Source organism: Streptomyces sp. ME02-8801-2C, from assembly GCF_033793965.1.
Lineage (GTDB): Bacteria > Actinomycetota > Actinomycetes > Streptomycetales > Streptomycetaceae > Streptomyces.
On the sequence record NZ_JARAXP010000001.1, the window covers coordinates 402,217 to 442,753 of the forward strand.

The 40,537-nt window shown below is 68.8% G+C and carries 36 protein-coding genes, 2 rRNA genes and 1 pseudogene (2 of these 39 running past the window's edge); 21 read left to right on the forward strand and 18 right to left on the reverse strand.

Annotated elements, in window-relative coordinates:
* From PV396_RS01835 to PV396_RS01845, 3 genes are all read right to left on the reverse strand, one after another.
* On the reverse strand, positions 1–120 hold the 5' end (the start) of the coding sequence (locus tag PV396_RS01835; protein ID WP_319199787.1) for a CopD family protein. The gene continues 909 nt to the left of window position 1, outside the view; 120 of the gene's 1,029 nt are visible here — the first part of the coding sequence; its start codon is at positions 118–120; its stop codon lies beyond the left edge, outside the window.
* 98 nt (positions 121–218) lie between these two features.
* A complete protein-coding gene (locus tag PV396_RS01840; protein WP_319199788.1) occupies positions 219–1,760 on the reverse strand; it encodes a S8 family peptidase in 1,542 nt (513 codons plus the stop codon).
* A gap of 67 nt (positions 1,761–1,827) precedes the next feature.
* Positions 1,828–3,363: a S8 family peptidase gene (locus PV396_RS01845; protein WP_319199789.1), complete on the reverse strand. Its 1,536-nt coding sequence runs from the start codon at positions 3,361–3,363 to the stop codon at positions 1,828–1,830.
* Positions 3,364–3,816: 453 nt separating this feature from the next.
* Here PV396_RS01845 and PV396_RS01850 point away from each other — a divergent pair, with 453 nt between their 5' ends.
* The 3 genes from PV396_RS01850 to moaA all read left to right on the forward strand — a co-directional run bounded on the left by PV396_RS01850 (position 3,817) and on the right by moaA (position 6,965).
* Positions 3,817–4,173, forward strand: coding sequence for a DUF485 domain-containing protein (locus tag PV396_RS01850; protein ID WP_319199790.1), 357 nt, complete (start codon positions 3,817–3,819; stop codon positions 4,171–4,173).
* Positions 4,170–5,795: a cation acetate symporter gene (locus tag PV396_RS01855; RefSeq protein ID WP_319199791.1), complete on the forward strand. Its 1,626-nt coding sequence runs from the start codon at positions 4,170–4,172 to the stop codon at positions 5,793–5,795. The genes PV396_RS01850 and PV396_RS01855 overlap by 4 nt, the downstream gene beginning before the upstream one ends.
* Positions 5,796–5,975: 180 nt before the next feature.
* On the forward strand, positions 5,976–6,965 hold the full coding sequence (gene moaA / locus PV396_RS01860) for a GTP 3',8-cyclase MoaA (RefSeq protein WP_319199792.1): 990 nt from the start codon (positions 5,976–5,978) through the stop codon (positions 6,963–6,965).
* A gap of 85 nt (positions 6,966–7,050) precedes the next feature.
* Here moaA and PV396_RS01865 read toward each other — a convergent pair whose 3' ends face one another.
* The gene (locus PV396_RS01865) at positions 7,051–7,278 is read right to left on the reverse strand and encodes a hypothetical protein (RefSeq protein ID WP_319199793.1); all 228 of its coding nucleotides are present in this window, start codon (positions 7,276–7,278) and stop codon (positions 7,051–7,053) included.
* Between the two features lie 209 nt (positions 7,279–7,487).
* A complete protein-coding gene (locus tag PV396_RS01870) occupies positions 7,488–7,886 on the reverse strand; it encodes a DUF3099 domain-containing protein (RefSeq protein ID WP_319199794.1) in 399 nt (132 codons plus the stop codon).
* A gap of 246 nt (positions 7,887–8,132) precedes the next feature.
* On the opposite strand from PV396_RS01870, the gene PV396_RS01875 reads away from it, so the two are divergent.
* Positions 8,133–8,408, forward strand: coding sequence for a GlsB/YeaQ/YmgE family stress response membrane protein (locus tag PV396_RS01875; protein WP_319199795.1), 276 nt, complete (start codon positions 8,133–8,135; stop codon positions 8,406–8,408).
* Positions 8,409–8,475: 67 nt separating this feature from the next.
* On the opposite strand, the gene tyrS is transcribed toward PV396_RS01875, so the two are convergent.
* The 3 genes from tyrS to PV396_RS01890 all read right to left on the reverse strand — a co-directional run bounded on the left by tyrS (position 8,476) and on the right by PV396_RS01890 (position 12,733).
* On the reverse strand, positions 8,476–9,741 hold the full coding sequence (tyrS, locus tag PV396_RS01880; protein WP_319199796.1) for a tyrosine--tRNA ligase: 1,266 nt from the start codon (positions 9,739–9,741) through the stop codon (positions 8,476–8,478).
* A 68-nt stretch (positions 9,742–9,809) separates the two neighbouring features.
* Positions 9,810–11,213: a metallopeptidase TldD-related protein gene (locus PV396_RS01885; RefSeq protein WP_319199797.1), complete on the reverse strand. Its 1,404-nt coding sequence runs from the start codon at positions 11,211–11,213 to the stop codon at positions 9,810–9,812.
* Complete coding sequence (locus PV396_RS01890) at positions 11,210–12,733, reverse strand: TldD/PmbA family protein (protein WP_319199798.1); 1,524 nt, start codon at positions 12,731–12,733, stop codon at positions 11,210–11,212. Before PV396_RS01890 ends, PV396_RS01885 begins: the two co-directional genes overlap by 4 nt.
* Before the next feature lie 291 nt (positions 12,734–13,024).
* On the opposite strand from PV396_RS01890, the gene fabG reads away from it, so the two are divergent.
* From fabG to PV396_RS01905, 3 genes are all read left to right on the forward strand, one after another.
* Positions 13,025–13,744, forward strand: a complete 720-nt coding sequence (gene fabG, locus PV396_RS01895; RefSeq protein WP_319199799.1) for a 3-oxoacyl-[acyl-carrier-protein] reductase — start codon at positions 13,025–13,027, stop codon at positions 13,742–13,744.
* Positions 13,745–13,749: 5 nt separating this feature from the next.
* A complete protein-coding gene (gene fabI, locus PV396_RS01900) occupies positions 13,750–14,517 on the forward strand; it encodes an enoyl-ACP reductase FabI (RefSeq protein WP_319199800.1) in 768 nt (255 codons plus the stop codon).
* A 194-nt stretch (positions 14,518–14,711) separates the two neighbouring features.
* Positions 14,712–15,065 (forward strand): hypothetical protein, encoded by a 354-nt coding sequence (locus PV396_RS01905; protein WP_319200618.1) that lies wholly within the window; start codon positions 14,712–14,714, stop codon positions 15,063–15,065.
* On the opposite strand, the gene PV396_RS01910 is transcribed toward PV396_RS01905, so the two are convergent.
* Positions 15,040–15,729, reverse strand: a complete 690-nt coding sequence (locus tag PV396_RS01910) for a FadR/GntR family transcriptional regulator (protein WP_319199801.1) — start codon at positions 15,727–15,729, stop codon at positions 15,040–15,042. The genes PV396_RS01905 and PV396_RS01910 overlap by 26 nt on opposite strands.
* A gap of 46 nt (positions 15,730–15,775) precedes the next feature.
* Here PV396_RS01910 and PV396_RS01915 point away from each other — a divergent pair, with 46 nt between their 5' ends.
* The 4 genes from PV396_RS01915 to PV396_RS01930 all read left to right on the forward strand — a co-directional run bounded on the left by PV396_RS01915 (position 15,776) and on the right by PV396_RS01930 (position 18,225).
* The gene (locus tag PV396_RS01915) at positions 15,776–17,074 is read left to right on the forward strand and encodes an MFS transporter (protein ID WP_319199802.1); all 1,299 of its coding nucleotides are present in this window, start codon (positions 15,776–15,778) and stop codon (positions 17,072–17,074) included.
* A gap of 66 nt (positions 17,075–17,140) precedes the next feature.
* Complete coding sequence (locus tag PV396_RS01920; protein WP_105974872.1) at positions 17,141–17,257, forward strand: SGM_5486 family transporter-associated protein; 117 nt, start codon at positions 17,141–17,143, stop codon at positions 17,255–17,257.
* 157 nt (positions 17,258–17,414) lie between these two features.
* Positions 17,415–17,621 carry a hypothetical protein gene (locus PV396_RS01925; RefSeq protein WP_319199803.1) on the forward strand — a complete coding sequence of 69 codons (207 nt, stop codon included), beginning with the start codon at positions 17,415–17,417 and terminating at the stop codon, positions 17,619–17,621.
* Between the two features lie 85 nt (positions 17,622–17,706).
* On the forward strand, positions 17,707–18,225 hold the full coding sequence (locus PV396_RS01930) for a histidine phosphatase family protein (RefSeq protein WP_319199804.1): 519 nt from the start codon (positions 17,707–17,709) through the stop codon (positions 18,223–18,225).
* 56 nt (positions 18,226–18,281) lie between these two features.
* On the opposite strand, the gene serB is transcribed toward PV396_RS01930, so the two are convergent.
* Both serB and PV396_RS01940 read right to left on the reverse strand, forming a co-directional pair.
* Positions 18,282–19,484 carry a phosphoserine phosphatase SerB gene (gene serB, locus PV396_RS01935; protein WP_319199805.1) on the reverse strand — a complete coding sequence of 401 codons (1,203 nt, stop codon included), beginning with the start codon at positions 19,482–19,484 and terminating at the stop codon, positions 18,282–18,284.
* 942 nt (positions 19,485–20,426) lie between these two features.
* Positions 20,427–22,319 (reverse strand): annotated as a pseudogene (locus PV396_RS01940) (streptophobe family protein); the annotation flags it as partial.
* Positions 22,320–22,560: 241 nt separating this feature from the next.
* Between PV396_RS01940 and PV396_RS01945 the strand changes: the two are divergent.
* Positions 22,561–25,092, forward strand: coding sequence for an FHA domain-containing protein (locus PV396_RS01945; protein WP_319199806.1), 2,532 nt, complete (start codon positions 22,561–22,563; stop codon positions 25,090–25,092).
* An 84-nt stretch (positions 25,093–25,176) separates the two neighbouring features.
* Here PV396_RS01945 and PV396_RS01950 read toward each other — a convergent pair whose 3' ends face one another.
* The 3 genes from PV396_RS01950 to PV396_RS01960 form a co-directional block, all read right to left on the reverse strand.
* Positions 25,177–25,959, reverse strand: a complete 783-nt coding sequence (locus PV396_RS01950) for a transglycosylase SLT domain-containing protein (RefSeq protein ID WP_319199807.1) — start codon at positions 25,957–25,959, stop codon at positions 25,177–25,179.
* A 320-nt stretch (positions 25,960–26,279) separates the two neighbouring features.
* Complete coding sequence (locus PV396_RS01955) at positions 26,280–27,347, reverse strand: S-adenosylmethionine:tRNA ribosyltransferase-isomerase (RefSeq protein WP_319199808.1); 1,068 nt, start codon at positions 27,345–27,347, stop codon at positions 26,280–26,282.
* Complete coding sequence (locus PV396_RS01960; protein ID WP_319199809.1) at positions 27,344–28,039, reverse strand: SDR family NAD(P)-dependent oxidoreductase; 696 nt, start codon at positions 28,037–28,039, stop codon at positions 27,344–27,346. Before PV396_RS01960 ends, PV396_RS01955 begins: the two co-directional genes overlap by 4 nt.
* 185 nt (positions 28,040–28,224) lie before the next feature.
* On the opposite strand from PV396_RS01960, the gene PV396_RS01965 reads away from it, so the two are divergent.
* The 3 genes from PV396_RS01965 (at position 28,225) to chpE (ending at position 30,397) form a co-directional block, all read left to right on the forward strand.
* Positions 28,225–29,370 (forward strand): GAF domain-containing sensor histidine kinase, encoded by a 1,146-nt coding sequence (locus PV396_RS01965; protein WP_319199810.1) that lies wholly within the window; start codon positions 28,225–28,227, stop codon positions 29,368–29,370.
* Positions 29,363–30,004 (forward strand): response regulator transcription factor, encoded by a 642-nt coding sequence (locus PV396_RS01970; protein WP_319199811.1) that lies wholly within the window; start codon positions 29,363–29,365, stop codon positions 30,002–30,004. Before PV396_RS01965 ends, PV396_RS01970 begins: the two co-directional genes overlap by 8 nt.
* A 147-nt stretch (positions 30,005–30,151) precedes the next feature.
* The gene (gene chpE, locus PV396_RS01975; protein ID WP_319199812.1) at positions 30,152–30,397 is read left to right on the forward strand and encodes a chaplin ChpE; all 246 of its coding nucleotides are present in this window, start codon (positions 30,152–30,154) and stop codon (positions 30,395–30,397) included.
* A gap of 209 nt (positions 30,398–30,606) precedes the next feature.
* Here the strand turns inward: chpE and PV396_RS01980 are convergent, their stop codons facing one another.
* Positions 30,607–31,389 (reverse strand): hypothetical protein, encoded by a 783-nt coding sequence (locus tag PV396_RS01980; RefSeq protein ID WP_319199813.1) that lies wholly within the window; start codon positions 31,387–31,389, stop codon positions 30,607–30,609.
* A 130-nt stretch (positions 31,390–31,519) separates the two neighbouring features.
* On the opposite strand from PV396_RS01980, the gene PV396_RS01985 reads away from it, so the two are divergent.
* From PV396_RS01985 to PV396_RS01995, 3 genes are all read left to right on the forward strand, one after another.
* Positions 31,520–32,311: an ABC transporter ATP-binding protein gene (locus PV396_RS01985; protein WP_319199814.1), complete on the forward strand. Its 792-nt coding sequence runs from the start codon at positions 31,520–31,522 to the stop codon at positions 32,309–32,311.
* Positions 32,312–32,417: 106 nt separating this feature from the next.
* The gene (locus tag PV396_RS01990) at positions 32,418–32,849 is read left to right on the forward strand and encodes an NfeD family protein (protein ID WP_319199815.1); all 432 of its coding nucleotides are present in this window, start codon (positions 32,418–32,420) and stop codon (positions 32,847–32,849) included.
* Positions 32,850–32,995: 146 nt separating this feature from the next.
* Complete coding sequence (locus tag PV396_RS01995) at positions 32,996–33,946, forward strand: SPFH domain-containing protein (RefSeq protein WP_319199816.1); 951 nt, start codon at positions 32,996–32,998, stop codon at positions 33,944–33,946.
* Positions 33,947–34,062: 116 nt separating this feature from the next.
* Here PV396_RS01995 and PV396_RS02000 read toward each other — a convergent pair whose 3' ends face one another.
* From PV396_RS02000 to PV396_RS02010, 3 genes are all read right to left on the reverse strand, one after another.
* Positions 34,063–34,569, reverse strand: a complete 507-nt coding sequence (locus tag PV396_RS02000) for an HNH endonuclease (RefSeq protein WP_319199817.1) — start codon at positions 34,567–34,569, stop codon at positions 34,063–34,065.
* Between the two features lie 144 nt (positions 34,570–34,713).
* Complete coding sequence (locus PV396_RS02005; protein WP_319199818.1) at positions 34,714–35,253, reverse strand: YbhB/YbcL family Raf kinase inhibitor-like protein; 540 nt, start codon at positions 35,251–35,253, stop codon at positions 34,714–34,716.
* 49 nt (positions 35,254–35,302) lie between these two features.
* On the reverse strand, positions 35,303–36,085 hold the full coding sequence (locus PV396_RS02010) for a sporulation protein (protein ID WP_319199819.1): 783 nt from the start codon (positions 36,083–36,085) through the stop codon (positions 35,303–35,305).
* 146 nt (positions 36,086–36,231) lie between these two features.
* On the opposite strand from PV396_RS02010, the gene PV396_RS02015 reads away from it, so the two are divergent.
* From PV396_RS02015 to PV396_RS02025, 3 genes are all read left to right on the forward strand, one after another.
* Positions 36,232–36,873, forward strand: coding sequence for a DNA-3-methyladenine glycosylase (locus PV396_RS02015; RefSeq protein WP_319199820.1), 642 nt, complete (start codon positions 36,232–36,234; stop codon positions 36,871–36,873).
* Positions 36,874–37,420: 547 nt separating this feature from the next.
* Positions 37,421–38,946: ribosomal RNA gene (locus PV396_RS02020) — 16S ribosomal RNA — on the forward strand.
* 313 nt (positions 38,947–39,259) lie between these two features.
* A 23S ribosomal RNA gene (locus PV396_RS02025) occupies positions 39,260–40,537 on the forward strand; it runs 1,597 nt beyond the window's last position.
* The 16S and 23S rRNA genes sit together here, the layout of an rRNA operon.

The window sequence follows — 40,537 nt, forward strand, 5'->3', positions numbered from 1 at the left end:
GGCCAGGGCCACCAGCACGAGCACGGCGACCGCCCGTGCGATGGCGGGGCGTTCGCCGTCGGGCGTACGCGCGGGCCCGTCCTCGTCGGACGCCGCGTCGGTCGGTCCTATCAAGCCCACCCCAATGCCACGTTTCCTGCACCGGGTATCAACATATGCACTGAATCAACACGATGGGCCGGACAGTGCGACACTGCCCGGCCCATCGAAGAGGTGTGTTACTTCGTCACCGCGTCCAACGCGTCCGCGATGCCGTGGCCGTAGAAGCCGTTGTAGTTCTTCGGGCCCTCGCACACCGCGTCGACCTTGCCGTCACCGTCGAGGTCGTACGGGTCCGTGCACGGTGTGGCGTCCGCCTCGGCGTACAGGAGCGCCTTCACCAGGGCTGCCGACGCGTGCGGGTGCGTCGACTTGATCAGGGCGGCCACGCCCGCGACATGCGGGGACGCCATCGACGTACCGGCCATGTAGCCCCAGGTGCCGCCGGGCAGCGGGCCGAGGATCAGACCGCTGGTGGCCGGCGGGGCCGGGGTCTGCAGACGGGTCGAGTCGCCGCCGGGGGCGGCGATGTCGATGACGCCCCGGCCGTGGTTGGAGAAGGACGACTTGACGCCCTTGGCGCCGGTCGAGGCGACCGTCACCACGCCCGGGAGCTGGGTCGGGATGTCGTAGCACTTGGACGGGTCGATGACCCGGTCCGAGGGCGTCGCGTCGTTGGGGGAGACCGGGTCGGTGATCTCGTCGGCCGCGAGGTCGTAGTTCTCGTTGCCGGCCGCCGCGACGTTGACGACACCCCTGTGCTCGGCGTACTGCGAGGCCCGCGTGATGGCGTCGACCAGGGCCTTCTGGTCCGGGTCGTTCTTGCAGTTGAAGTACCACGGGTCGGTGTAATAGCTGTTGTTCGTGACGTCGACGCCGTGCTCGGCCGCCCACACGAAGCCGCAGACGACGGCCTCGGTGTAGAAGTAGCCGGCCGTGGTCGACACCTTGATGCCGGACACCTTCACGCCCGGCGCGACGCCCGTGACGCCGACGCCGTTCTTGGCGGCGGCGATCTCACCGGCCACGTGCGTGCCGTGCGGGCTCTCGCCCGTGGTCGGCCGCCAGGCTCCGTCGGTGGTGTCGGGCTTGCCCGTCACGCAGTTGACGGAGGCGCCGCGGTCGAAGTTCGGCGCGATGTCGGGGTGGGTGTCGTCGACGCCGGTGTCGATCACGGCGACGGTGACCTTGCGGCTGCCGAGCGTCTTCTCGTGCGCCTTGTCCGCCTTGATGGCGGGCAGGTCCCACTGCAACGGCTCCAGCGGGTCCTGGGCCGCGGTGGCACTGGCGGTGGCGCTCGCCATCTCCGCCGCGGAGAGCACCTTCGGGGCGCCCTCGTCGGTGGTCGACTGCGCGGGCAGCGGCGCGTTGCGCGTGTTGCCCGCCGACTGCACGCCGTGCACCTTGCGGATGATCTTCGCGAAGTCGGGGTTCGCCGAGTGGACGACGATCACGCCGATCCGGTCGTACGACGTCACGATCGTGCCGCCGGCCTTGGCGATGGCCTTCTTCACGTGCGGGGAAGGGCCGAACCCGGGGAACACGTTGACGACATAGCTCAGCGAGGTGGCGTCGGCCGTGACAGCGGCGGTACCGGTGGCACCGGCGGTGGCGTCGGCCGCGGCAGCCTGGATGTTCGGCAGGAAGGCGAACGCCGACGCCATGACCATGCCGACCGGTATCGCCACGGCGCGACGGGAGCGTGAGTGAGGCGCTGTCATAGAGAGTCTCCAGTTCCTTCGTTCGTGGTACGTGCGGACCGTGCGGGAAGCTCGGAAACAGTGCCGGTCACTTGACCGCGCGCAGCGCGTTGACGATCCCGAACCCGAAGAATCCGTTGACCCGTTTGCCGCCCTCGCACACCGCGTCCTGCGTGCCGTCACCGTCCTGGTCGTACGACGCGGGGCAGCCCGGGTTGTCCGCCTGGACCTTGAGCAGTGTCTGCAACTGGGCCGGGGTGGCCCACGGGTGCTTCGACTTCAGCAGCGCGGCGACGCCCGCGGCGTGCGGCGAGGCCATCGAGGTGCCCTGGAGGAAGCCGTACTCACCGTTCGGCATGGTCGACAGGATGCGGCCGTTCTTCGACGGCGTGTCGGGTATCTGGTATTTGCGGTCGCCGCCGGGAGCCGCGATGTCGATGACGCCGTTGCCGTACGTGGAGTAGTACGACTTGACGTTGTCGACACCCGTGGCGCTCACCGTGACGACACCCGGGAGCTGGGTGGGCACGTCGAAGCACTCGTGCGGGTCGATCGTACGGGTGACCGTCGTCGAGTCGTCGGGGCTGGTGTCGTCGACGATCGCGTCGGAGTCCAGGTCGTGGCTGGAGTTGCCCGCCGACGCCAGGTTGAGGGTGCCCTTGTTCTGCGCGTACAGCTGTGCCCTGTTGACCGCGTCGACAATGGCCCGCTGATCGGGGTCGTCCATGCAGTTGTACAGCCATGGATCAACGTAGTAGCTGTTGTTCGTGATCTCGACGCCGTGGTCGGCGGCGAACACGAAGGCGCAGACGACGCTCTCCGGGTAGAAGAGCCCGTTGTTCGGGTCGCTCACCTTGATGCCGGAGACCTTTACACCGGGCGCGACCCCGGCCACCCCGATGCCGTTGCGGGCGGCGGCGATCTCACCGGCCACATGCGTGCCGTGGTAGTCCTCGGCGGTGTACGGGCGCCACGCCCCCGCGCTGGTGTCCGCGACGCCGCCGACGCAGTTCGCCGACTGGGCGGCGGAGAAGTTGGGGGCGAGGTCCGGGTGGGTGTCGTCCACGCCGGTGTCGATCACGGCGACGGTCACCCTGCGGCTGCCCGGGTTGATCTTCGCGGCCTTGTCGGCGCCGATCGACCGCAGGTCCCACTGGTCGGCTTCGAGGGGCTCGCTCTCGGGGGTCTTCGCCGACACGGCCTCGACCTTGGCTGCCTCCGCGGCCGTCAGATAGTCCGCCGCGCCCTCGTCGGTCGTCCCGGCCGCGACCAGCGGTGTGGTCCGGGTGGCACCCGCGGACCTCACCCCGCGCACCGCGCGGATCTGCGCCCCGAATGAGGGGTTCGCGGAGTGGACGACGATCACACCGATCCTGCGGTACGTGATCACGACGGTGCCGCCGGCCTTGGAGATCGCCTTGGTCACCGCCCCGATCGTGTGACGGTCGGTGCTCTTGGTGTTGACGACATACGCGAGGTTCGGACCTTCCGCGGCCGGAGCGGCGACGGGGGCGGCCGGCTCGGCGGCCGACGCGGCCACGGGCAGGAAGCCGAGGGAGGCGGTCAGGGACAGCACGACCGGCACCGCGAGAGCGAGCCGACGTCTGGAGCGCAGATGAGCCATGGGTTCTCCACATCATCCGGAGGCGAGGCTCACCCGGGCAAGGATGGTTGCCGGGCAAGCGCGTAGCAGGAACGGACAACAAGCGGGTACACGCGAAAAAGCGGGCACGGACGCGTGGCCCGCACCTTCGATTTTGCAGGTACATGACGGGTGGTACAGGGCGAAGCTATCCCGCATCGCCGCTGGCCAGCAATGACTTCCGGAGACCAGTTCGGAAAGAAGCGCGGCGAGTTGAACCGCTCCTCGCGTGGCGCCGTGACCTTGGGCAGAGGGCGCGAGGACCATCGAGCCCGCTGTCGGATCACGCGTGGGGGCCCTACCATCGCGAGCCGACCACCGTGATCCAGATCACCGCGAGGTCAGAGAAGAGCCATGTCCGAACCGAGCCCGACGCCGTCCGAGAACGACCACCCACCGCCGTCCACCGCCGCACCCGCAACGCGAGGAGACTCCGTGGCCACCGACGCACCGCCCCCCTCGAAGACAGAGCGCCACTTCCCCTCCACGGAGGAGTTCGTCGAGGTGCAGCAGAGCGCCGAGTTCGGCGAACTGCGCCGCGCCCACCGCTCCTTCGCCTTCCCGCTGACCATCGGCTTCATCGCCTGGTACCTGCTGTACGTCCTGCTGTCGAACTACGCGGGCGGCTTCATGGGCACCAAGCTCGTCGGCCACATCAACGTCGCCTTCGTCCTCGGTATCGCCCAGTTCGTCACCACGTTCCTCATCGCCTGGTGGTACGCGCGGTACTCCTCCGCGAACCTCGACCCGAAGGGTGAGGCGATCAAGTCCCGGATGGAGGGCGGCGCATGAGCCCCGTACAGCAGAGTGTTCTCGCCGCGGGCGAGGCCAGCGAGCATCGGCCACTGATCATCTCCCTGTTCGCGGTGTTCGTCGTCGCGACCCTCGTCATCACCGTCTGGGCGGGCCGTCAGACCAAGAGCGCCGCCGACTTCTACGCCGGCGGGCGCCAGTTCAGCGCCTTCCAGAACGGCCTCGCGGTCTCCGGCGACTACATGTCCGCCGCGTCCTTCCTCGGCATCGCGGGCGCGATCGCCCTCTTCGGGTACGACGGCTTCCTGTACTCCATCGGCTTCCTCGTCGCCTGGCTGGTCGCCCTGCTCCTGGTGGCCGAGCCGCTGCGCAACTCCGGCCGCTACACCATGGGTGACGTCCTCGCGTACCGCATGCGCCAGCGCCCGGTCCGCACGGCCGCCGGCACGTCGACGATCGTTGTCTCGATCTTCTACCTGCTGGCCCAGATGGCGGGCGCGGGCGTCCTCGTCTCGCTCCTCCTCGGCATCACCTCCGACGCGGGCAAGGTCGCCATCGTCGCCCTCGTCGGGGTCCTGATGATCGTGTACGTCTCCATCGGCGGCATGAAGGGCACCACCTGGGTCCAGATGGTCAAGGCCGTGCTGCTCATCAGCGGCACGATCCTCATTACGTTCCTGGTGCTGCTGAAGTTCAACTTCAACATCTCCGATCTGCTCGGCACCGCCGCCGAACGCAGCGGCAAGGGCGACGCCTTCCTGGAGCCCGGCCTCCAGTACGGCGCCTCCGGCACCACCAAGCTGGACTTCATCTCCCTGGGCATCGCCCTGGTCCTCGGCACCGCCGGTCTGCCGCACATCCTGATCCGCTTCTACACGGTCCCCACGGCCAAGGCCGCCCGGAAGTCCGTGAACTGGGCGATCGGCATCATCGGCGGCTTCTACCTGATGACGATCGCGCTCGGCTTCGGCGCCGCCGCACTGATCGACCAGAAAGAGATCACCGACTCCAACCCCTCGGGCAACACGGCGGCGCCGCTGCTCGCCCTGCACATCGGCGGCGTCGACTCCGCCTGGGGCGCGGTGCTGCTCGCGACGATCTCGGCGGTCGCCTTCGCGACGATCCTCGCCGTGGTCGCCGGCCTGACGCTGGCCTCGTCGTCGTCGTTCGCGCACGACATCTACGCCAACGTCATCCGCAAGGGGAAGGCCACCGAGAAGGAGGAGATGAAGGCGGCCCGCTGGTCCACCGTCTTCATCGGCATCGTCTCCATCGCCCTGGGCGCCCTCGCCCGCGACCTCAACGTGGCCGGCCTGGTCGCACTGGCGTTCGCGGTGGCCGCGTCCGCCAACCTGCCCACGATCCTCTACAGCCTGTTCTGGAAGCGGTTCACCACCCAGGGCGCCCTGTGGTCGATCTACGGCGGCCTGATCGTGGCGGTCGGCCTGGTGCTGTTCTCGCCGGTCGTCTCCGGCGACCCGAAGGCGATGTTCCCGGGCGTCGACTTCCACTGGTTCCCGCTGAAGAACCCCGGCATCATCTCCATCCCGTTCGGCTTCTTCATGGGCTGGCTCGGCACCATCCTTTCCAAGGAGGAGCCGGACGCCGGCAAGTACGCGGAGCTGGAGGTGCGATCCCTCACGGGAACCGGCGCGCACTAGAAGCCGTTTCCGCGGTGAAGGCGTCACGCGGGGCCGCCGTAGGATCCACGAGATCCACGGCGGCCCCGCGCCGCATCCTGTGGCCCATGGCATGCCGTGTTGTCAGCGGTGTCACGTAGGCTCGCAGGTGTACGAGAAACTCCGATCCGCACAAGATCCGCTACGAGGGAGGGGGCCCACGTGCTCATCGACACCTTCGGCCGGGTGGCCACCGACCTGCGCGTCTCCTTGACCGACCGCTGCAACCTGCGGTGCACGTACTGCATGCCCGAGGAGGGCCTGCAGTGGCTGGCCAAGCCCGACCTGCTCACCGATGACGAGATCGTCCGCCTGATCGACATCGCCGTCACCTCACTCGGTATCGAGGAGGTCCGCTTCACGGGCGGCGAGCCGCTGCTGCGCCCGGGCCTGGTGGGCATAGTGGAGCGGGTCGCGGCCCTGGCCCCCCGCCCCCAGATGTCCCTGACGACCAACGGCATCGGCCTGGTCCGTACGGCGACCGCGCTGAAGGCGGCAGGCCTGGACCGGGTCAACGTCTCCCTGGACACCCTGCGCCCGGACGTCTTCAAGACGCTCACCCGCCGCGACCGCCACCATGACGTCATCGCGGGCCTGGAAGCGGCCCGGGACGCCGGCCTGACCCCGGTGAAGGTCAACGCGGTCCTGATGCCGGGGCTCAACGCGGACGAGGCCCCTGACCTGCTGGCCTGGGCGGTCGAGCACGAATACGAGCTGCGCTTCATCGAGCAGATGCCCCTGGACGCCCAGCACGGCTGGAAGCGCGACGGCATGGTCACGGCAGGGGACATCCTCGCCTCCCTCCGCACCCGCTTCGACCTCACCCCCGAGGGCACCGACGAACGAGGCTCGGCCCCCGCCGAGCGCTGGCTGGTGGACGGCGGCCCGTATCGCGTGGGCGTCATAGCCTCCGTCACCCGCCCGTTCTGCGCGGCCTGCGACCGCACCCGGCTGACGGCCGACGGCCAGATCCGCACCTGCCTCTTCGCCCGCGAGGAGACCGACCTCCGCGCGGCCCTCCGCTCCGACGCTCCGGACGAGGAGATAGCCCGCCTCTGGCGCGAGGCGATGTGGGGCAAGAAGGCAGGCGCGGGCCTGGACGACCCGTCGTTCGTCCAGCCGGACAGACCGATGTCAGCGATCGGCGGCTAGTTGATATCGGGGGCTGGCTGTAAGGGGCGCGGGGAACTGCGCGACAAGCCACACACGACCCGCAGACGACGAAAAGACGCTCCCCTCACCCCTCCGGAGGAGTCCCCCACGACTCAAGCCTCACCACGTCCTTGAGAAACCCCCGCACCCCCAGAAACTGGGACAGGTGCTCGCGATGCTCCTCGCACGCCAGCCATGTCTTGCGCCGCTCGGGAGTGTGCAGCTTCGGGTTGTTCCAGGCGAGCACCCACACGGCGTCCGCCCGGCATGCCTTGGCGGAACAGATGGGGGAGTCAGGGTCAGGGCCGATCATTTTCCGACCTTAACCCGGCGGAAACCACGCTCAAAAAGGCGACGCCGAGCAGCCACGGGGGGAGCTGCCCGGCGTCGGTCTGTCGCTCCGACGGGGGATGCGGAGCGCGTACGAAGTATGTCACGGGTACCCGTCCGCCCGGCACCGGAACTCCATGATTGATCTGAGCTTTTCTTGAGCTTGGCGAAGCCACGCGCACTGACTTCCGGTCAGGCCCGCTCGCGCGGATTGGCCCGCGCACCGGCTCCCTGATCGCCCTCGACGTCTTCCGCTGCGGGTTCCGCGTGGTCCTCTTCCGGTCGCGTCGGCGCGATCATCGGTCGTACCGGAACCGTCACGAAGGTCGACGGAAGCCCCGGCGCGTTCTCACGGCCCGCGTTGGCGATCACCACGGCGATGTAGGGGAGGACCATGCCGAGTACAAGTGCCACGAACGCGACGTGCCGTTCGACGTTCCAGAGCACCGCCGCGAGGACCACCGCCACCGTGCGCACGGACATGGAAATGACGTACCGGCGCTGTCTGGCGCGCACATCGTCCGCAAGCCCCTGCCGGGCCCCGGTGATCCGGAAAACCTGGGCGCCGCCACCGTTGCTCTGCTTCCGCATCACGTTCCACCATCCACCCGAATCGGACACGCCCCGGCCCGTACCCCGCGCCGAACCCGGTCGGGGAACCAGGCCCGGACGTCTTCCACGTTACGCCGCGTCTGCGCCGCCTACGAGACCGGGGCACCTTCCCCCGGGGTGAGCGCTCTGCGCCGTACCGCGTACCGAGGCCCCCGACATGCGCCGTAGCGCGAACGGACCGACACTGGGCGTAATGCTCACCGGAGCCGTACGAGGAGGCACCAAATGGGCTGGTTTTGGGCGATCATCGTGGGACTCGTGCTGGGTGTGCTGGCCAAGTTGATCATTCCTGGCAAGCAGCACAGCCCGCTCTGGCTGACGACCATCTTCGGCATCCTCGGCGCCATCGCCGGCAACGCGATGGCGCGAGGGTTCGGCATCGACGAGACGAGCGGCATCGACTGGGGCCGCCACGCGCTCCAGCTCGCCGCGGCCGTCGTGATCGTGATGCTGGGCGACATGGCGTACTCGTCGATGCGAGGCAAGAGACACCGCGCTTAAGCGACAGATGTACGTGCGTGAGAGGGCGGCCCTGTCGATCGGGCCGCCCCCCTCACACACGTACTGATCAGCCGGTGACCTCGACCGCCGCCAGGTTCTTCTTGCCCCGGCGCAGGACCAGCCACTTCCCGTGCAGCAGGTCCTCCTTCGCGGGAACCGCGTCCTCGGCGGTGACCTTCGCGTTGTTCACGTAGGCGCCGCCCTCCTTCACCGTGCGCCGCGCGGCCGACTTGCTGGCCACCAGCCCGACCTCGGCAAACAGGTCGACGACCAGCCCCGCCTCGGCGACCTGGATGTGCGGTACCTCGGAGAGGGCCGCGCTCAGCGTCCGCTCGTCCAGCTCACCCAGCTCGCCCTGGCCGAAGAGGGCCTTGGACGCGGCGATCACGGCGGCCGTCTGCTCGGCGCCGTGCACCAGCGTCGTCAGCTCCTCCGCGAGCGCCCGCTGCGCGGCCCGCGCCTGCGGACGCTCAGCGGTCTGCGCCTCCAGCGCCTCCAACTGCTCCGGGGACTGGAAGGACAGGATGCGCATGTACGTCGAGATGTCCCGGTCGTCCACGTTCAGCCAGAACTGGTAGAACGCGTACGGCGTCGTCATCTCCGGGTCGAGCCAGATGGCGCCACCCTCGGTCTTGCCGAACTTGGTGCCGTCCGCCTTGACCATCAGCGGCGTCGCCAGACAGTGCGCCTCGGCCTCGGGCTCCAGCCGGTGGATCAGGTCCAGGCCAGCCGTGAGGTTGCCCCACTGGTCGCTGCCGCCCTGCTGGAGCGTGCAGCCGTAGCGTCGGTACAGCTCCAGGAAGTCCATGCCCTGGAGCAGCTGGTAGCTGAACTCCGTGTAGCTGATGCCTTCCTGGGACTCGAGCCGCCGGGCGACCGAGTCCTTGGTCAGCATCTTGTTGACGCGGAAGTGCTTGCCGATGTCCCGGAGGAACTCGATCGCCGACAGGCCGGCCGTCCAGTCCAGGTTGTTCACCATCACGGCGGCGTTCTCGCCCTCGAAGGACAGGAACGGTTCGATCTGCGCGCGGAGCCGGGTCACCCAGTTCGCGACCGTCTGCGGGTCGTTCAGCGTGCGCTCCGCGGTCGGACGCGGGTCGCCGATCTGACCGGTCGCCCCGCCGACCAGGGCCAGCGGACGCAGGCCGGCCTGCTGGAGACGGCGCATGGTGAGCACCTGCACCAGGTGGCCGACGTGCAGACTGGCCGCCGTCGGGTCGAAACCGCAATAGAACGTGACGGGACCGTCCGCGAGCGCCTTGCGCAAAGCGTCCTCGTCAGTGGACAGGGCGAAAAGCCCCCGCCACTTCAGCTCGTCGACGATGTCCGTCACGGTTCTCGTATCTCCTTGAGTGGTCTTCTTGCAGTTCTACGGCAGCCGAGGGACTACCGGCAACGAGGTTATACGCCCTGACTGACAGAGCTCATATTGAAGTCCGGCACCCGCAGCGCCGGCATCGCGGCCCTGGTGAACCAGTCGCTCCACTCCCGGGGCAGCGTCTTCTCCGTACGCCCCGCCTCAACGGCCCGCCCGAGCAGGTCCACCGGTGACTCGTTGAAGCGGAAGTTGTTGACCTCTCCGCTGACCTCGCCGTTCTCCACGAGGTACACCCCGTCGCGGGTCAGGCCGGTCAGCAGCAGGGTGGCCGGGTCGACCTCGCGGATGTACCAGAGGCAGGTCAGCAGCAGCCCGCGCTCCGTGTTCGCGACCATCTCCTCCAGAGACCTGTCCTCGCCCCCGTCCAGGACGATGTTCCCGATCGCCGGGGACACCGGCAGGCTGGTCAGTCCGGCAGTGTGCCGGGAGGTGATCAGCCGGTTCAGCTCGCCCTCGCGGATCCACTCCGTGGCGCTGAGCGGCAGCCCGTTGTCGAACACCGACTGGTCGTCGCCGGAGGAGTGGGCGAGCAGGAAGGGGGAGGTCTCCAGGCCCGGCTCGTTCGGGTCGCTGCGCAGGGTCAGCGGCAGCTCGGTGAGCTTCTCGCCGAGACGTGTCCCACCGCCCGGCTTGGAGAACACCGTGCGCCCCTCGGCGGCGTCCCGCGCCGACGCCGACCACATCTGGTAGATCAGCAGGTCGGCGACCGCGGTCGGCGGCAGCAGCGTCTCGTACCGTCCGGCCGGCAGCTCGATGCGCCGCTCCGCCCAGCCGAGTCGTACGGCCAGTTCGGCGTCGAGGGCGGCCGGGTCGACGTCCTTGAAGTCCCGCGTCGACCGCCCGGCCCACGCCGACCGCGTACGGTCCGGGGACTTGGCGTTCAGCTCCAGCGTCCCGTTGGGCTGGTCATGGCGCAGGCGCAGCCCCGTCGACGTACCCATGTAGCTCGACACCAGCTCGTGGTTGGCGAAGCCGTACAGCTCCCGGCCGCCCGCCCGCGCGCGTGCGAAGGCCTCGCCGAGCGTCGGCGCGAAGTCGGTGAACACCGCGGAGGAGGTCTCGGCGGGCGCGTCCGTGAAGTCCGGGGACTCCGGCACGCCCCCGACCAGTGGCTGGGCGTCCTCCGCCGGCCCGGCGCCGCGCGCGGCGGCCTCCGCGGCCCGTACGAGCGGTTCCAGCTCGTCGGCGGTGACGGCCGCGCGGGAGACGACCCCCGAGGCCGTGCCCTGCTTGCCGCCGACGGTCGCGACGACGGTGAGCGTGCGCCCGCGCGTGACCCCGTTGGTGGTGAGGGCGTTGCCGGCCCAGCGCAGGTTGGCGGTCGACTGCTCGTCGGCGATGACGACGCACCCGTCCGCCCGGGACAGCTCGAGGGCCCGCTCGACGATCTCGTGCGGCTTGTTCGCCTTGTTGGGGTGAGCGCTCATCGACCGGCCTCCTGCGTGGTGTTCAGAATGTTGACGCCCCTGAAGAGGGCCGACGGGCACCCGTGGGACACGGCCGCGACCTGCCCCGGCTGGGCCTTGCCACAGTTGAAGGCACCGCCGAGGACGTACGTCTGCGGACCGCCGACGGCCGCCATGGAGCCCCAGAAGTCGGTGGTCGTCGCCTGGTAGGCCACGTCCCGCAGCTGCCCGGTGATCCGGCCGTTCTCGATCCTGAAGAACCGCTGACCGGTGAACTGGAAGTTGTAGCGCTGCATGTCGATGGACCAGGACCGGTCCCCGACGACATAGATCCCGCGGTCGACCCCGCCGATGAGATCCTCGGTCGCCAGCCCGCCCGGATCGGGCTGCAACGACACATTGGCCATGCGCTGCACGGGCACATGCCCGGGCGAGTCGGCGTACGCGCACCCGTTGGACCGCTCGAACCCGGTGAGCTCCGCGATCCGCCGGTCCAGCTGGTAGCCCACCAGCGTCCCGTCCTTGACCAGGTCCCACGACTGACCGGCGACGCCCTCGTCGTCGTAGCCGATGGTCGCCAGACCGTGTTCGGCGGTACGGTCGCCGGTGACGTTCATCAGCTCGGAACCGTACCGGAGCTTGCCGAGCTGGTCGAAGGTCGCGAAGGACGTACCGGCGTACGCGGCCTCGTAACCCAGCGCCCGGTCCAGTTCGGTGGCGTGGCCGATGGACTCGTGGATGGTCAGCCACAGGTTGGACGGGTCGACGACCAGGTCGTAGAGCCCCGCCTCGACGCTCGGCGCCCGCATCTTCTCGGCGAGCAGCTCAGGGATCTGTTCGAGCTCGGAATCCCAGTCCCATCCCGTGCCCGTGAGGTACTCCCAGCCGCGCCCGACGGGCGGCGCGATGGTCCGCATCGAGTCGAACTCGCCGCTCGACTCGTCGACGGAGACGGCCGTGAACTGCGGGTGCAGCCGCACCCGCTGCTGGGTGGTGACGGTCCCCGCGGTGTCGGCGTAGAACTTGTTCTCGTGCACCGTGAGCAGCGAGGCGTCGACATGGTTGACCCCGTTCGCCGCGAGCAGCCGGGCGCTCCACTCGGCCAGCAGCCCGGCCTTCTCCTCATCCGGCACGGAGAACGGATCGATCTCGTACGACGAGATCCACGTCTTGTCGGCGTGCACCGGCTCCCCGGCCAGCTGCACCCGCTCGTCGGACCCAGCCGCCTTGATCACCTGGGCGGAGAGCTTCGCCATGGCCACGGCCTGCGAGGCGACCTTCGCGGCGGCGTCCATGCTCAGGTCCACACCCGACGCGAACCCCCAGGTACCGCCGTGCACCACCCGCACCGCGTACCCCAGGTCCGTGGTGTCCGACGATCCGGACGGCTTGGCGTCCCGCAGCCGCCAGGACGCGCTGCGCACCCGCTCGAACCGGAAGTCCGCGTGCTCGGCACCGAGCGCACGCGCGCGTGCGAGGGCGGCGTCGGCCAGGGCACGGAGGGGCAGTGCCAGGAATGACTGATCGACCTCATGGGCCATGAGCGGCCTCTCCTTGTCACGGTGAGTGTGATGCGCAGTGTGATGCGTCTGTCTCGCAGTGAATCATGCAGGTCCGACAGCACGGCTTCCAACGGATTGGCCTCGATCAGGACAGTGCGGGAGACGGGAGCCGAAAGGGCGTCGACTGTAGGGACCCGACAGGACCAGGGGTGAGCCACTGTCGGTGCCCGAATGTCCGCCGGTGTGGACGGGCCGATAGATTTTCGCAGAAGCAGCCTGTCAACCCTGCTGTTCGGACAGGTGTTGAACCGCTAACGAAAGGGTGATCCGTTGAGCCGCTCGGTTCTCGTCACCGGAGGCAATCGGGGCATCGGCCTCGCCATCGCCCGCGCGTTCGCCGAGGCCGGCGACAAGGTCGCCATCACATACCGTTCCGGTGAGCCGCCGGCCGCCCTGACAGAGCTGGGCTGCCTGGCCGTCAAGTGCGACATCACCGACACCGAGCAGGTGGAGCAGGCCTACAAGGAGATCGAGGCCGAGCACGGTCCGGTCGAGGTCCTCGTCGCCAACGCCGGCGTCACCAAGGACCAGCTCCTGATGCGTATGTCCGAGGAGGATTTCACCTCCGTCCTCGACACCAACCTCACCGGCACCTTCCGCGTCGTCAAGCGTGCCAACCGCGGCATGCTGCGCGCCAGGAAAGGCCGCGTCGTCCTCATCTCGTCGGTTGTCGGTCTGTTCGGCGGTCCCGGTCAGGCCAACTACGCCGCCTCCAAGGCCGGTCTGGTCGGCTTCGCGCGGTCCCTCGCCCGTGAGCTGGGCTCGCGCAACATCACCTTCAACGTGGTCGCGCCCGGCTTCGTCGACACCGACATGACCAAGGTCCTCACCGACGAGCAGCGCGAGAGCATCGTGAAGCAGGTGCCGCTCGGCCGGTACGCGCAGCCGGAGGAGATCGCCGCAACGGTGCGGTTCCTCGCCTCGGACGACGCCTCGTACATCACTGGAGCCGTCATCCCCGTTGACGGCGGACTGGGAATGGGTCACTGATCACCATGAGCGGAATTCTCGAGGGCAAGCGCGTCCTCATCTCCGGTGTACTGATGGAGTCCTCCATCGCCTTCCACGCCGCCAAGCTGGCTCAGGAAGAGGGCGCCGAGATCATTCTGACCGCGTTCCCGCGGCCCACGCTGACCGAGCGCATCGCCAAGAAGCTGCCCAAGCCCACCAAGGTCATCGAGCTCGACGTCACCAACGACGAGCACCTCGGACGGCTGGCCGACCTCGTCGGCGAGGAGCTCGGCGGCCTCGACGGCGTCGTCCACTCCATCGGCTTCGCCCCGCAGGACGCCCTCGGCGGCAACTTCCTGAACACGCCGTTCGAGTCGGTCGCCACGGCCATGCATGTCTCGGCGTACTCCCTGAAGTCGCTCACCATGGCCTGCCTTCCGCTGATGCAGAACGGCGGCTCGGTCGTCGGCCTCACCTTCGACGCGAAGTTCGCCTGGCCGCAGTACGACTGGATGGGCCCGGCCAAGGCCGCCCTGGAGGCCACCAGCCGTTACGTCGCCCGTGACCTGGGCAAGCAGAACATCCGCTGCAACCTCGTCTCCGCCGGCCCCCTCGCCTCCATGGCCGCCAAGTCCATCCCGGGCTTCGGCGAGCTGGCCTCCGTGTGGGACGCCCGGTCGCCCCTGGAGTGGGACCTCAAGGACCCCGAGCCGGCCGGCCGTGCCATCGTCGCCCTGCTCAGCGACTGGTTCCCGAAGACCACCGGCGAGATCATCCACGTCGACGGCGGGTTGCACGCGATCGGCGCGTGACACCGCTGCCGCTGCCTCGGGGCACGGCCGACATCCCGAGGGCCCGCGCCGCTTCCGGCGCGGGCCCTCGGCACGTCGGTACGCCTTCACCCGTTCGGCGCATCCGGCCGGGCGCGGGGGAGGGGTGACCGGGCACGCTGGAGTACGCGTTGACCTCGCGTTTCCTCCCCAGCACGGCCGAGGAGGTCCCCCTTGTGCGCCTGTCCCGCAGCTTCGCCCCGCTGCTCACCGCCGCCGCGCTCATAACGGCTGTTCCGTACGAGGCCGCGCCCCACGCGCGCGTGGCGGCCCGGCAGCCGGAACGGCCCGAGCCCTTCGGTGCCACCTGCTACACCCGGGTCACCGGCTCCGAGGTGACCGCGTACTGCCACAACCCCTATGTGCCCGCCGACCGCGTGCGTCTGCACATCGAGTGCGCCCGCTGGTGGGACCTGGACAGTGACGGCGCCCTTGTGGAGGCCGGCCCGGCACAGACCGTACGGCTCACCGGCCGCTGCTGGAAGGAGGTCCGCTCGGTGTGGGTCAGCCACCAGCGGCGGACGCCCTGAACCGGCACACGAACGGATAACCCGCGGCCTCCCTGGCGGCGGCCGCCGCGTCGCCCGCGCGGATCGCGTCGACGAGCGGTGCGTGGTCCACGTACGACCGGGGAGTCAGCTCCTCACCCACGTCGTCGCGCAGCCAGTCCCGCAGGACCTCGCCCAGGTCCGCGTACATCGCCGTCATCACGTCGTTGTGGGAAGCGGCCACCACGGCCATGTGCAGGCTCGCGTCGGCCGTCACGAACGCCTCCGCGTCGCCGGACGCCCAGGCCTCCTCCCGGCGCTCCAGAAGCGCGTCCAGCTGCTTCAGGTCGCGTTCGGTGCGCCGCAGGGCCGCCAGTTCGGCCGCGCCCGACTCCAGCGTGGAACGCAGCTCGGCGATGTGCCGGGGGTCCGCGTCGGCGAACCGGCGGTGCATGACACCGGCCAGCTCGCTGGTAGCCACGACGTACGTGCCCGAGCCCTGGCGGATGGCCAGGAGCCCGTTGTGCGCGAGGGCCCGGACCGCCTCCCGGACCGTGTTCCGCGCCACCCCGAGCTGCTCGACCAGCTCCGGCTCCGTCGGAATGCGCGAGCCGACGGGCCACTCGCCCGAGGTGATCTGGTTGCGCAGGGCCGCGATGACCTGCTCGGAGAGGACCGATCGACGGGGATGGCTCAGCGGCGGCATGGCGCACCTTCGGTCGGAGGACTACAACCAATCATCCTATGATCCTATGCTGGATGTCATGGTGAGCGAGGAAACCCGGACGACGGAGTCCACATCCACGTCGACAGCGACTGTGAGACCACGCGCGCGCGTGTGGCTCACGCGGCTGGTCGTCGTCGGCATCGTGCTGTCCGCCCTCAACCTCCGCCCGGCCGTCACCAGCCTCGGCGCCCTCCTCGAAGAGGTGCGCGACGCACTCGGCATGAGCGGTACCGCCGCCGGAGTGCTCACCTCCGTACCACCGCTCTGTTTCGCCCTCTTCGGCGGCCTGGCACCCCGCCTGGCCCGCCGCTTCGGCGTCGGGGCGGTGGTCTGCGCGGGCATGGTCGCCATCGCCGCCGGCCTGGCGATCCGCCCCTGGACGGGCACCGCCGTAGGCTTCCTGGCCGCCACCGCGCTCGCCCTCATGGGGATCGCGGTCAGCAACGTCCTGATGCCGGTCGTCGTCAAGCACTGGTTCCCGGACCGGGTCGGTTCCATGACGGGCGTGTACTCGATGGCCATCGCCCTCGGCACCGCCGCCGCGGCGGCGATCACCGTGCCCATGACCGAGGCGCTGGGCGGCGGCTGGCAGACGGGACTGACCCTCTGGGCGGTCCTCGCGGCGGCCGCGGTGGTGCCCTGGATCCCGTTGGTACGGGATCGGGGCGCGGGCGGACCGAGGCGGGCGGCGCCTCCCGCGCGCGGGACGTCCGCCAGGAGTCGGGAGGCCGGCGCCCTGCGCATCACCCGGAGCCGTACCGCCTGGGCGCTCGCGGTGTTCTTCGGGCTGCAGGCGACCGCCGCCTACATCACCATGGGCTGGATGGCCCAGATCTTCCGGGACGCCGGCGTCCCGGCCGGCACCGCGGGACTGCTGCTCGCCGTGACCATGGCGATGGGCGTGCCCCTCGCCTTCGTCATCCCGCGCGTGGCCACGCGCCTGCCCCACCAGGGGCCCATCGTGATCGCACTCGGCGGCTGCGGACTCCTCGGGTACGCGGGCCTGTACCTCGCGCCAGCCGACGGAGCCTGGATCTGGGCCGTACTGCTCGGCATCGCCAACTGCGCCTTCCCGCTGGCCCTCACGATGGTCGGGATGCGGGCCAGGACGGGCGCGGGCGTCGCCCAGCTGTCGGCCTTCGCCCAGAGCACCGGCTATCTCATCTCCATCCCCGGGCCGCTCCTCGTAGGTGTCCTCTACCAGCACAGCGGCGGCTGGGGACTGCCGCTGGCGCTGATGGCCGGCCTGATGCTGCCGCAGATGGTCGTCGGCGTACTCGCGGGACGTGACCGCACGGTGGAGGACGAGGCCGCGGCCCGCTGACCCCGCCCCACCGGGTGCGCGCACCCCGCAGGAAGGAGTCGGGGGGACAGGTGCGAGACTGGCCGTATGCCAGTGCTCGATCCGAATCCCCAGAACGGCCAGAAGAAGATGCTGCTCGTCTTCGGCTCGTTCTTCGCCATCTTCGTGATCATCGCCGTCATCGCGACGATCGCCTCACCGTGACGGCGCTGGGTGGGGGTAGCCCCACCATCCCCTAGGGGGTGAGTCTCAGGGTCAAGTGGGTGGATCACCGGATGGGTTGAGGGCCGCGGGTTCCGTAACTTCGTGGTGTGGCCGCGAGACGCGGGCCACAGACGGCTCGAAGACCCACGGAGGCATCATGTCGGCCCGCACGCACTCCCGGCCCCTTTCGCCGACCAGGCGTGACGTCGACATACGGCTGCCCTGGTGGGCCCTGGCCCTGCCGACGCTCGCGTTCGTCGCGCTGCTCGTCCTGATGCTGAACCCGACCGGCGCGCAGGCCGCGAGCGGCGACCCGATGATCGCCCACCTCCTTGAGCGAGCCCGGGAGCTGGTGACGCGCTGAGCACTGTGGACGCCCCATTCCCACCTGCGGAGCCGCCCGTCAACTCCCTGCGCCTGATGGCGTGTTTCATGCGAAGCTGGATGCCATGAGCGTCGCAGAACCCCGCAGGATCGTCCTCTTCCGGCATGCGAAGGCCGACTGGCCCCAGGTGACCGATCACGAGCGGCCGCTCGCTGATCGGGGCCGCAAGGACGCCGCTGTCGCCGGGCGCAAGCTGGCCGACACCGGCATCCCCTTCGGCCTGGCCCTCTGCTCCACCGCCACCCGGACCCGCGAGACCTGGAAACTGGCGGTCCAGGAACTCCCGCAACGGCCGAAGACCGTCTATGAGGAGCGGATCTACGAAGCCTCACCGGGCGAACTCATCGCCCTGCTCAACGAAACCCCGGACGACACCCAGAACGTGGTCCTGATCGGCCACAACCCAGGAGTGCAGGCACTCACCGACATCCTGGCCGAAGAGTCCGAGAGCGACTCCCGCACCAGGCTCACCCGACGAGGCTTCCCCGCGGCGGCCTTCGCGACCCTGTCCTTCACAGGCTCCTGGAAGGGCCTGGAGCCGAAGACGGCGACACTGCTCGACTTCTGGGCACCGACGGAGTAGCACCGGGGCCTGGTGCCGACCGGCGGCACCAGGCCTGCCACCCGCAACCCAGAAAACTACTCCTGGGTGTCCGCCGCCTCGACCTCTTCGCGGGTGACCCCCAGCAGATACAGCACGGTGTCCAGGAAGGGGAAGTTCACCGCGGTGTGCGCGGCCTCCCGCACGACCGGCTTGGCGTTGAAGGCGACACCGAGCCCCGCCGCGTTCAGCATGTCCAGGTCGTTCGCCCCGTCGCCGATCGCCACGGTCTGATCCAGCGGCACCCCCGCCTCCGCCGCGAACCGCCGCAGTAGCCGAGCCTTGCCTGCCCGGTCCACGATCTCGCCGACGACCTTGCCCGTCAGCTTCCCGTCGACGATCTCCAATGTGTTGGCCTGGGCGAAGTCCAGCCCGAGCCGCTCCTTCAGATCGTCGGTGACCTGGGTGAACCCACCCGAGACGACACCCACTTCGAAGCCGAGCCGCTTCAGCGTACGGATCAGCGTGCGCGCACCCGGAGTGAGCCGGACCTCGCTGCGCACCTTGTCCACCACCGACGCGTCGAGCCCCTTGAGCAGCGCCACCCGCGCGTGCAGCGACTGCTCGAAGTCCAGCTCCCCGCGCATCGCGGCGGCGGTCACCTGGGCGACCTCGTCCTCACAGCCCGCGTGCGCGGCGAAGAGCTCGATCACCTCGTCCTGGATGAGCGTGGAGTCCACATCCATGACGACCAGCCGCTGTGCCCGCCGGTGCAGCCCCGCCGCGACGACCGCGACATCGACACCGAGTGCCGCCGCGTCGGTGACCAGGGCGGTGCGCAACTGCTCGGTCGCGACACCGGAGACGGCGAACTCGACCGCCGTCACGGGGTACTTGGCGAGCCGGAAGATACGGTCGATGTTGCCGCCGGTCCTGGTGATCCGCGCGGCGATCGCGGCAGTCGACGCGGCGGTCAGCGGATGCCCGAGCACAGTGACGAGCGAACGTCCGAGCCCACGCGGCCGGTTGTCACCGAGCCCGGAGATGATCTCCGCCTGCATCTTCATGGACTCCGCCCAGCTGTGGACGGTGGCCCGCAGATCGCCTTCGAGCCCGGCAGGCGGCTGCGTCACGAGCGCGCACAGCACCATGCGGCCACGCGTGACGACCTGCTCGATGTCGACCACGTCAACGGAGTAGGCGGCAAGTGTGTCGAACAGACCGGCGGTGATGCCCGGCCTGTCCTTGCCGAAGATTTTGACGAGAAGGGTGGGTACGTCAGCGGTCTGCGTAGCGTTCATGGTGTTTCCACCGTATCCGGCACCCAGTGCCTTCCGCGCACGCGGTCCGACTGACGGACAGGGAACAGTACGTTTCGCCCGGGTGGCGAGCAGCTTACGCGCAGGTCAGCGCCGCCCCTTGGGCGTGCCGGGCGGCGGGGGCGGAGGCGGCGGCGGGGGAGGAGTCCGCTTCTGGGGCTCGGATCCCGATGACCCGCCCCTGCGCCATCCGGGCCGCCGCGGCGGCGGGGAGAGGGGCCTGGCCATGGTCGGCAGCCCGTACAGGTTCTCGGGCGGCGACTCCTCGTCCCCCGAACCACGCCCGTCACCCGACCCGCCACCTTCCCCCGAACCACGCCCGTCAGCCGGGCCACCGCCTTTGCCCGAGCCCTGCTGCCCGCCCGACCCACCGTCGGCGGCCGGCCCACGCCGCCCGCCGGAGCCACCCGGCTCGCCGGGGTCGGTGCTCCGCCCGGAGCTGCCGTCTGTGCCTGGCGCGCGTCGTCGGTCGGGGCCGCTGGGCTCGCCGGGGTCGGTGCTCCGCCCGGAGCTGCCGTCTGTGCCTGGCGCGCGTCGTCGGTCGGGGCCGCTGGGCTCGCCGGGGCCGGAGCTCCATCCCGAGCTGCTACCTGTGCCTGGCCCGCCTCGTCCGTCGGCGCCGCCCGGCTCACCCGGGCCGCCGCCCCATCCACGAGAACGGTCACCCGGCCCCGGCCCACTAGCCCCGCCGGAACCGGCCCACTCGGGCGCGCTGCTCCCATCGGGCGACCGCGCCCCCGTACGCGGGGGATCGGGCGCCCACCCACCCTCGTACGGCTGTCGCCCCTCAGGACTCCAACCGCTCTCCCGCGACTGCTCGGCTCCGGACCCCGCGCCGGCACCCGGCCCGCCCCCATACGGCTGCCCCCACCCGGCCGGTCGCGCGTCCTCGGGTTCCGAGAGGCCCTCGGGCAGCCGTAGGTACGGATTGGTCTCGCGGTTGGGCGGCCGGTAGGGCGAGCTGGGAACGTACGGGCCGGGGTGCGGCCCGCCGCCACCGACCTGCTCCGGACGAACGCCGTACCTCCCTTCCTCGTCCGCCACGCCTGGCACCCCGCCGCTTCCCGCCGTCCCCCGCGCACCGGCCCCCGAACTCGGCACTCCACCCGCTCCCGCTGGTCCAGGCGTTCCGCCCGCCGAGCCTGGTCCCCAGCCTGTTCCCACCGCACCAGGCGCTCCGCCCGCAGAACTCGGCCCCCAGCCTGTTTCCACTGGTCCAGGCGTCCCACCCTCGGAACCGGGCCCCCAGTCCGCCCTCACCGGCCCAGGCGCCCCACCCGCAGATCCCGGCCCCCAGCCTGCCCCCACCAGCGCAGGCGCTCCGCCCGCCACCCCGCCCGCCATACCCCCCTCTGCCCCACCCGGCCCCGCCGGCCCGGCCCACGCGTCACCCAGTGCCAACGGGACCGCCCGCCACCCCGCCGCCCCGCTCGCGTACGCCAGTAGGGCGCCCAACGCTCCCGTGCCCGCGCCCCACAGGGCACCCAGCAGCAGGGCCGCGATCAGTTGCCCGTGCAGTTCGATTCCGGCGCCGAACGCGTCGAAGCCCAGTACCGAGATCGAGGCGTCCACGGACACCTCCGCCAGCCAGGCGAGCAGCGGCAACGCCACCGCGGTCACCGCCCCCAGCCGTAGCGCGCAGCGGCCGGCGAAACGCAGGGCACCCGGGTCCCGTACGGCGAGAGGCACCCACCCCTTGACGTCGGCGGAGCCGACCCCGCGTGCCAGTGGTGTCCGTGCCGCCGTCAGGATGCCCGCGAGCAGCATCATCAAGGCCGCCGCGACCCCCAGCAGCCATACCCGGCTGTCCAGTTCGGCCAGCCGGCCGAGGCTCACCGACTGGTCGTCCGGCGAGCTGAGCAGCCGGTCAAGGGGATCCGGCAGGAAGTTCACCAGCACCCCGGACGCGCTGCCGTCGTACGGGACGAACAGACCGATCGGGATGCCGAGCCAGACGCCGTTGGGCGCGCCGAGCAGGGCCGCGCCCGCGATGCGTTTGGGGTGGGCGTCGTCGATCGCCGCGTACGCGGCCGCCGCGAGTCCCGCGGCCACCGCCACCAGAGCGACGGTGACGAATGCGGACACCGCCGGACGGACGACGCGATGGACGGCCTCCCAACCGCGCGGCAGGGGAGTACGGCGGGACGCCAGAAGCGCGATCGTCAGGACCGCGGCCGCCCACACCAGGCCGCCGAGCAGAGTGGGGACGGTGTCGACGGTGAAGCCGACCGCTGCCTTCGCGCCGATCAGGTCGCCGACCCGGTCGGGCAGCAGCCCCCCGATGTCACCGACCCCGGGGATCTCGATGCCCCCGCCGCCGCCTCCGCCCGTACCCGGCAGATCGTCGAGGCCCAGGCTGCCGCCGTCGATCGTGATGACGTCGTGTCCGGCCCACGCCAGCCCGCCCAGGGTCGCCACGAAGAAGGCGACCATCGTGCCCGCGCGCGCGAGGAGTTCGGACGGGGAGATCACAACTCCCGCCCCGCGCAGGGACCGTAGGAAGAACCACGACAGAAGCAGCGCACCCACCAGGCCGACGCCCAGTGGCGCGATCTCGATGGCGGTGGCCGCCTCCGCCCCTTGCAGGCCGAAGGCCGACACATCACCGGACGGTGTGACCGAACCACCAGCCCCAAGCGCCACGACCGCCGCGGTCATCGGCCCCAGCGAGGCCGTGGAGTCCGCCTCCAGCAGATGCAGTCCGAGCGCCGCCGTTCCCGCCATTCCGATCAACGCCCAGCTCACGGCGACGATCGCGGAGAGCGCCACGTCCCCCCGCGGCGGCCTACGGTCCCGCTCGGATGTCCCGATGTTCATCGTCGGCCCCCCGATCCGCGCGGCGGCGTCCACCGCGCGTGTCCCCCTCGCGTGGGATTACCACTCTCCGGGCCTGTCTCCACCCCGTCAACGGCGCGTCGCTGTCCGCTTTTACGCCCCGCGCGCAAGGCCCGACTTTCGGTCAGGGGACTGAGCCTGAAATAGTTCCCCACGATGTTCGACATCCCTAGACTCCCCGTGTTGGGGCAGATATTCGGGGGACAACACAGTGGGGCATGGAGTGCCGGAACTCGTACTGGAATTGAACGGACGGACCTGGACGCTCGATTCGTCCAGGCCCTACACCCTCGGACGCGATCCGCAGGGTGACATCGTGCTCGATGACGCCAGGGTCTCCTGGCGGCACGCCACGATCAGCTGGGGCGGCCGGAGCTGGGCCATCGAGGACCACGGCAGCACCAACGGCACCTTCGTGCAGGGGCAGCGCGTCCACCAGATGGAGGTCGGGCCGGGCTCGGCCGTCCATCTCGGCAACGCGACCGACGGCCCGCGGCTGAATCTCTCCAGCGGCGCCGCCTCGGTCGCGACACCGCAGGTGGCACAGGTTCAGCAACAGCCGTTCGCGGCCCAGGGCGCGAGCCCCGGCTGGGCACAGCAGCCCCAGCAGCAGGCGCCGGAACAGGGCTGGCCGCGGCCCGAGCCGCAGCAGCACGCCGCCGCGATCCCGCAGCAGCAGAGCCCCGGACCGGGCGCGGCAGGCCCGGGCGCGGGCGCGCCGCCGGTGTACGGCGACCGCAGCCCGACCACCTTCCACCAGCTGCTCCTCGGCCGCGTGATGCGCATCGGCCGCGCGCTGGAGAACGACCTGGTCGTCTCCGACCTCCAGGTCTCGCGCCACCACGCCGAGTTCCACGCGACCCCCGACAGCCGCTTCGAGATCCGCGACCTGGGCTCGCACAACGGCACGTACGTCAACGGCATGCCGATCGCCAAGGGCGGCACCGCCCTGCTCGGCCCGAACGACATCGTCGGCGTCGGCCACTCCACGTTCCGGCTGGTCGGCGACCATCTCGAGGAGTTCGTCGACACCGGTGAGATCTCCTTCTCGGCCCGCCATCTGACGGTCACCGTGGACGGCGGCAAGCAGATCCTCAAGGACGTCTCCTTCGGCGTCCCGGAGAAGTCGCTGATCGCGGTCATCGGCCCGTCCGGCTCCGGCAAGTCGACGCTCCTGAAGGCGCTCACCGGCTACCGGCCCGCCAACCAGGGCGACGTCCTCTACGACAACCGCAACCTGTACAAGCAGTTCGCCGAGCTGCGCCAGCGCATCGGTCTGGTCCCGCAGGACGACATCCTGCACAAGGAACTGACCGTCAAGAAGGCCCTCAAGTACGCGGCCAAACTGCGCTTCCCCGCCGACACCACGACGCAGGAGCGCGAGCACCGTATCGACGAGGTGCTGCGCGAGCTGAAGCTCGACATCCACAAGGAGAAGAAGGTCACCTCCCTCTCCGGCGGCCAGCGCAAGCGCGTCTCGGTGGCCCTGGAGCTCCTCACCAAGCCGTCGCTGATCTTCCTGGACGAGCCGACCTCCGGCCTCGACCCGGGCATGGACAGAGATGTCATGCAGTTGCTGCGCGGCCTCGCCGACGACGGCCGTACGGTCCTGGTCGTCACCCACTCCGTGGCCGAACTGGCCCTGTGTGACAAGCTCCTGGTGATGGCGCCGGGCGGCGCGGTGGCGTACTTCGGCCCGCCCGAGGAGGCCCTGAACTTCTTCGGCTACGACTCCTGGGCCGATGTCTTCTCCGCCTTCGAGAACTACCGCGACTACGACTGGGCCGGACGCTGGAAGGGCTCGCAGCACTACCAGATGTACGCCGCGGACATCGACGCCGTAGCCCCGCAGTCCGTAGACATGCCCAGCGCGCAGGCCATGCGCCCGCCCAAGCCGCAGGGCTGGGGCTCCCAGCTGATGACCCTGATCCGGCGCTACGCGGCGGTCATCGTCTCCGACAAGGGCTTCCTGGCGCTGACGGTGATCCTGCCGGCCGTCCTCGGCGCGGTCAGCCTGCTCATCGACCCGGACAACAGCCTCCTGCCCAACCCCCCGCGCAAGAACGGCACCATCGTGCCCAACGGCACCGCCACCACGGTGCTCCTGATCCTCGCGGTCGGTGCCTGCTTCGCCGGCGCCGCGAACTCGGTCCGCGAACTGATCAAGGAACGGGTCATCTACGAACGGGAGCGCGCGACCGGCCTGTCACGCTCGGCGTATCTGATGTCCAAGGTGATCGTCCTCGGCCTCATCACGGTCCTGCAGGGCCTCATGGTCGGCGCGATCGGCTTCTCCAGCCGGACGATCCCGGACGAGGGCGTGATCTTCGGCAAGCTCGTGCTGCTCGAGCTCTCCATCCCGATCATGGCGCTCGGCTTCTCCTCGATGATGTTCGGCCTGGTCATCTCGTCGCTGGTGAAGACGTCCGAGAAGACCATGCCGCTGCTCGTCATGTTCGCGATCATCCAGGTCGTGTTCACCGGCTGCCTGTTCATCCTGCACGGCAGCATGGGCGTCAACGAGTTCTCGTATCTGATGCCGTCCCGCTGGGCGGTCGCCGCCGCCGGCGCCACGCTGGACTTCAACAAGATCAGCCCGAACGTCGACGACCCTTCCAACACGGACCCCCTCTGGGACCACACGGCCGCTGCCTGGGGCATGGACATGGTCGCCCTGATCGCCCTCGGCGTGATCTGCGGCTTCTTCGTGGCCCGCTTCCTGCGCCGCCACGAGCCCGAGGTCATGCGCAAGTGACCACGGCCGTACGACGGTGAAGGGCGGCACCCCGGTGGGGGTGCCGCCCTTTCGCCCTGTACGAGTCAGAGGTCCGCGCAAGCCTCAGTACGCGCCGTTGACGTTGTCGATCGAGCCGTACCTGTCGGCCGCGTAGTTGGCGGCGGCCGTGATGTTGGCGACCGGGTCGTAGATGCTCGTCGAGGTACCGGAGACGTGGTACGCGTTGAAGGTCGGCTGGATGACCTGGAGCAGACCGATCGACGGGGTGCCGTTCTGGGCGTTGATGTCCCAGCCGTTCACGGCGTTCGGGTTGCCCGTGGACTCCCGCATGATGTTGCGGTACAGGCCGTTGTAGGAACCCGGGATGCCCTTGCGGCCCATGATGTCGAGGGCCTCGCGGATCCAGCCGTCGAGGTTGTTCGCGTACGACTTCTTGGCGGCCTTCCTGAGCGCGGCACGCTTGGCGGACCGGCTCGCGGCCTCCCTCGCCTTGCGCTCCTTGGCCGCCTTCGCCGCGGCCTTCTTCTTTGCGGCCTTCTTCTTCGCGGCCTTCTTGGCGGCAGCCTTCTTCGCCGCGGCCTTCTTCGCTGCGGCCTTCTTGGCGGCAGCGGCGTCGGCCGCCTTCTTCTTCGCGGCGGCGGCCTCGGCCTTGACGGTCGCGCCGGCCAGCTGGTCGGTGATGCTCGCCTTCACGTCCCTGACCTGCTCCTGGCTGAACACCACGGGAGCGGTGGTGACGGCCTCGGAGGCGGGCCGGGTGTCGCCGCTCGGTACGAGGGTGAACGCGAGGGCGGCGGCGCTGAGCGTGGCGGCACCGGCGATCGCGAGCTTGCGGGTCCTGGCCGACGTACGACTACGACCAGAAGTGGCGGTGTTCTCGGGCATGGCGGATGGACCTCTTCGAATAGCGCGGAGGTCGCTCGATGTCCGGGGACAGGGGTGCTTCCGGCACAAACGCCGCGGGCGGAACCCGCGGCGCTGAGCGACGGCTGCCATTCTTAGCGGCCGCAAAATAATGTGGCAAAGGTGTGACGTACTACGAGGGGTAGTGGATCCAGGAAGGGCAAAATAGGACAGATCGGAGCGTCTTTCCCGCTCACCCAGTGGACGTTTGTCTCCTATGGCCCCTAGTAAGTGATGTGCGCCCTATGTTCGGGGTCACATGCGTCGACCGTTCGCCTCACTGCTGGTTGCGAGAGCAATGCTCAGTGTGAGGCGCTGCTGCGCGCCTCCCCCGGAAGAAGGAGGTGTACGTCCCCGAACTCGTGCCACAGATACCGCTCACGCAACGCCTCCTCGTACCCCCGGTCGATCGCCGCCCGTCCCGCGACCGCCTCCAGCATCAGAAGATGCGAGGCCTCCGGCTCGTGCAGCCCCGTCAGCAGTCCGTCGACCACCTGTACCCCGCGCTCGGGCGTCACCACCAGGTCCGTCCAGCCGCCGGCCGCCCGGACCACACCCGCCGGCCCGGCCGCGGACTCCACGGCCCGCACCGCCGTCGTACCGACCGCCACGACCCGCCCACCCCCGGCCCGCACGGCGTTGATCAGCCGCGCCGAGGACTCAGGCACCGCGAATCGCTCCGGATACGGCGGCTCGTGCGCCTCCGCGGACGCGACCCCGGTGTGCAGCCTGACAGGCGCGAACTGCACACCCCGGCTCACCAGCTGCGCCACCAGCCGCGCGGTGAAGGGCCGCGCGGCACTCGGCATCTCCGCGCTGCCCGCCCCGTCGCGGGACGGCAGCGCGAACACCGTCTGATATACGGACAACGGCTGATCGCGTTCCGTGTAGGAGTACCGGATGGGCCGCCCGTGCTCCCGCAGAAGAGACAGCACCTGCCCGTCCACCCGCGCCCACCACAGTCGGGGGCCGCGCACGCTCAGCGGCTCCTCCATGACCAGCTCCGAGCCGCCGGGCAACCGCACCACCGTCCCCGCGGCCCCGCCCGCACGCGCGCGCGTGGAGCCCGTCCCGTCGGGATCCCGCAGCTCGACGGCCCATCGCCCGTCGTCCCCGAGCGTCGAGAAATGCACCACCACGCGCGCGTACCCGACCCACCCGTCCACAGCGGCGGCCAACGTCGACGACGTGTTGACGACCAGCAGATCCCCCGCCCGCAACTGCCGGGGCAACTCCGAGAACGCGTGATGTGTCACCGCCGTCCCCCGCGACACCAGCAGCCTCACGGCGTCCCGGTCCAGCCCCGGCCCCCGCTGCTCGGCGGGCACCCGCGCCGACAGCTCCTCCGGCACCCGCACGGCCAGCGTCATCGCCCCTCCACCAGGGACGGCGCCGAGTACCGCCCGCTCGCCGGCCGCTCGTCCAGCAGCCGCAGAAACGCGGGTACGACACTGCCGGGCGCCGGCCGCGGCTCAGCGTCTCCAGGCACGGCCGCCGCGTACAGATCCGTCCCCATGTCACCGGGATCGACCGCCCAGACCCGCAAGCCCGGCTCCTCCTCCCCGAGCACCGCCGCCAGCTGGTCGAGCGCCGCCTTGGACGCCCCGTAGCCGCCCCACGTCTCGTACGCCTCGGCCGCCGCATCCGAACTCACGGCGATCACCGCCCCGGCCGCAGCCCCCCTGAGCAGCGGCAACGCCTCCTGAACCAGCCCCAGCGCGGCCACCACGTTCACCTCGAGAGCCCGCCGCAGCCCCTCCAGGGGCAGCTCCTCCAGCCGTACGAGCGGTTCGGCGCCCAACGCGCTCGCGTTGCTCACCAGGAGATCGAGGCCACCCAGCTTCTGCGCGGCCGACGCCAGCCCGGCGCGGTGACCGGCGTCCGTGACATCGCCGGCAAGGGCCTCCACCCGCCCTCCGTACGCACCGAGCGCCTCCGCGGTGGCGTGCAGCACCTCCGGGGTCCTGGCATCCAGGACGAGATCCCAGCCCCGTTGCGCCAGCGCCGAGGCGAGCGCCCGCCCCAGCCCCTTGGAAGCCCCCGTGATGATCGCTACCGGCATGACAACCTGTCCCCTCGTCCCCGGCTGCCGAAGTGGCAGCACACCCAACGTAGGAACGGGACCCTCCCGGCCGCCTCGTCCAAGGGCCGCAATACGGCGGGGCCCTTCGCCCTAGGCCCTTCGTCGCAGGCGGGGCCGCCACAGGTCGGATACGCACTGTCACACCCCGCCGGTACCGTGAGGGCATGAGTCAAGGACCCCGGTCCGGCCTGGCCGCGGTGAGCGCCGCGCTGCTGGCCATGAGCAGGCACCTCGAGGTGCGCGACGTCCTCAAGACGATCGTCGCCTCCGCCAGAGAGCTGCTCGACGCGCAGTACGCGGCGCTGGGCGTCCCGGACGACCACGGCGGCTTCGCCCAGTTCGTGGTCGACGGGGTCAGCGACGCCCAGTGGAAGGCCATCGGCCCGCTCCCGCGCCAGCACGGCATCCTCGCCGCGATGCTGCACGAGGCCCGCCCCGAACGCCTGGCCGACGTCCGCAAGGACCCGCGCTTCGAAGGCTGGCCCGCCGCCCACCCCGACATGTCCGACTTCCTCGGCCTGCCGATCCGGGACGGCGAGGAGGTACTGGGCGCACTGTTCCTGGCCAACAAGAACTGCGCGAAGTCCTCCGGAGACTGCGGCTTCACCGAGGACGACGAGGAGCTCCTCTCCATCCTGGCCCAGCACGCGGCGATCGCCCTGACCAACGCCCGCCTCTACGAACGCAGCCGCGAACTGACCATCGTCGAGGAACGCTCCCGACTCGCCCACGAACTGCACGACGCGGTCAGCCAGAAACTGTTCTCCCTGCGCCTGACCGCCCAGGCCGCCACCACCCTGGTGGACCGCGACCCCGCCCGCGCCAAGGGCGAACTGCAACAGGTGGCCGCGCTGGCCGCGGAAGCGGCCGACGAACTGCGCGCGGCGGTCGTGGAGCTGCGCCCCACGGGCCTGGACGAGGACGGTCTGATCGCCACGCTGCGCACCCACGTCCAGGTCCTCGACCGCGCGCACTCCGCGCGCGTGACCTTCGACAGTCGCGGGGTCCGCGCCCTGCCGGCGGCCCAGGAGGAGGCGCTGCTCAGGGTCGCCCAGGAGGCCCTGCACAACGCCCTGCGACACTCCGGGGCCGCCCTGGTGGAGGTGACCCTGACAAAGCGAGGACCGGGCGCCGCCCTGCGTGTCACCGACGACGGCAGCGGCTTCGACCCGACGGCGGTCCGCAGCGCCGGACGCCACCTGGGACTGGTCTCCATGCGGGACCGGGCGAGCGGCGTCGGCGGCAGCCTGGACGTGGAATCGGCGCCCGGAAAGGGCACCACGATCGAGATGGAGGTCCCCGGTGGCTGACGCAATCAGGGTGCTGCTGGTCGACGACCACCAGGTGGTCCGGCGGGGCCTGCGCACGTTCCTCGAAGTGCAGGACGACATCGAGGTCGTGGGCGAGGCGTCGGACGGCGCCGAGGGAGTCGACCGCGCGCAGGAACTGAAACCCGACATCGTCCTCATGGACGTCAAGATGCCGGGGATGGACGGCGTCGAGGCGCTGCGCAGACTCCGTGAACTCGACAACCCCGCGCGCGTGCTGATCGTCACGAGCTTCACCGAGCAGCGCACGGTGATCCCGGCCCTCCGCGCGGGCGCCGCCGGTTACGTCTACAAGGACATCGACCCGGACGCCCTCGCCGGCGCCATCCGCTCCGTCCACGCCGGACACATCCTGCTCCAGCCCGAGGTCGCCGGCGCGCTGCTGACCCAGGAGGAGACCCACTCGGGCCAGGGGAGGGGCGGCTCGCTCACCGAGCGGGAACGGGAGGTGCTGACCTTGATCGCGGACGGCCGGTCGAACCGGGAGATAGCCCGAGCCCTGGTGCTGTCCGAGAAGACGGTCAAGACACACGTCTCGAACATCCTGATGAAACTCGACCTGGCGGACCGCACCCAGGCGGCGTTGTGGGCGGTACGTCACGGTGTGACCGGATGACCGGCAATTCGGAACGTTCCCTTCCGGGCTGAGATTCATACCGTCGTGGGAATGTCCCCCAGATGGCGCATCCTTCGTGGATTTCCGGCGTTCTTCAGTGCGTGCCGCGGCGACCTGCCGCGGTGAACGCAAAGGGAGGGCACAGACATGAAGAACCTGAAGAAGGCCGCCGCCGTGACGATGGTGGCGGGCAGCCTGGTCGCCGCCGGCGCCGGTTTCGCCTCCGCCACCGAGGGCGCGCACGCCAACGGCCAGGCCGTCGGCTCGCCCGGCGTCGCCTCGGGCAACCTCGTCCAGGCCCCGGTGCACATCCCGGTGAACGTGGTGGGCAACAGCGTCAACGTCATCGGCGTGCTGAACCCCGCCTTCGGCAACCTCGGCCTCAACCACTGAGGACCTGACCTCCGGCCTCCTGGGTACGCCCGGGAGGCCGGTCGGGGCAACCGTCGTGGCCGGAGCAGGTATTTCAGCGCCGGTCCAGGCATCTCAGCCCGTCCGGCGTTTGAGGACAAGGCCCGTTCAGGGCCGAAGCGGGGGCCTGGGGGCGGCAGCCCCCAGCGACGCCCACACCAACAGCCCCGCACCGCACAACACAACAAACCTCACCGCACCCCCCGCTCCACCACAACGGAGTTGTACGCCGCGACCTGCGCCCGCCGAGCCGTCCGCTCCACCGGCCGCAACGCCTCCGCCCGAGCCGCGATCTCCGATGCGCTCACCGCCCCGCCGGGCCCGTTCTCGGACGCCACCGAGACCAGCAGCCCCACGCGCTGCGCCAGCTCCAGCACCCGTACAGCCCGTGGCGGATACCCCGGCGCCAACACCTCGCGCCCCCGCTCCGCCCGCGCCCGGTACGCGTCGATCGCCGCCTCCGCGACCGGCCCCGACCCGGCGAGGTCCAGCCGGGACAACAGTGCCGTCGCGTCCCGCAGCGCCTCCGCGAGCTCCCGCTCGGCCTCCCCGAGGGACGGCACATCGGCGGGCGGCGCCTCCCGTACCGGCAGACAGTGCCAGACGACCTCGACGTGCACGTCCCCGGCAGGCCCGGCCTCGTACACCTCAGGCACCAGCCCCAGCGCGGCGCCCTCGCAGAGCACCGCCTCCTCCGCCTCCAGCGCCCGCGTGTTGAACTCGGGGGGCCCGCTCAGCCCGAGCGGATGCCCGGGTGCCGGCAGGGCGATCCGCAGTCCGGACGCGCCGAGCGCCCGCAGCCGCCCCAGCGCGAGCGTGAGACCGACGGGCGCCGACTCACCGGGCAGCCCCTCGACCCGGTGCACCGCGTCCTCCCCGATGACGGCCGTCACCGCGTCGTCCGGCGAAACAAGTCCGGCCAAAAGGGCATTTCCCCATGCGGCCAGTCGTCCTGAGCGTGGTTCCGAGAGCATGCCCCCACCCTAAGGACCGACCGAGGGGCGGGACCGGGCGACCGGTGGCGTAGATTTCGTGGGGGGCTGCGCCCACGGGCGCACACGATTCGTGAGACTGGCCGACACTGCATTGGGAGACAACCCGCTCATGAGCGATGTTCTGGAGCTGGAGGACGTATCCGTGGTCCGCGAGGGCCGGGCTCTGGTGGACCAGGTCTCCTGGTCGGTCAAGGAGGGCGAGCGCTGGGTCATCCTCGGCCCGAACGGCGCCGGGAAGACCACCCTCCTGAACCTCGCTTCCAGCTACCTCTTCCCCAGCCAGGGCACGGCCAGCATCCTCGGCGAGACCCTCGGCAAGGTCGACGTCTTCGACCTGCGCCCGCGCATCGGCATGGCCGGCATCGCCATGGCGGACAAGCTCCCCAAGCGCCAGACCGTGCTGCAGACGGTACTGACCGCCGCGTACGGCATGACGGCCGGCTGGCAGGAGGAGTACGAGGACATCGACGAGCAGCGCGCCCGCGCCTTCCTCGACCGCCTCGGCATGAGCGACTACCTCGACCGCCGCTTCGGCACCCTCTCCGAGGGCGAACGCAAGCGGACCCTGATCGCCCGCGCGCTGATGACCGACCCCGAGCTGTTGCTCCTCGACGAGCCCGCCGCCGGCCTCGACCTCGGCGGCCGTGAGGACCTCGTACGCCGTCTCGGCCGTCTCGCCCGCGACCCGATCGCCCCCTCCATGATCATGGTCACGCACCATGTCGAGGAGATCGCCCCGGGCTTCACCCACGTGCTGATGATCCGCCAGGGCAAGGTGCTCGCCGCCGGCCCCCTGGAGCTCGAACTCACCTCCCGCAACCTGTCGTTGTGCTTCGGCCTGCCCCTCGTCGTCGAACAGGTCGGCGAACGGTGGACCGCTCAGGGCCTCTCGATGTCCTGACACCACACGAACCACCCTGAGGAACGACTGGAACAACTGGAAGAAGCCTGTGCCAAGTTGATCGGCGTACTGTCGGTGACCAGGCCCGCGGACCTACCATGACGGTGTGAACGACATCGACGCATGGGTGTGGTGGCTCGTCGGCGCGGTGGCGCTGGGTATCCCGCTCGTCGTGACCGCGATGCCGGAACTCGGCATGCTCGCGGTGGGCGCGCTGGCCGCTGCCGGCGCGGCGGGACTCGGCGCCGGAGTCGTCGTCCAGGTGCTCGTGTTCGCCGTAGTGTCGACCGCGCTCATCGCCGTCGTACGGCCCATCGCGACCCGGCACCGCGCCGACCGGCCCCGACTCCTGTCCGGAATCGACGCGTTGAAGGGCAAACAGGCCGTCGTCCTGGAACGCGTCGACGGTTCCGGTGGCCGGATCAAGCTCGCCGGAGAGGTCTGGTCGGCCCGCTCCCTGGACACCCAACTCGCTTACGAAGTAGGCCAGGAGGTGGACGTCGTCGAGATCGAGGGGGCCACGGCGATCGTCATGTGACCTCGCACGACGTAAGTGAACGGAACGTCCACGGGGCAGCCGACGGTCTGTCACACTCGTCCAGCAAGATCTTCACAAGCAAGATCTTCAACAGGCATACGATCTTTCCGTAAGCGCCAAGGCGGAGAAGGGTACGGGGAGCCACGATGGAACCCATCATCATCGTCCTGATCATTCTGGTGGTGTTGGTCTTCATCGCCCTGATCAAGACCATCCAGGTCATTCCACAGGCGAGCGCCGCCATCGTGGAGCGGTTCGGCCGCTACACGCGGACACTCAACGCGGGCCTGAACATCGTCGTCCCGTTCATCGACACCATCCGCAACCGCATCGACCTCCGCGAGCAGGTCGTGCCGTTCCCGCCGCAGCCGGTGATCACCCAGGACAACCTGGTCGTCAACATCGACACCGTCATCTACTACCAGGTGACGGACGCGCGCGCGGCGACGTACGAGGTCGCCAGCTACATCCAGGCCATCGAGCAGCTCACCGTCACCACCCTCCGCAACATCATCGGTGGCATGGACCTGGAGCGGACCCTGACCTCCCGCGAGGAGATCAACGCAGCCCTGCGCGGAGTGCTCGACGAGGCCACCGGCAAGTGGGGTATCCGCGTCAACCGCGTCGAGCTGAAGGCGATCGAGCCGCCGACCTCCATCCAGGACTCGATGGAGAAGCAGATGCGCGCCGACCGTGACAAGCGCGCCGCGATCCTCACCGCCGAAGGTATCCGCCAGTCCCAGATCCTCACGGCGGAAGGTGAGAAGCAGTCCGCGATCCTGCGCGCCGAAGGTGAGGCCAAGGCGGCCGCCCTGCGCGCCGAGGGCGAGGCCCAGGCCGTCCGTACGGTCTTCGAGGCCATCCACGCCGGCGACCCGGACCAGAAGCTTCTCTCCTACCAGTACCTCCAGATGCTCCCGAAGATCGCCGAGGGCGACGCCAACAAGCTCTGGATCGTCCCCAGCGAAATCGGCGACGCCCTCAAGGGCCTCTCCGGCGCCATGGGCAACTTCGGTAACCTGGGCGGCGGTTCGGGCGGCGGAGGCAACACGGGCGGCGGCTCGGAACGCCGAGAGAAGCCGTCCATCACTGATTGACGTACGGCTACCCCCGCGCCCCGCCCAGGGGCGCGGGGAACTGCGCGACAAGCCACCAGCAACCCGCAGCGAACGAAACAACCAGTGGACCCCGAACAAGCTCGACCGGCACAAACCTACGCAGCCGGCTGAGCCAGCCACTCCGGCAGCGCCTCGAAGTCCTCCTGCCCCAAAGCCAAAAGCATCGCGTCCGCGGGCGACGGCTCGAACGGCAGCCGCAACAGCGGCATCCCCGCCTGCTCCGGAGTCCGCGCCGCCTTGCGGTGGTTGTCCTCCGCGCACGACGCGACGGTGTTCAGCCAGGAGTCCTGCCCGCCCTGCGCCCGCGGCACCACGTGGTCCACGGTCGTCGCCCGCCGACCGCAGTACGCGCACCTGTGCCGGTCCCGGACCAGCACACCGCGCCTCGACCACGGTGCTTGTCTTCGGAACGGCACCCGGACGTAGCGGCAGAGCCTGATCACCCGCGGCGCCGGTATGTCGACAGCGGCTCCACGCATACGGATCTCGGGGTGGGCCTGCTCGACAACAGCCTTGTCCTGCAGCACCAGAACGACGGCTCGGTTCAACGTCACCGTCGACAGCGGCTCGAAGCTCGCGTTCAGCACCAGCGTGTCTCGCATCCAGCCCACCTCCTATGCTCACCGGCCCACCGCCTGGCGGGCTTGGATCAACTCTGGCCGGGCACGCCGAGATGGACAACGCAATAAAAAATGCCCGCCTCTGATCACTTCCATGACCAGAGGCGGGCAAACGTTCAATGAACGTCAGTCTTCGGCGGGAACCTCGTACTCGGCGACGAGTTGGGCCCGCGCGAGCGTGTGGAACCGCAGGTTGAACCCGACGACCGCGGGCGACGCGTCCGCGTCCGGACCCAACTTCTCCTGATCCACGGCGTACACCGTGAACACATACCGGTGCGGGCCGTCCCCGGCCGGCGGCGCCGCACCGCCGAAGTCCTTGGTGCCGTAGTCGTTGCGCGCCTGGACCACACCGTCCGGCAGCCCCTCGAACTTGTCACTGCCCGCACCTGTCGGCAACTCGGTCACCGAGGCCGGGATGTCGAACGCGACCCAGTGCCAGAACCCGCTGCCCGTAGGCGCGTCCGGGTCGTAGCAGGTCACGGCGAAGCTCTTGGTCTCCGGCGGGAACCCCTCCCACCGCAGCTGCGGCGAGGTGTTGCCAGCTGCGTAGACCTGAGCGTCCTTGAGGGTCGAACCCGCCTCGACATCCTCACTCGTGACCGTGAACGACGGCACGGGCGGATGGAAGTCGTGCGGCAGCGGCGGCCTCTTGAGTTCGGTCACCTCGGTACCTCCTGGTGGGATCGGTTGTCCTTGCGGCCTTCTCCGGCCACTAGAACCAGTTGCGCTTGCTGCCGACCTCGGCCAGCCACTGGTTCAGGTACGCGGCCCAGTCCGTCCCCTGGTAGTCGTGCAGCCCCACCTGGAACGAGCGGAAGGTGTCACTGCCCTCGCTGAACAGCCCCGGCTTCTTGTCCATCTCCAGCACGACGTCCATCGAGTGCTCGTCGGCGACGAAGGTCAACTCGACCTGGTTCAGGCCCCGGTACTGCGCCGGCGGGAAGAACTCGATCTCCTGGTAGAAGGGGAGCTTCTGCCGGGTACCGCGGACGTGGCCGCGCTCCATGTCCGCGTTCTTGAAGCGGAAGCCCAACTGGATGAAGGCGTCCAGGATCGCCTTCTGCGCGGGCAACGGGTGCACGTTGATGGGGTCCAGGTCACCGGAGTCGATGGCACGGGCGATCGCCAGCTCGGTGGTCACGCCGATGTGCATCCCGCGCAGCGGCTGGCCGTCGATCATCGTGATCGGCGTCTCCCAGGGGATCTCCAGCCCGAACGGCACGACATGCACAGCTCCGGCCTGTACCTCGAAGGCGCCGCCCAGCCGTACCTTCGTGAACTCGACGTCCTGCTTGTACTCCTGGTCGCCGCCCTCGACCTCGACCTTGGCCTGAAGCCCGACCGACAGCCCCTCGATCTGCTGGTTGACGGAACCGCCCTGGATTCGTACCTCACCCTGGACCACACCACCCGGAACGACGTTGACCTCCGTCAACACCGTCTCGACCGAGGCCCCGCCGGCACCCAGGCTCGCGAGCAGCTTCTTGAACGCCATGTCTCTCCTTCTCCAGCGATCCTTAGCGATCCCTTGATCCTTAGAAACGCGATCCGGCCGTGGCCGGTTCCGCTCTCACCCTGGCAAGGCGGACGCCTCCTGGCCACCCCGTTCACCCGGACACGCCTGCACTACGCTCGGACGGCATGATCGCGCCCGCTGACCGTACGCCCCTCCCCAGGGAGTTCTTCGACCGGCCGGTCCTGGAGGTCGCCCCGGATCTCCTGGGTCGAATCCTCGTACGGACCTCCCCGGAAGGTCCGATCGAACTGCGCCTCACCGAGGTGGAGGCGTACGACGGCCCGAACGACCCCGGCTCCCACGCCTATCGGGGCCCCACGCCCCGCAACAGCGTGATGTTCGGTCCGCCCGGTCATGTGTACGTCTACTTCACCTACGGCATGTGGCACTGCATGAACCTGGTGTGCGGCCCCGAGGGCACGGCGAGCGGGGTCCTGCTCCGCGCCGGCGAGATCATCGAGGGCGCCGACCTCGCCCACAAACGTCGAATTTCGGCCCGAAACGGCAACGAACTGGCCAAAGGGCCGGCCCGCCTGGCCACGGCCCTGGGCGTGGACAGAGCACTCGACGGTACGGACGCCTGCGCAGTCGGGGCCGCGCCGATCACGGTCCTGACGGGCACCCCCGTCGGCCCGGGCCAGGTGAGCAGTGGTCCGCGCACCGGTGTGGCCGGCGACGGAGGCGTCCACCCCTGGCGCTTCTGGATCACCAACGACCCTACGGTGAGCCCGTATCGGGCCCATGCGCCCCGTCTTCGCTCAACTTGACGCGCCCTTGGGGGGTCCGTAATGTAGCCCGAGCCGCTTGAACCGGGTACGGCGATCGCCTGCAGCCGGAAGTGGCCAACCCACTACCTACAACTCCCTCTCAGCGGGGGCAATTTCGGCGTGCCTGCATGCTGAATTGCGAACGCGAGGAACTCGATTATGAGTTACCGAGAGAATCGGCTAACGTAGTGAATGTCGAAAGGCCGACAGGCGAAAGCTGAAAAGCCCGAGACGAGCCCGCCGACAGGGAATCGGATCAGAAAATGATCTGATAGAGTCGGAAACGCAAGACAGCAAGAACCGAAGGGAAACTGCCCGGAGGAAAGCCTGAGAGAGTCTCTTGGGTGAGTACGAAGGAAGCGTCCGTTCCTTGAGAACTCAACAGCGTGCCAAAAATCAACGCCAGATATGTTGATACCCCGGCTCACAGAATGTTCTGTGGGTTCGAGGTTCCTTTGAAGTAAACACAGCGAGGACGCTGTGAACGGTCGGGCTTATTCCGCCTGACTGTTCCGCTCTCGTGGTGTGACCCGATTACGGGTTGACATTCACGGAGAGTTTGATCCTGGCTCAGGACGAACGCTGGCGGCGTGCTTAACACATGCAAGTCGAACGATGAAGCCTTTCGGGGTGGATTAGTGGCGAACGGGTGAGTAACACGTGGGCAATCTGCCCTGCACTCTGGGACAAGCCCTGGAAACGGGGTCTAATACCGGATAATACCTTCCCTCGCATGGGGGTGGGTTCAAAGCTCCGGCGGTGCAGGATGAGCCCGCGGCCTATCAGCTTGTTGGTGAGGTAGTGGCTCACCAAGGCGACGACGGGTAGCCGGCCTGAGAGGGCGACCGGCCACACTGGGACTGAGACACGGCCCAGACTCCTACGGGAGGCAGCAGTGGGGAATATTGCACAATGGGCGAAAGCCTGATGCAGCGACGCCGCGTGAGGGATGACGGCCTTCGGGTTGTAAACCTCTTTCAGCAGGGAAGAAGCGCAAGTGACGGTACCTGCAGAAGAAGCGCCGGCTAACTACGTGCCAGCAGCCGCGGTAATACGTAGGGCGCAAGCGTTGTCCGGAATTATTGGGCGTAAAGAGCTCGTAGGCGGTCTGTCGCGTCGGATGTGAAAGCCCGGGGCTTAACCCCGGGTCTGCATTCGATACGGGCAGACTAGAGTGTGGTAGGGGAGATCGGAATTCCTGGTGTAGCGGTGAAATGCGCAGATATCAGGAGGAACACCGGTGGCGAAGGCGGATCTCTGGGCCATTACTGACGCTGAGGAGCGAAAGCGTGGGGAGCGAACAGGATTAGATACCCTGGTAGTCCACGCCGTAAACGGTGGGAACTAGGTGTTGGCGACATTCCACGTCGTCGGTGCCGCAGCTAACGCATTAAGTTCCCCGCCTGGGGAGTACGGCCGCAAGGCTAAAACTCAAAGGAATTGACGGGGGCCCGCACAAGCAGCGGAGCATGTGGCTTAATTCGACGCAACGCGAAGAACCTTACCAAGGCTTGACATACACCGGAAACATCCAGAGATGGGTGCCCCCTTGTGGTCGGTGTACAGGTGGTGCATGGCTGTCGTCAGCTCGTGTCGTGAGATGTTGGGTTAAGTCCCGCAACGAGCGCAACCCTTGTTCTGTGTTGCCAGCATGCCCTTCGGGGTGATGGGGACTCACAGGAGACTGCCGGGGTCAACTCGGAGGAAGGTGGGGACGACGTCAAGTCATCATGCCCCTTATGTCTTGGGCTGCACACGTGCTACAATGGCCGGTACAATGAGCTGCGATGCCGTGAGGCGGAGCGAATCTCAAAAAGCCGGTCTCAGTTCGGATTGGGGTCTGCAACTCGACCCCATGAAGTCGGAGTTGCTAGTAATCGCAGATCAGCATTGCTGCGGTGAATACGTTCCCGGGCCTTGTACACACCGCCCGTCACGTCACGAAAGTCGGTAACACCCGAAGCCGGTGGCCCAACCCCTTGTGGGAGGGAGCTGTCGAAGGTGGGACTGGCGATTGGGACGAAGTCGTAACAAGGTAGCCGTACCGGAAGGTGCGGCTGGATCACCTCCTTTCTAAGGAGCACTTCTTGGCCGGCAGACTTGTCTGACGGTCCAGAGGCCAGTACATCGGCGAATGTCCGGTGCTGGTTGCTCATGGGTGGAACGTTGATTATTCGGCCGGTTTCACGGGTCGGAGGCTGCAAGTACTGCTCTCGCAAGAGGGCGTGGAAAGCATGATCTCCGGACGGGGACTGGTCGGGCACGCTGTTGGGTGTCTGAGGGAATGAACCCCCTCGATGCCGACCCCGGTAAAAATCTGCTTCGGCGGGTTGTGACGGGTGGTTGGTCGTTGTTTGAGAACTGCACAGTGGACGCGAGCATCTGTGGCCAAGTTTTTAAGGGCGCACGGTGGATGCCTTGGCACCAGGAACCGATGAAGGACGTGGGAGGCCACGATAGTCCCCGGGGAGTCGTCAACCAGGCTTTGATCCGGGGGTTTCCGAATGGGGAAACCCGGCAGTCGTCATGGGCTGTCACCCACATCTGAACACATAGGGTGTGTGGAGGGAACGCGGGGAAGTGAAACATCTCAGTACCCGCAGGAAGAGAAAACAACCGTGATTCCGGGAGTAGTGGCGAGCGAAACCGGATGAGGCCAAACCGTATACGTGTGAGACCCGGCAGGGGTTGCGTGTGCGGGGTTGTGGGATCTCTCTTTCACAGTCTGCCGGCTGTGAGACGAGTCAGAAACCGTTGATGTAGGCGAAGGACATGCGAAAGGTCCGGCGTAGAGGGTAAGACCCCCGTAGTCGAAACATCAGCGGCTCGTTTGAGAGACACCCAAGTAGCACGGGGCCCGAGAAATCCCGTGTGAATCTGGCGGGACCACCCGTTAAGCCTAAATATTCCCTGGTGACCGATAGCGGATAGTACCGTGAGGGAATGGTGAAAAGTACCGCGGGAGCGGAGTGAAATAGTACCTGAAACCGTGTGCCTACAAGCCGTGGGAGCGTCGCGCATCAAGTTTACTTGGTGCGTCGTGACTGCGTGCCTTTTGAAGAATGAGCCTGCGAGTTTGCGGTGTGTTGCGAGGTTAACCCGTGTGGGGAAGCCGTAGCGAAAGCGAGTCCGAATAGGGCGGTATAGTAGCGCGCTCAAGACCCGAAGCGGAGTGATCTAGCCATGGGCAGGTTGAAGCGGAGGTAAGACTTCGTGGAGGACCGAACCCACCAGGGTTGAAAACCTGGGGGATGACCTGTGGTTAGGGGTGAAAGGCCAATCAAACTCCGTGATAGCTGGTTCTCCCCGAAATGCATTTAGGTGCAGCGTCGTGTGTTTCTTGCCGGAGGTAGAGCACTGGATAGGCGATGGGCCCTACCGGGTTACTGACCTTAGCCAAACTCCGAATGCCGGTAAGTGAGAGCGCGGCAGTGAGACTGTGGGGGATAAGCTCCATGGTCGAGAGGGAAACAGCCCAGAGCATCGACTAAGGCCCCTAAGCGTACGCTAAGTGGGAAAGGATGTGGAGTCGCAGAGACAACCAGGAGGTTGGCTTAGAAGCAGCCACCCTTGAAAGAGTGCGTAATAGCTCACTGGTCTAGTGATTCCGCGCCGACAATGTAGCGGGGCTCAAGCGTACCGCCGAAGTCGTGTCATTGCAGCA

Coding starts and splice junctions, on each gene's coding strand:
- PV396_RS01840 (WP_319199788.1), bottom strand. CDS start 1,760: ATGACAGCGCCTCACTCACGCTCCCGTCGCGCCGTGGCGATACCGGTC.
- PV396_RS01845 (WP_319199789.1), bottom strand. CDS start 3,363: ATGGCTCATCTGCGCTCCAGACGTCGGCTCGCTCTCGCGGTGCCGGTC.
- PV396_RS01855 (WP_319199791.1), top strand. CDS start 4,170: ATGAGCCCCGTACAGCAGAGTGTTCTCGCCGCGGGCGAGGCCAGCGAG.
- PV396_RS01865 (WP_319199793.1), bottom strand. CDS start 7,278: ATGATCGGCCCTGACCCTGACTCCCCCATCTGTTCCGCCAAGGCATGC.
- PV396_RS01870 (WP_319199794.1), bottom strand. CDS start 7,886: ATGCGGAAGCAGAGCAACGGTGGCGGCGCCCAGGTTTTCCGGATCACC.
- PV396_RS01875 (WP_319199795.1), top strand. CDS start 8,133: ATGGGCTGGTTTTGGGCGATCATCGTGGGACTCGTGCTGGGTGTGCTG.
- PV396_RS01885 (WP_319199797.1), bottom strand. CDS start 11,213: ATGAGCGCTCACCCCAACAAGGCGAACAAGCCGCACGAGATCGTCGAG.
- PV396_RS01890 (WP_319199798.1), bottom strand. CDS start 12,733: ATGGCCCATGAGGTCGATCAGTCATTCCTGGCACTGCCCCTCCGTGCC.
- fabI (WP_319199800.1), top strand. CDS start 13,750: ATGAGCGGAATTCTCGAGGGCAAGCGCGTCCTCATCTCCGGTGTACTG.
- PV396_RS01910 (WP_319199801.1), bottom strand. CDS start 15,729: ATGCCGCCGCTGAGCCATCCCCGTCGATCGGTCCTCTCCGAGCAGGTC.
- PV396_RS01915 (WP_319199802.1), top strand. CDS start 15,776: ATGCTGGATGTCATGGTGAGCGAGGAAACCCGGACGACGGAGTCCACA.
- PV396_RS01920 (WP_105974872.1), top strand. CDS start 17,141: ATGCCAGTGCTCGATCCGAATCCCCAGAACGGCCAGAAGAAGATGCTG.
- PV396_RS01925 (WP_319199803.1), top strand. CDS start 17,415: ATGTCGGCCCGCACGCACTCCCGGCCCCTTTCGCCGACCAGGCGTGAC.
- PV396_RS01930 (WP_319199804.1), top strand. CDS start 17,707: ATGAGCGTCGCAGAACCCCGCAGGATCGTCCTCTTCCGGCATGCGAAG.
- serB (WP_319199805.1), bottom strand. CDS start 19,484: ATGAACGCTACGCAGACCGCTGACGTACCCACCCTTCTCGTCAAAATC.
- PV396_RS01950 (WP_319199807.1), bottom strand. CDS start 25,959: ATGCCCGAGAACACCGCCACTTCTGGTCGTAGTCGTACGTCGGCCAGG.
- PV396_RS01955 (WP_319199808.1), bottom strand. CDS start 27,347: ATGACGCTGGCCGTGCGGGTGCCGGAGGAGCTGTCGGCGCGGGTGCCC.
- PV396_RS01960 (WP_319199809.1), bottom strand. CDS start 28,039: ATGCCGGTAGCGATCATCACGGGGGCTTCCAAGGGGCTGGGGCGGGCG.
- PV396_RS01965 (WP_319199810.1), top strand. CDS start 28,225: ATGAGTCAAGGACCCCGGTCCGGCCTGGCCGCGGTGAGCGCCGCGCTG.
- chpE (WP_319199812.1), top strand. CDS start 30,152: ATGAAGAACCTGAAGAAGGCCGCCGCCGTGACGATGGTGGCGGGCAGC.
- PV396_RS01980 (WP_319199813.1), bottom strand. CDS start 31,389: ATGCTCTCGGAACCACGCTCAGGACGACTGGCCGCATGGGGAAATGCC.
- PV396_RS01985 (WP_319199814.1), top strand. CDS start 31,520: ATGAGCGATGTTCTGGAGCTGGAGGACGTATCCGTGGTCCGCGAGGGC.
- PV396_RS01995 (WP_319199816.1), top strand. CDS start 32,996: ATGGAACCCATCATCATCGTCCTGATCATTCTGGTGGTGTTGGTCTTC.
- PV396_RS02000 (WP_319199817.1), bottom strand. CDS start 34,569: ATGCGAGACACGCTGGTGCTGAACGCGAGCTTCGAGCCGCTGTCGACG.
- PV396_RS02010 (WP_319199819.1), bottom strand. CDS start 36,085: ATGGCGTTCAAGAAGCTGCTCGCGAGCCTGGGTGCCGGCGGGGCCTCG.
- PV396_RS02015 (WP_319199820.1), top strand. CDS start 36,232: ATGATCGCGCCCGCTGACCGTACGCCCCTCCCCAGGGAGTTCTTCGAC.